54 protein-coding genes, 6 tRNA genes and 1 other RNA gene (1 of these 61 only partly in view) are annotated in these 57,671 nt (G+C 40.0%); 19 read left to right on the forward strand and 42 right to left on the reverse strand.

Annotated features, from left to right (window positions below):
* Positions 1–12: 12 nt before the first annotated feature.
* Complete coding sequence (locus tag N523_RS0103760; RefSeq protein WP_028834364.1) at positions 13–1,314, reverse strand: outer membrane protein transport protein; 1,302 nt, start codon at positions 1,312–1,314, stop codon at positions 13–15.
* A 282-nt stretch (positions 1,315–1,596) separates the two neighbouring features.
* Here N523_RS0103760 and N523_RS19265 point away from each other — a divergent pair, with 282 nt between their 5' ends.
* Positions 1,597–1,917 carry a hypothetical protein gene (locus N523_RS19265; RefSeq protein WP_081745107.1) on the forward strand — a complete coding sequence of 107 codons (321 nt, stop codon included), beginning with the start codon at positions 1,597–1,599 and terminating at the stop codon, positions 1,915–1,917.
* Here N523_RS19265 and N523_RS0103770 read toward each other — a convergent pair.
* Positions 1,877–3,094 carry an HD-GYP domain-containing protein gene (locus N523_RS0103770; protein WP_013464161.1) on the reverse strand — a complete coding sequence of 406 codons (1,218 nt, stop codon included), beginning with the start codon at positions 3,092–3,094 and terminating at the stop codon, positions 1,877–1,879. The genes N523_RS19265 and N523_RS0103770 overlap by 41 nt on opposite strands.
* Positions 3,095–3,378: 284 nt before the next feature.
* A tRNA-Arg gene (locus N523_RS0103775) sits at positions 3,379–3,453 on the reverse strand.
* Between the two features lie 237 nt (positions 3,454–3,690).
* Between N523_RS0103775 and N523_RS0103780 the strand changes: the two genes are divergently transcribed.
* The gene (locus N523_RS0103780; protein ID WP_008110377.1) at positions 3,691–3,873 is read left to right on the forward strand and encodes a hypothetical protein; all 183 of its coding nucleotides are present in this window, start codon (positions 3,691–3,693) and stop codon (positions 3,871–3,873) included.
* Here the strand turns inward: N523_RS0103780 and N523_RS0103785 are convergent.
* The 3 genes from N523_RS0103785 to N523_RS0103795 are packed head-to-tail and all read right to left on the reverse strand — an operon-like array spanning position 3,870 to position 5,582.
* Positions 3,870–4,673 carry a phosphotransferase family protein gene (locus N523_RS0103785; RefSeq protein WP_028834365.1) on the reverse strand — a complete coding sequence of 268 codons (804 nt, stop codon included), beginning with the start codon at positions 4,671–4,673 and terminating at the stop codon, positions 3,870–3,872. The genes N523_RS0103780 and N523_RS0103785 overlap by 4 nt on opposite strands.
* A gap of 3 nt (positions 4,674–4,676) precedes the next feature.
* Entirely contained in the window at positions 4,677–5,300 is a 624-nt protein-coding gene (pnuC, locus tag N523_RS0103790) for a nicotinamide riboside transporter PnuC (RefSeq protein ID WP_013464158.1), read from the reverse strand.
* A 30-nt stretch (positions 5,301–5,330) separates the two neighbouring features.
* Positions 5,331–5,582: a hypothetical protein gene (locus tag N523_RS0103795; RefSeq protein ID WP_008110382.1), complete on the reverse strand. Its 252-nt coding sequence runs from the start codon at positions 5,580–5,582 to the stop codon at positions 5,331–5,333.
* Positions 5,583–5,682: 100 nt separating this feature from the next.
* On the opposite strand from N523_RS0103795, the gene N523_RS0103800 reads away from it, so the two are divergent.
* The gene (locus tag N523_RS0103800; RefSeq protein WP_004588463.1) at positions 5,683–5,922 is read left to right on the forward strand and encodes a DUF2960 domain-containing protein; all 240 of its coding nucleotides are present in this window, start codon (positions 5,683–5,685) and stop codon (positions 5,920–5,922) included.
* Between the two features lie 70 nt (positions 5,923–5,992).
* On the opposite strand, the gene alr is transcribed toward N523_RS0103800, so the two are convergent.
* From alr to rpsF, 9 genes are all read right to left on the reverse strand, one after another.
* A complete protein-coding gene (gene alr / locus N523_RS0103805; protein WP_016900131.1) occupies positions 5,993–7,072 on the reverse strand; it encodes an alanine racemase in 1,080 nt (359 codons plus the stop codon).
* Positions 7,072–8,451 carry a replicative DNA helicase gene (gene dnaB / locus N523_RS0103810; protein ID WP_016900130.1) on the reverse strand — a complete coding sequence of 460 codons (1,380 nt, stop codon included), beginning with the start codon at positions 8,449–8,451 and terminating at the stop codon, positions 7,072–7,074. Before dnaB ends, alr begins: the two co-directional genes overlap by 1 nt.
* A gap of 112 nt (positions 8,452–8,563) precedes the next feature.
* Positions 8,564–9,502: a DUF4097 family beta strand repeat-containing protein gene (locus tag N523_RS0103815; RefSeq protein WP_024601519.1), complete on the reverse strand. Its 939-nt coding sequence runs from the start codon at positions 9,500–9,502 to the stop codon at positions 8,564–8,566.
* 9 nt (positions 9,503–9,511) lie between these two features.
* Complete coding sequence (locus N523_RS0103820; RefSeq protein ID WP_016900128.1) at positions 9,512–9,991, reverse strand: hypothetical protein; 480 nt, start codon at positions 9,989–9,991, stop codon at positions 9,512–9,514.
* The gene (locus N523_RS0103825; protein WP_028834366.1) at positions 9,984–10,535 is read right to left on the reverse strand and encodes an RNA polymerase sigma factor; all 552 of its coding nucleotides are present in this window, start codon (positions 10,533–10,535) and stop codon (positions 9,984–9,986) included. The genes N523_RS0103820 and N523_RS0103825 overlap by 8 nt, the downstream gene beginning before the upstream one ends.
* Positions 10,536–10,758: 223 nt before the next feature.
* Complete coding sequence (gene rplI, locus N523_RS0103830; RefSeq protein WP_008110407.1) at positions 10,759–11,211, reverse strand: 50S ribosomal protein L9; 453 nt, start codon at positions 11,209–11,211, stop codon at positions 10,759–10,761.
* Between the two features lie 36 nt (positions 11,212–11,247).
* On the reverse strand, positions 11,248–11,475 hold the full coding sequence (gene rpsR / locus N523_RS0103835) for a 30S ribosomal protein S18 (protein ID WP_002962753.1): 228 nt from the start codon (positions 11,473–11,475) through the stop codon (positions 11,248–11,250).
* A 12-nt stretch (positions 11,476–11,487) separates the two neighbouring features.
* Positions 11,488–11,805 (reverse strand): primosomal replication protein N, encoded by a 318-nt coding sequence (gene priB, locus N523_RS0103840; RefSeq protein ID WP_008466122.1) that lies wholly within the window; start codon positions 11,803–11,805, stop codon positions 11,488–11,490.
* Positions 11,806–11,848: 43 nt separating this feature from the next.
* A complete protein-coding gene (gene rpsF, locus N523_RS0103845) occupies positions 11,849–12,190 on the reverse strand; it encodes a 30S ribosomal protein S6 (RefSeq protein ID WP_008110420.1) in 342 nt (113 codons plus the stop codon).
* A 416-nt stretch (positions 12,191–12,606) separates the two neighbouring features.
* Between rpsF and N523_RS0103850 the strand changes: the two genes are divergently transcribed.
* Positions 12,607–13,806, forward strand: a complete 1,200-nt coding sequence (locus tag N523_RS0103850) for an alpha/beta hydrolase-fold protein (protein WP_028834367.1) — start codon at positions 12,607–12,609, stop codon at positions 13,804–13,806.
* 160 nt (positions 13,807–13,966) lie between these two features.
* On the opposite strand, the gene N523_RS0103855 is transcribed toward N523_RS0103850, so the two are convergent.
* The 4 genes from N523_RS0103855 to N523_RS0103870 are packed head-to-tail and all read right to left on the reverse strand — an operon-like array spanning position 13,967 to position 18,254.
* Positions 13,967–15,133 carry an FAD-dependent monooxygenase gene (locus N523_RS0103855; RefSeq protein ID WP_028834368.1) on the reverse strand — a complete coding sequence of 389 codons (1,167 nt, stop codon included), beginning with the start codon at positions 15,131–15,133 and terminating at the stop codon, positions 13,967–13,969.
* Positions 15,130–16,317 carry a 2-octaprenyl-6-methoxyphenyl hydroxylase gene (ubiH, locus tag N523_RS0103860; RefSeq protein WP_028834369.1) on the reverse strand — a complete coding sequence of 396 codons (1,188 nt, stop codon included), beginning with the start codon at positions 16,315–16,317 and terminating at the stop codon, positions 15,130–15,132. The genes N523_RS0103855 and ubiH overlap by 4 nt, the downstream gene beginning before the upstream one ends.
* Positions 16,318–16,331: 14 nt before the next feature.
* On the reverse strand, positions 16,332–17,654 hold the full coding sequence (gene pepP, locus N523_RS0103865) for a Xaa-Pro aminopeptidase (RefSeq protein ID WP_028834370.1): 1,323 nt from the start codon (positions 17,652–17,654) through the stop codon (positions 16,332–16,334).
* Positions 17,655–17,690: 36 nt separating this feature from the next.
* The gene (locus tag N523_RS0103870) at positions 17,691–18,254 is read right to left on the reverse strand and encodes a UPF0149 family protein (RefSeq protein ID WP_024600851.1); all 564 of its coding nucleotides are present in this window, start codon (positions 18,252–18,254) and stop codon (positions 17,691–17,693) included.
* A 538-nt stretch (positions 18,255–18,792) separates the two neighbouring features.
* On the opposite strand from N523_RS0103870, the gene ssrS reads away from it, so the two are divergent.
* A non-coding RNA gene (gene ssrS / locus N523_RS19270) (6S RNA) lies at positions 18,793–18,976 on the forward strand.
* Positions 18,977–19,140: 164 nt separating this feature from the next.
* On the opposite strand, the gene N523_RS0103875 is transcribed toward ssrS, so the two are convergent.
* From N523_RS0103875 to N523_RS0103910, 8 genes are all read right to left on the reverse strand, one after another.
* Positions 19,141–22,224: an efflux RND transporter permease subunit gene (locus N523_RS0103875; RefSeq protein WP_028834371.1), complete on the reverse strand. Its 3,084-nt coding sequence runs from the start codon at positions 22,222–22,224 to the stop codon at positions 19,141–19,143.
* Positions 22,221–23,417 carry an efflux RND transporter periplasmic adaptor subunit gene (locus N523_RS0103880; protein ID WP_028834372.1) on the reverse strand — a complete coding sequence of 399 codons (1,197 nt, stop codon included), beginning with the start codon at positions 23,415–23,417 and terminating at the stop codon, positions 22,221–22,223. The genes N523_RS0103875 and N523_RS0103880 overlap by 4 nt, the downstream gene beginning before the upstream one ends.
* A complete protein-coding gene (locus N523_RS0103885) occupies positions 23,414–24,823 on the reverse strand; it encodes a TolC family protein (protein WP_028834373.1) in 1,410 nt (469 codons plus the stop codon). The genes N523_RS0103880 and N523_RS0103885 overlap by 4 nt, the downstream gene beginning before the upstream one ends.
* 307 nt (positions 24,824–25,130) lie before the next feature.
* Positions 25,131–25,206: transfer RNA gene (locus N523_RS0103890), tRNA-Phe, on the reverse strand.
* 40 nt (positions 25,207–25,246) lie between these two features.
* Positions 25,247–25,322 (reverse strand) — tRNA-Thr (locus N523_RS0103895).
* A 59-nt stretch (positions 25,323–25,381) separates the two neighbouring features.
* Positions 25,382–25,457 (reverse strand) — tRNA-Phe (locus N523_RS0103900).
* A 41-nt stretch (positions 25,458–25,498) separates the two neighbouring features.
* Positions 25,499–25,574, reverse strand: a tRNA-Thr gene (locus N523_RS0103905).
* A 72-nt stretch (positions 25,575–25,646) separates the two neighbouring features.
* Positions 25,647–25,722: transfer RNA gene (locus N523_RS0103910), tRNA-Phe, on the reverse strand.
* A gap of 306 nt (positions 25,723–26,028) precedes the next feature.
* On the opposite strand from N523_RS0103910, the gene N523_RS0103915 reads away from it, so the two are divergent.
* Entirely contained in the window at positions 26,029–28,812 is a 2,784-nt protein-coding gene (locus tag N523_RS0103915) for an ATP-binding protein (RefSeq protein ID WP_028834374.1), read from the forward strand.
* A 58-nt stretch (positions 28,813–28,870) separates the two neighbouring features.
* Here the strand turns inward: N523_RS0103915 and N523_RS0103920 are convergent, their stop codons facing one another.
* Together N523_RS0103920 and mutY are read right to left on the reverse strand one after the other, a co-directional pair.
* Positions 28,871–29,143, reverse strand: coding sequence for an oxidative damage protection protein (locus N523_RS0103920; protein ID WP_013464143.1), 273 nt, complete (start codon positions 29,141–29,143; stop codon positions 28,871–28,873).
* Positions 29,144–29,176: 33 nt separating this feature from the next.
* The gene (mutY, locus tag N523_RS0103925) at positions 29,177–30,238 is read right to left on the reverse strand and encodes an A/G-specific adenine glycosylase (protein ID WP_028834375.1); all 1,062 of its coding nucleotides are present in this window, start codon (positions 30,236–30,238) and stop codon (positions 29,177–29,179) included.
* Positions 30,239–30,388: 150 nt separating this feature from the next.
* On the opposite strand from mutY, the gene trmB reads away from it, so the two are divergent.
* From trmB to arcA, 4 genes are all read left to right on the forward strand, one after another.
* A complete protein-coding gene (gene trmB / locus N523_RS0103930) occupies positions 30,389–31,114 on the forward strand; it encodes a tRNA (guanosine(46)-N7)-methyltransferase TrmB (protein WP_028834376.1) in 726 nt (241 codons plus the stop codon).
* Positions 31,115–31,150: 36 nt separating this feature from the next.
* Entirely contained in the window at positions 31,151–32,176 is a 1,026-nt protein-coding gene (locus N523_RS0103935; protein ID WP_028834377.1) for a methyltransferase, read from the forward strand.
* Between the two features lie 183 nt (positions 32,177–32,359).
* Entirely contained in the window at positions 32,360–33,964 is a 1,605-nt protein-coding gene (locus tag N523_RS0103940) for an ATP-binding protein (protein WP_028834378.1), read from the forward strand.
* A gap of 459 nt (positions 33,965–34,423) precedes the next feature.
* Entirely contained in the window at positions 34,424–35,140 is a 717-nt protein-coding gene (gene arcA, locus N523_RS0103945; RefSeq protein WP_008110444.1) for a two-component system response regulator ArcA, read from the forward strand.
* A gap of 7 nt (positions 35,141–35,147) precedes the next feature.
* On the opposite strand, the gene arcB is transcribed toward arcA, so the two are convergent.
* Positions 35,148–37,466 carry an aerobic respiration two-component sensor histidine kinase ArcB gene (arcB, locus tag N523_RS0103950; protein WP_013464139.1) on the reverse strand — a complete coding sequence of 773 codons (2,319 nt, stop codon included), beginning with the start codon at positions 37,464–37,466 and terminating at the stop codon, positions 35,148–35,150.
* A 207-nt stretch (positions 37,467–37,673) separates the two neighbouring features.
* On the opposite strand from arcB, the gene folE2 reads away from it, so the two are divergent.
* The 4 genes from folE2 (at position 37,674) to N523_RS0103970 (ending at position 41,073) form a co-directional block, all read left to right on the forward strand.
* Positions 37,674–38,594: a GTP cyclohydrolase FolE2 gene (folE2, locus tag N523_RS0103955; protein ID WP_028834380.1), complete on the forward strand. Its 921-nt coding sequence runs from the start codon at positions 37,674–37,676 to the stop codon at positions 38,592–38,594.
* A gap of 102 nt (positions 38,595–38,696) precedes the next feature.
* Complete coding sequence (locus N523_RS0103960; RefSeq protein WP_013464137.1) at positions 38,697–39,293, forward strand: DUF2726 domain-containing protein; 597 nt, start codon at positions 38,697–38,699, stop codon at positions 39,291–39,293.
* Positions 39,294–39,402: 109 nt separating this feature from the next.
* Entirely contained in the window at positions 39,403–40,110 is a 708-nt protein-coding gene (gene mtnN, locus N523_RS0103965) for a 5'-methylthioadenosine/S-adenosylhomocysteine nucleosidase (RefSeq protein ID WP_016900621.1), read from the forward strand.
* Positions 40,111–41,073: a cobalamin biosynthesis protein CobD/CbiB gene (locus tag N523_RS0103970; protein WP_028834381.1), complete on the forward strand. Its 963-nt coding sequence runs from the start codon at positions 40,111–40,113 to the stop codon at positions 41,071–41,073.
* 39 nt (positions 41,074–41,112) lie between these two features.
* Here N523_RS0103970 and tyrS read toward each other — a convergent pair whose 3' ends face one another.
* Positions 41,113–42,312 carry a tyrosine--tRNA ligase gene (gene tyrS / locus N523_RS0103975; RefSeq protein WP_028834382.1) on the reverse strand — a complete coding sequence of 400 codons (1,200 nt, stop codon included), beginning with the start codon at positions 42,310–42,312 and terminating at the stop codon, positions 41,113–41,115.
* A gap of 490 nt (positions 42,313–42,802) precedes the next feature.
* Here tyrS and N523_RS0103980 point away from each other — a divergent pair, with 490 nt between their 5' ends.
* Complete coding sequence (locus N523_RS0103980; RefSeq protein ID WP_013464133.1) at positions 42,803–44,116, forward strand: peptidoglycan DD-metalloendopeptidase family protein; 1,314 nt, start codon at positions 42,803–42,805, stop codon at positions 44,114–44,116.
* 81 nt (positions 44,117–44,197) lie between these two features.
* Here N523_RS0103980 and N523_RS19520 read toward each other — a convergent pair whose 3' ends face one another.
* The 5 genes from N523_RS19520 to N523_RS0104005 form a co-directional block, all read right to left on the reverse strand.
* The gene (locus N523_RS19520) at positions 44,198–44,374 is read right to left on the reverse strand and encodes a hypothetical protein (RefSeq protein WP_197019864.1); all 177 of its coding nucleotides are present in this window, start codon (positions 44,372–44,374) and stop codon (positions 44,198–44,200) included.
* Between the two features lie 56 nt (positions 44,375–44,430).
* Positions 44,431–45,402 (reverse strand): aldo/keto reductase, encoded by a 972-nt coding sequence (locus N523_RS0103990; RefSeq protein WP_016900618.1) that lies wholly within the window; start codon positions 45,400–45,402, stop codon positions 44,431–44,433.
* Between the two features lie 137 nt (positions 45,403–45,539).
* Positions 45,540–46,670 (reverse strand): sodium ion-translocating decarboxylase subunit beta, encoded by a 1,131-nt coding sequence (locus N523_RS0103995; protein WP_013464130.1) that lies wholly within the window; start codon positions 46,668–46,670, stop codon positions 45,540–45,542.
* A gap of 14 nt (positions 46,671–46,684) precedes the next feature.
* Positions 46,685–48,466, reverse strand: a complete 1,782-nt coding sequence (gene oadA / locus N523_RS0104000; protein ID WP_016900617.1) for a sodium-extruding oxaloacetate decarboxylase subunit alpha — start codon at positions 48,464–48,466, stop codon at positions 46,685–46,687.
* A 12-nt stretch (positions 48,467–48,478) separates the two neighbouring features.
* Entirely contained in the window at positions 48,479–48,724 is a 246-nt protein-coding gene (locus N523_RS0104005; protein ID WP_013464128.1) for an OadG family protein, read from the reverse strand.
* Between the two features lie 522 nt (positions 48,725–49,246).
* Between N523_RS0104005 and N523_RS19275 the strand changes: the two genes are divergently transcribed.
* The 3 genes from N523_RS19275 to N523_RS0104020 all read left to right on the forward strand — a co-directional run bounded on the left by N523_RS19275 (position 49,247) and on the right by N523_RS0104020 (position 50,297).
* Positions 49,247–49,420, forward strand: a complete 174-nt coding sequence (locus N523_RS19275; protein ID WP_002961939.1) for a DUF1328 domain-containing protein — start codon at positions 49,247–49,249, stop codon at positions 49,418–49,420.
* Positions 49,421–49,467: 47 nt separating this feature from the next.
* Entirely contained in the window at positions 49,468–49,659 is a 192-nt protein-coding gene (locus N523_RS0104015; protein WP_013464127.1) for a hypothetical protein, read from the forward strand.
* A gap of 170 nt (positions 49,660–49,829) precedes the next feature.
* Positions 49,830–50,297: a YcxB family protein gene (locus N523_RS0104020; RefSeq protein WP_008115132.1), complete on the forward strand. Its 468-nt coding sequence runs from the start codon at positions 49,830–49,832 to the stop codon at positions 50,295–50,297.
* Positions 50,298–50,352: 55 nt separating this feature from the next.
* Here the strand turns inward: N523_RS0104020 and csrA are convergent, their stop codons facing one another.
* From csrA to N523_RS0104050, 6 genes are all read right to left on the reverse strand, one after another.
* The gene (gene csrA / locus N523_RS0104025) at positions 50,353–50,544 is read right to left on the reverse strand and encodes a carbon storage regulator CsrA (RefSeq protein WP_004587515.1); all 192 of its coding nucleotides are present in this window, start codon (positions 50,542–50,544) and stop codon (positions 50,353–50,355) included.
* Between the two features lie 90 nt (positions 50,545–50,634).
* Complete coding sequence (locus N523_RS0104030; RefSeq protein WP_013464126.1) at positions 50,635–51,852, reverse strand: aspartate kinase; 1,218 nt, start codon at positions 51,850–51,852, stop codon at positions 50,635–50,637.
* Between the two features lie 6 nt (positions 51,853–51,858).
* Positions 51,859–54,459 carry an alanine--tRNA ligase gene (gene alaS, locus N523_RS0104035; protein WP_013464125.1) on the reverse strand — a complete coding sequence of 867 codons (2,601 nt, stop codon included), beginning with the start codon at positions 54,457–54,459 and terminating at the stop codon, positions 51,859–51,861.
* A gap of 19 nt (positions 54,460–54,478) precedes the next feature.
* Complete coding sequence (locus N523_RS0104040) at positions 54,479–54,931, reverse strand: regulatory protein RecX (RefSeq protein ID WP_028834383.1); 453 nt, start codon at positions 54,929–54,931, stop codon at positions 54,479–54,481.
* The gene (locus tag N523_RS0104045; protein WP_028834384.1) at positions 54,931–55,719 is read right to left on the reverse strand and encodes a BPSS1780 family membrane protein; all 789 of its coding nucleotides are present in this window, start codon (positions 55,717–55,719) and stop codon (positions 54,931–54,933) included. Before N523_RS0104045 ends, N523_RS0104040 begins: the two co-directional genes overlap by 1 nt.
* Before the next feature lie 87 nt (positions 55,720–55,806).
* A complete protein-coding gene (locus N523_RS0104050) occupies positions 55,807–56,430 on the reverse strand; it encodes a GTP cyclohydrolase II (RefSeq protein ID WP_028834385.1) in 624 nt (207 codons plus the stop codon).
* A gap of 232 nt (positions 56,431–56,662) precedes the next feature.
* Between N523_RS0104050 and N523_RS0104055 the strand changes: the two genes are divergently transcribed.
* Positions 56,663–57,671, forward strand: partial view of a TonB family protein gene (locus tag N523_RS0104055; RefSeq protein WP_028834386.1) — the 5' portion only. It continues 89 nt past the right edge of the window; 1,009 of the gene's 1,098 nt are visible here — the first part of the coding sequence; the start codon lies at positions 56,663–56,665; the stop codon falls past the right edge of the window.

A 57,671-nucleotide genomic window follows, 5' to 3' on the forward strand; every position in this document is an offset into this window, starting at 1 on the left:
CTCTAGGCAGAATTAGAACGTGTAGTTATACTGAGCACCAATAAGTACTGCATGACCTTTTGATTCAAAAGACCATTGCTGAGGTAGCGTTTCGCTTTCTACTTTTTCAGTGAACTTTTGCGTTTTACCACGTAATACACTCACACCCAAATCAACATTTGAGTTTTGATCAATCGCGTAGTTACCACCGAACGAGAACCAGAAACGGTCTGTATCAGGAATAGAAATTGATAAATGTTGTTGTGACACTGGCGACTCATCAAACGCAAAGCCGGCACGTAGCATTAAGTTTTCGCTGTATTGGTAATCAGCACCGATTGAGTAGCGCATTGCATCAGAGAAATCTTCTGTTTTTTCAAACGCGCTGAACTTGTCACCTGTAGGCGCTGTTACTTGTGCTTCTAATGAGTCAAAGCTGCTCCAACCTGTCCATAATACGCTGTAGTGAACGCCTAGTTTCTCGTCTAACTGATGAGAGCCTGAGAACTCAGCAATTGCTGGCAATGTAATTTCAACAGAGCCCGGTAATTCAAGCTGTCCGTTTAATCCACCAGGAATAAATGAAGGTAGTTCATTCGAGTATTCACCTTCAAAAGTAATATCTGTTTCTGTACGGTAGTTAAAACCAAAGCGGCTATTTTCATCTAGCTGATACATTAAGCCGATGTTTAAGCCGTAGCCCATATCATCACCTTCAAGGTGAACAGCATCAGCACTTGCAGGAATAGAAGCAATAGCAGGGTTTACAGGAGGTACTACACCAAACTTACGGATAATCTTCGCTTCTGCATAAATTGCATTCAAACCAATACCAAAGCTAAACTGCTCTGATACTTTATAAGCAACACTTGCGTTCATGTTTACAGTAACAATTTCAGTTTCACCGGCAATTTGGCCAGCTGCGTAATCATCGTTAAACTCAGTAGCAAGGCCAAAGTTAGAAAAAGCACCAAACCCAACCGATACTTTATCGTTTACTGGCATAGTGAAATAACCTGCTGGAATAATCGCGCTTGGTGCAATGCTGTCATCATCTAGTACGCTGTTATCCAAACCGTAAGCATTACCTGTGCCTTTAAGGCTCACATCAGGAATGACAGCCATAGCTGCAACACTAAGTTGCTTCTCTTTAAACAACGTCATTAATGCTGGGTTACGTGCAACCACAGACGCATCGTCTGCTACAGATGCTTCACCTGCGTATGCACGACCTAAACCAGATACGTTTTGCTCAGCAAGCTGAAAAGCCGCTGCAAAAGTATCAGCTGAAACAAATGCCAGCGATGCCGCAATAAGAGTTTTAGTAAATTTCATTGTTGTGTCCTTAGCCAAACTTACTGTTTGGATAGCTATGTGTGTTGTTATTAGAGTTTCAAACCTGCGTACCCTACCTTAATTTTTTATAAAAAACCTTACTAAAACGTTAAAAAAGGCCAAAAAACACGTTTTTTAACGACAATTTAACAACTATTTAAAACTCATCGGACAAGAAGTGTGGTATTAGAGTATATACTCTAATGAGATTAATTCTTATTTGCATTGACTTGAAATACTTTGCAATTTACACTGCAATTAAAATCACAAAGGGAGAAAACTGTGATCATTTTACTTATTCTTGCTGGGCTTATTTTTTGCGGCATTAGTGTTTATTTCTTTTATAAGGCAAATTATTGCGCGTGTACGCGTGCTGGGAAATGTGACAATCCTGTCAATCAATATTGGCTCGCAGCCATTGCCATGGCGATTATTTCTTTGGTTTTTTGTTGCTTAGCGCTGCATGTAGAATTAGGCACATTACTGTGGTTAACGCTGATGGGAAGTTGTTTTTTGGGTGGCTATATTTCTGTTAAAACAAACGAAAAAAGAAGATGTAACGCTAAAGCAGTAAATGCTCTTTTAAAAGCCGAGGCAAATTAATCTTATAATCAGCAGGTTTAACACTTGCCTGTATTTTTATCTCGTTATTATTTAAGCTTAAATCTATATCTTTTGCGGTAACATGATGGTTATGTTTAGCGTTGTAAAAAAGCTTCACTTTAGGTTTGATAGGGTTTGAATGATTGCCCTCTAGCACCAACGCTAATCGCTCATTGGTTAACTTAACAATAGTCCCTACTGGGTGTACACCTAAACACTTAATAAATAACTGTACTAACTCTGCATCAAACAGCTGTTTGTTAGCTAACAAATAGCGAAGCGCATTAATTGGCTCATCCCCCTCTTGATGCGGTCTATCTGCTGTCAATGCATCGTATACGTCTACAATGGCAATGATCCGAGCTGGGCGGCTTAATTTGCTTCCATCTACACCTCTTGGATAGCCTGAACCATCAAGACGCTCATGATGATTTACAATCATATCAAGCATTAAAGGCGTAATACCTTTTCCGCCTTTTAACAATCCTAAGCTTTGTGCGACATGCTTTTTTATTGCCGTCATTTCGTTACCCGTGACTTTTCCTGGTTTGGAAAATATCCCTTGCGGTAACTTAGCCTGACCTAAGTCATGCATTAAAGCCCCCATTGCAAGCTCTTGCACAACAGCGCGTTTATAACCTAAGTATTTAGCAAACACCGCTGTAAAAATGGTGCAGTTGATCATATGACGCCAGTTGTAACTGTGCTTATCTTTGATCCGAGTTAAAATAGTCATGGCGTGTTCATTACGAAATACAGAGCTCACTATTTCATTACTTATTTCATTGAGCGCTTCAATATTAAGTGACAAACCTGATGTTAAATCACCAAAAATACTTTGTAGTTTTCTGTTGTGCGCATCATAACTCACACTGGCTTTTGCAAACTCTTGCTCTAAGCTTATAGCAACCTTTGCCTTAACAGGCTTATCTTGCTTAGCTACAGGAGCTTGTGGTTTTTGTTTTTCTTTGTATTTAGCTGGTACGGCGACATCACTTTTTGTAAAGTCGATGAGAAGCTCAAGCACCCCTTCGGTAATTAAACGCTGAATGATTGATTTATCACGAACCAAACCACTGGTTTTAATTTTTATGCCATCCACACTCTCCTGCTGCTTAGTAACGCTATTTACGTACATGCCTGGAACGAGTTCTGATATAGGTAAGGTGATTAGCATAAAAATGAGGGTTTCTATAATTAATGAATATATACTTTAAATAGCATTATTTAGCCATAAAAGTCTAGCTTTTGAGTTCAGGGTAATAATAAATGATTAACATCAATAATTATACGCACCATCAAGAATAAACCATAAGCTCAGCAATGAATATACGCCTAAAGGTATAAAATAGATTGCTACATATTTTATTATCGAAAATTAAATAAGGTAAGGCAGCGGACTGATTTAAATAATTGTAGGTATTTTGAGGAAGAAGCAGGAAATGATACTTTAAACGCAAATGGCGCTCTCGGTAGGGATCGAACCTACAACTTAGCCTCCGGAGGGCCACGTGATATCCATTTCACCACGAGAGCACATTTGTTGCCGCCACATCAACTCGCGATATCAATGCTTTAGCATGCGCAATAATAAAGGCATCTTTGTATAAATGCCAGCATGATTCGTTTACATGTCTATAATTTAAACTAATCACTTCACAAAAGGTAAAAAAAGCGCTATTTGTTTATATTCTATAAAAAAACAGTAACGCTTTAGACACATATTATCTATTATTGTCACTGAACGGAAAGATTAAACACGAGGAAGTAATTATGAAGTTAATGTCAACAGAGCAAGTTGCTGAATTTTTAGGTGTAAAAGCAGAGCGCGTTAAACGCCTTGCTCGAGAAAGCCTATTAATCGCTAAATCAGAAGATGATAACGGCGAAATGCAATTTGACGCTGATGAAGTAGCAAAATACAAAGAGCTTGCGGAACGCTTTGGCGGACTTTAACCCTCCATTAAAGCAATAAGCTCATCCAGTTGCGCGCGCAATACAACAACCTGATTGTTTATAGCGCGTTGCTCATACCAACCTATACATAACAGTAAGTAAACTAACTGATAGCAATTGAGTTTATGCATAGATAAATAAAATTGTTCTGATAGGGTGTGCGTTTTGTAATTGTTAAGCAGAGCCTGCTTGCCTGAAGCATCTAATTTAAAACTAACCGCTAACGCAGCAAGATCAAAATACACATCATTTGTTTGAGCATACTCAAAATCGATTAAATAAACGCCTTGCGGGTTTACCACGATATTTTCTTTGACTAAGTCGTTATGGCAAAAGCCGCTATCTACGGGCATGTTGGCTATGCTTTTTAATGTCTTGTTTATGAGCTTTTCATACTGTTTAAACACTAATAAATGCTGATAGGCTTGCAATTCCAAAGCTATATTCATTGCCTCATTATTAGTTGTATACGCATGAAGCTTAACAAGTTTAGTCAGTAGCGGCATCGCCAAATAAGACTGCGCGACGTCGCCATCAATATAGTTAAAAGCTGCGCGCTTATTTTGCTTATCAAGCCAGATGGGAGCAGAGCAAACTTGTTGTTTACTGAGCTCATACTGGGCATGTAACCCTACTTGTGGCCAATACGATTTATAACACTTTAATAAATAAGCTTGGCTGTCAGTACGGATCAAAAAGTTATCGTTGCTTAAACCGTTAACCAAATACTCTGTTGAGGTTATTGTGCTCGGTACTAAAAACGCGCTACAAATATTAACTAACTGAGAATGCTGATTCATAGATTAAAGTTGCGCCATGGGCTTGGCTTGGCTTTGCTCGTATTCTTCGTACCACGTTTTAAATCCCCATGCTGCCATAACGGTATAAAATACAAATAAAACAAGGGTTGGGTAATAGCCTTTTTCATAGTACAAATACATAGAGGCCGCATCAATGACTATCCAATAGAGCCAATTTTCTAGTACTTTTTTAGCTACCAGATACGTAGTAACCACAGCAAAGCAAGTTGTGAAACTATCAAGATACGCAAAATCTGCATGCGTATAGTTTTGCATTACATAACCAATTGCTAATGACACTAATGTAGTCAGTACAATTAAAATAATATGTCGGTTTACCGGCCAGGATGTAATTAGTCGCTGCGCTTGATTAGCCTTGCCTTTGCGCCACACGACCCAACCAAACACCGCCATATACATATAATAAAAGTTTAGTAACGACTCCATTAGCAGCGCGCCATTCCAATACATAATGGTATAAATAAGCGTACTAAAAAAAGCCGCAGGCCAGCACCATAAGTTCTCTTTAATGGCCAGTAATAAATACGCCATCGACAAAGCAACCGCAATATATTCCCAATGCGACATAGCAGTAAAACCACTGAGTATTTGCGTTACAAAATCCATCATTATAAAACGACCGTGTTTGTTAAGAGGTTATTCGGGAGATAAATCGCCCGAAATAAATTTACACACAAATATAGCTTTACCAAATTGCTCATATGAATGTTTAATTTCTGTGCTGATCACTTGCATAACTAGATCATAATCACCAAATATTTGGGTCGACATCGTATTAGTGATCACTTTGAGTTCTTCGTAGGCATTAACTCTGTCGATAAAGCCTTTAATAAAAGGAATGTAATCTTGGTGGAGCGGGTATTTACTGATCTCTACTGATAACTTCATTTCAAACTCACCTTTTTAATTATTTGATTTCAACTAATCATTCAACGCAACTTAAATACAGTGTAAAATTACACTAACACTCAACTTAAATGAGCTCATTATGGCACGCAGAATTACCTACACTTTTAAAAATCAACCGCGCGAAATTAACTTCGCCAAAGATAAATACCACGATATGTATCAGGCTATTGCGGCTGCCGAAGGTATCGATTTAACTAACTACTTAAACATGGTACGCCAAATTGAAATGACCTCTAAAGGGTCATCGGCAGTGCGTAACTTTCGTGATCAAGAATTTGCTCGCATGGGCTTTAGCGATATTTACTTTATAAAAGAGTAACGATACCGATTAAGTGAGCATCACGATCATTCTAGCAATGTAAACTTAATGGGTATTTTTAAAATAAATATTAGCGCTGGTACTCATAACTTACGCGCGGTGTAATATTACACAATAACTCGTAAGATATAGTATCAGCACATTGTGCAATTTCTTCTACCGGCAACTCAGGGCCCCACATTACTACCTCATCGCCGACTTTGATGCCATCAGCATTTTCACCAATATCAACACTGATCATATCCATAGAGATGTTGCCAGCAATACCATAACGTTTGCCAGCAATCACTACTGGGGTACCATGTTTAGCATGACGCGGATAACCATCACCATAGCCCATAGCAACCACTGCAAGCTTAGTCGGCTGAGCACTTTGCCAACTGCCACCATAACCAACACCTTGCGCAGCATCAACATCGCGAATTGCAATAACCTTAGTAGTTAAGCGCATCACCGGCTTAAGCTGATGATCTTTGCCTGAAGTGTTAAGCATTGGTGATACACCATACATCATCAAGCCTGGACGCACCCACTCGCCATGACCGGCAGGCCAAGCAATAATACCGGCCGAATTTGCTAAACAATGTGCTTGTTGTTTGCCTTGCACTAATGAATCAAACAAAGCAATTTGCTCAGCTGTTTTGGGATCATTAACATCATCGGCACTGGAAAAGTGCGTCATTAAATTGATTGTATCTTTAGCGTTATTAGTCGCTTGCAAGCGCTGATAAAAATCATTCAATTGCGTCGGTGCAACCCCTAAACGATGCATACCCGTATTGATTTTTAACCAGCAACTGATTGGTGCATCGAGCTTTGCATTTTCAAGTGCTCTGAGCTGGTTTTCATCATGGATTATGGTTTGAAAGTTATTGGCTAATAAAATCGGCAAGTCATCTTGATGGAAAAAACCTTCCAACAACACAATAGGCTTGGTCAGCCCGCCTGCTCGAAGTGCGAGCGCTTCATCTATTCGTGCCACTGCAAATGCGTCGGCATCATTAAGGTGCTGCGCTATTTTAACTAAACCATGGCCATAAGCATTGGCTTTTAATACCGCCATAACTTTACTGTTAGGCGCAAACTGTCGCACTTGCGCTAAATTATGAGCAAGTGCTTGTAAGTTAATTTCGGCAATAGCTAAGCGCATTAGTAATCATCATCTACAGCAGGCCCCGCATAATTATCAAAGCGAGAGAATTGACCTTGGAAGGTTAGGCGCACTTTACCAATCGGACCGTTACGCTGTTTACCGATGATAATTTCTGCAACACCTTTATCAGTACTGTCTTCGTTGTATACTTCGTCACGATAAATAAACATGATTAAATCGGCATCTTGCTCAATAGAGCCCGACTCACGCAAATCTGAGTTAATTGGGCGTTTATCAGCACGTTGCTCTAGGGTACGGTTAAGCTGCGATAGTGCAACAACCGGACACTGTAATTCTTTTGCTAATGCTTTAAGTGAACGTGAAATTTCGGCAATTTCTAAGGTACGATTATCTGACAAGCTAGGTACGCGCATTAATTGTAGGTAATCGACCATGATCATACTAATACCACCATGATCGCGGGCAATACGACGTGCACGTGAACGTACATCAGTGGGTGTTAAGCCTGAGGCGTCATCAACATACATTTTGCCTTTTTCCATGAGTAACCCCATGGTTGATGAAAGGCGCGCCCAGTCATCGTCATCTAGCTGACCAGTACGTACTTTGGTTTGGTTAATTCGGCCAAGGGACGCCAGCATCCTCATCATAATTTGTTCAGAGGGCATCTCTAGTGAGTAGATAAGTACAGGCTTGTCTTGGGTCATTGCTGCATGCTCAGCAAGGTTCATCGCAAAGGTAGTTTTACCCATCGATGGACGTGCTGCTACAATAATTAAATCTGAGGGCTGCAGACCAGTCGTCATTTTATCTAAATCAGCGTAACCTGTGCTTACACCGGTAACACCATCTTGTGGTGACTGATAAAGCTCTTCTATTTTATCAACGGTTTTTTCAAGTATGTTGTGAATGCTTTGCGGGCCATCACTACTTTTTGTACGTTGCTCAGCAATTTTAAATACTTTGCTCTCAGCAAAGTCGAGTAAATCGTGACTTGTGCGCCCTTCTGGGTTAAAGCCTGCCTCAGCAATTTCATTGGCAACACCAATCATTTCACGCACAACTGCACGTTCGCGTACAATGCTAGCGTAAGCATCAATATTAGCAGCACTTGGGGTGTTTTTAGCTATTTCGGCTAAATACGCAAAGCCGCCAATCCCTGAAAGCTGATTATTTTTTTCTAAACTTTCAGAAATAGTAATTAAATCAATCGGATCGCCAATTTCAGCCAGTGCTGTCATTGCCTCAAAAATAAGCTTATGGGTACGGGTATAAAAGTCCTGTGACACAACAAGTTCAGCTACGCGATCAAATGCTTGATTATCAAGCATTAAACCACCTAAAACAGATTGTTCAGCTTCTATTGAATGGGGAGGAACTTTAAGAGTGTCGACTTGCTTATCTGGTTTGGCCATAACTTCACAGTACTAAAATTGAATGGCTCTATTCTATCGACTTGGCGGGGCTGTGCAAATAGCAAAGCAGGAAATCTTTCCTGCTTTTTGTAACTTAAAATAAAATGGATGATTATTGACGCTTAAGTCCAATCGTCCCACTTATGGTATTCATTTCTACACTGGCATCGGTGCCATTAGTATTAAACTTAATTCCACTTGCTGGGCCATATTTGGCTTTTTGCACTTGGTCGCTCGTTAGCTGGTTGTCAATTTTACCGCCGGCATGGGCTTGCACTTCAAATTGTGCCGATAAATCAGCTGGAAAGTAAAACTCAGCATTGCCACTTACAGATTCAAAACTTACATCAGCATCACTTAAAAGGCGATTAATACGCACTTCAACTTCGCCATTTACAGTGCTTATTTGTAACTCTTTGATTGCATCGAAGGTAAGATTGATATCACCGTTTACATTTTCTAAGCGAATATCATTGGCAGTCGAGTTTGATTTTATATTCCCATTAACCGCATTAAAACGAACTTCTCCGTTAGATTGCTGATCATCAATTGCGCCATTTACAGTTTCAAATTGCACTTTACCACTGAGGTTTTTTGCGTTGATGTCACCGTTAACACTAGTAAGCTTAATATCGCCGTTAAGATCATTTACTGTAATGGCGCCATTGACTACATCAATTTCAGTGCCTCTTTTTAACTCTTTTGCAGTTACTGAAGCGTTAACCCCAACATACTCCAGCGCACTGCTTTGCGGCATGAAAATAGTTAGCGTTGAGCCATTATTGTTATTATCCCAGTTTGAAAGATCAGGCATTTTTACAATAAACTGAGTTTTATTACCCTGTGTTTTAAGAGTGTAGCCTTGTGCTTTATCATCAAGCTCGCCGCTCACTTTAAATTGATTTTTCTCCCAGCCCATAATATTTACATTGCCGCGCTGATTTTCTATATGAATAACGCCACCGTTTGGTACTTCAATTTGTTGTTCTATTTTTTCACCGGCAAATACAGCCATTGGTAATAAAGCGATTCCAAGTATTATTGCTTTCATTTATTTCTCCTAGATTTGTTGCCAACGCGGTGCATGCACCTTGTTAATTAAGTCGAGTTGTTGTTGATATACTTGCGCTAACATAGACAGTAGCGCCTTATTTTGTGGTTCATTTTCAAGTGTTTGCTTTATAGCCTGCTCAGCATCTTCAAGTTCTTGTAGCTGTACTTGCCAGTTATCTGTTAGTGCAGCTTGGCTTTGGTATTGAACAAGTAAACTTTGTTTTTGCTTAGTAAAAAAATCACTCATCGCCACAGCGGTATTTGTCTCTGGAGATGTAAAAAACACCATAGTGCTAACCAAAGCAGCCACACAACATGCTGCAATAGCAGTTAGCTTCGGCCAAACTACACTCTTAACTGTGCTTGCCTGCTTATTAGTCATTATGGCGCGCTCAATCCCATCCCAGAGCTCTTTATCGGGTGTTATATTTTTATTTAATTGTGTTAGCGACTCATTTAAGTAGTCATCAAAATTTGTTTTACTCATTTTCGTACCACTGTTTTAATAATTGCCTTGCACGATGATATTGCGCCTTACTAGAGCCTACAGCCATGCCTAGCAAGGTTGCTATTTCTTCATGCCTATAACCTTCAACGGCATACAGTACAAATACCATTCTTGCGCGATCAGGCAGCCTAACGATTAATTTATCTAAGCCATTTAAGCCATTGCAGTCATTTGCAGATTGCTCATCCATACCGCTTTGTTCAAAGCTAATAACTTTATTAACCCAATGTTTTTGCTTACGCACATAGCTAATAGCAATATTACTGGTGACACTGTAAAGCCAGGTAGAAAATTGCGAACGCCCATCAAATTGCGCTATTTTGTGCCATACCTGTACAAATACTTCTTGAGTTGCATCTTGCGCATGCCCCTCATCGGCAATTAGCCTCAGGCATAAGCCATAAACTTTTGCTTTATGCATGTCATAGAGCGCTTTATAGGCTAACTGGTCGCCGTTTTTAACTTGATCAATAAGCATTTGCTGCACTTGATCAGTTATTGGCTGATTAGCGTCCATTAACATCGCAAATTTTTCCTGTTTATAATTATGTAATTGCAATTTAACTTATTAGACGCGAGGAGAAATAGAAAGGTTTAAATGAAATAAAATTTTTTTTGAAAATAAAGGTTTAACTTAGAAAAGTGTTTGATTTAATCCACAACAAACAATTTATTACTTTGGGTTATAAATTTTAAACACAAAAAAACCGTGCAAAGCACGGTTTTTTTTAACTTAATTTTAAAAATTAAGCTTCAGCAATAACGATTACTTTAATAGTAGCTGTTACGTCTGAGTGTACTGCGATTGCAACGTCAAATTCGCCAGTCTCACGGATAGTACCTAGAGGTAAACGAACTTCTGATTTAGCAACTTCAACACCAACAGCTGAGATAGCGTCAGCGATGTCACGAGTACCGATTGAACCGAATAATTTACCTTCGTCACCAGCTTTAGATACTAATGTAACTTCTGCTAATGCTTCAAGTTTGTCAGCGCGTGCTTGTGCTGCAGTTAACTGTTCAGCGATTTTTGCTTCTAGTTCTGCGCGACGTGCGTCAAACGTTTCAATGTTTGCTTTAGTTGCAGGAACTGCCTTACCTTGTGGGAAAAGGAAGTTACGTGCGAAGCCAGATTTAACAACAACCTGGTCACCTAGGCCACCTAGGTTAGCGATCTTATCTAGTAGAATAACTTGCATGTTTCTACACCTTTTAAAAACGTGTTAATCCGCTGCTTACTTATGTAAGTCAGTGTATGGAAGAAGGGCTAAGTAGCGAGCACGCTTAATAGCAGTTGCTAGCTGGCGCTGGTATTTAGCGCTAGTACCTGTGATACGGCTAGGTACGATTTTGCCACTTTCTGTAACATAGTTTCTAAGAGTAGCTAGATCTTTGTAATCGATTTGTTGTACGCCTTCCGCTTTAAAGCGGCAGAACTTACGACGTCTGAAATAACGTGCCATGAGATTAATTCCTCAAATAATTCTTTCTATATGCTGAGCATGCAAAACCAATTGGCTAAGGCCGTTACGACCTTCGTGGCGATTTAAAAAACCACTCACTTGCAATGCCTGCCCAACGTGCAAATGTTGAGTCTGTTGTTGCATTTGCTTACCACTGGCAACCACCTGAAGCCTAACATAACTATTACGGTTAAGATCTGCTTCAACTTGCATTGATTTATGTTCTACAACAAAAATACAATGCGGTATGCCCGCGGGGCTTTGGCTAAACTTGGGTGTTTTACAAACAACCCCCGATATAACCAGCTGATTCGTATATGGGCTAACCATTATAGTAACTGCTGACTACGTGCCATGCTAGGACTCAAAACAATTAAGCAGCTGGTGCTTCTTTCTTCTCTTCTCTTACAAGAGGAGACGCTTCAGTTACAGCGTTTTTAGTACGCATAACTAAGTTACGAAGCACTGCATCGTTGTAGCGGAAAGTAGTTTCTAGCTCGCTGATTACTTCAGTTGGTGCTTCAACGTTCATAAGAACATAATGAGCTTTATGAAGCTTGTTGATTGGGTAAGCCAGTTGACGACGGCCCCAGTCTTCAAGACGGTGGATAGTACCACCTGCTTCAGTGATAGAACCAGTATAACGTTCGATCATACCAGATACTTGCTCACTCTGATCAGGGTGAACCATGAATACGATTTCGTAATGACGCATGGATATTCCTTACGGTTAATAGAGCCTTCTACCGTTTCGGCCGGTCGGTTTAAGGCAAGGAATTAATAGTTTAAAAGCCGAAATGAGCGCGCATTTTACGCTTAGTAGGATAATTAAGCAAGCAGGTTTTTTAAGCTTTAATAGATAAGGGTTCGGGCTTCGGGGGTCGGGCTTCGGGGTTCGGGGTTCGGGGTTCGGGGTTCGGGGTTCGGGAAGAGATTATTGGATGCTCCCTTTATATCAATAAGTAAAATAAAGATAAGTGTTTAATATTTACTAGGTAGGCGCGAACTTGCTCGCTTGAAAAGCGAAGCTTTTAATTACTTAAGCCCTACATTTGCCCCTAAAATATAAACATTTACTCAAATCTAAAGCCGTGCAATTATTAAACAACACATTATTTAATAAGGATATTTATGAAGCTTTTACTATCGCTTGTGTTAATACTTACTTTTAGTACACCTTTTTTAAGCTATGCAGATACCGCTACAACCGACATAACCGTGGGTAAAAAGGTCATTCTACAATCAAAAATACTTAACGAAGACAGACCTATCAGAATATTCATACCTGAAAATGTAAAAGACGATCAGCCGCTCTATGTTATTTATTTACTTGATGGTGTTGAGCACTTTCATACGGCGTCTGGCGTTATAAAATCCCTCATTGATTACGAGCAGATACCTAATGCAATGCTTGTTGCTATTGATACAACCAACCGCGTTCGAGATTACTTACCTAAAGTACAAGGTGAGCCTAAAACGGAGTTTCAAACCTTTGTTAAAAATAAATGGCCTGACGCAGGGCAAACCGATAATTTTTTAAAGTTTGTGTCTGATGAGCTCATGCCCTATATAAATAGCAACTACCCAACTAATGGTTACAACACCTTAATTGGTCATTCTAATGCTGGTACATTAGCGCTTTATACTTTAGTTAATCAACCGGCACTATTTAACAACTACATCGCTATAAGCCCAAATAGTTGGTGGAGTGATGAAGAGTTAAAAAGTAATATTATTAAATACACTAAAAACCCCAAAGGCGCTCAAGCGTTATTTATTAGTGTTGCAAGTGAAGGCGCACGCTTTTATACCGGCGTATTAAATACTTTAGTAAATTTAGAGCAACAAATGCCCACGCAGCTAAAATGGAAATATAAGCATTATCCCACTTTTACTCATATGGGCACCATACTTCCAGCACTTAGCGATAGCCTAATTCACTTATTTAGCGACCTAATATTTAAAGTGACTGACGAGCACGGAAAATTTGCGGATGTATCATTGATTACCGGTTATTACCAAGCACTTAGTGATAAGTACGGATTTGAGCTTAAAATTCCACAAGATGTGTACGTAGAATTTGCTCATAGCCAGCAGAAATTTGGCAACACTAAAAAAGCGATAACAACACTTAAACACTTTACTCGCGATTATCCTAATGCTGCATACTCCTACATGCGATTATCGCAAGGTTACACGGCTGACAAACAGTTTAAAGAAGCCGCTACCAGTATGAAACATGCACTAAAGCTTGCTAAACAAAACTCGCGAGATCCACTGTTAGTTGATGCACTACAAGATATGGTGAATGAAGCAAAAGAGAATTTGTAGCTCATTAATTTAAAAGCATTACGAGCTTCGATCGTCGCGTCAGCAAACTGTACGCCTACACTAAAGAAAGCATTAGCCTATAAAAAAACCGATGCTTAAACTAAACATCGGTTTTTCTTTGGCTGAAAGCTGACAGCTAAAAACTGACCGCTTGTCTTTATCACTTCCCTATCGCTTCTTTAGCGAATAGGTGTTTGATTGGGCCCAAGTTATCAACTAACGAAAGCCCTACTCCACGAATCAGCTTTTTAACCGGGTTTGCACCTTCAAATAGCTCTTTTAGCCCTTGCATCATGGCGATGTGTTTTTGTGCATCGAGTTTACGGGTGCGCTCGTAATCACGCAGTGTACGAGTACTTGCAAATTCTTTGGCGTCTTGACTTAGTAGCTCAATTAAATAAGCCGCATCTTTTAGACCTAGGTTCATACCCAGCCCTGCTAATGGATGAATGGTATGCGCTGCATCGCCCATTAGCACCACGTTGCCATTTACCCATTGCTGGGCATAACGCATTTTAAGTGGGAACGCGACGCGCTTACTTTGCACTTCACATAAACCGCATTGGCCATCTATTGCAGCCATAACTGCTTTATTAAAAGTGGTGTCGTCCATTGCTAACAATTCATCACAATGATTAGGGCTGGTAGACCACACAATTGAATGATTATGCTCATCGCTCAATGGCAAGAACGCTAGCGGCCCTGTAGGTAAAAACACTTGGCGTGCGGTATTTGCATGTGACTCTTTGGTTTTAACTGTCGCTACTAACGCATGGTGATCGTAATCTTTAAAGCTCAGCGCCATATTAAACTGTTTACGAATCGCTGAATTTGCACCATCAGCCGCCACCAGCAACTTAGCAATAATAGGTTCGCCAGTTTTTAAATTAATAAATACATCAGACTCGCTTTGGTGTATTTGCTGATACTCGGTATTAAACATGAGTGTGGCATTACTTTGCTGCTCAAGCTCTTTTATTAGTGCAAAGCGAATAATATCGTTTTCAACAATGTGGCCTAAATGCTCAAGCTCAAGTTGCTCGTTATTAAAGGCTATTTTTCCAAAGCTGTCGGCATCGCGTACATCCATGTGCGTATAAGCACAAGCACGCTCAGCTATTATGTGTGGCCATACATTTAACTGCTCGAGCAAAGTTTGGCTGGCAATACTCAATGCGCTTACACGTAAACCATAGTCATCGCTCGGTGGAGCTTGAGTTGGCGCTGCATCTAACACAACCACACTGATATTCGCTTTAGCAAGCCCTAGCGCCAGCGTTAAACCTACGCAGCCACCACCCACTATACAAACCTGTACTTGTTTCATAAACGTGTACCTTGTTTAACTTGTCCCATTAACTGTTTAGCCAATGGGGCTTTAAATGCGGGGAATAAATCCATTGAAAATAGCCCAATACTACGACCAAGCGCTAACACCCGTGATGAGTTTGAAAAAAGTCGAACCAGTGCATCGGTCAATGTCATTACGGTTTTTATATCATCACTGCGCTTAATTGAATATTGACGAGTAAAGGCATAACTACCTAAATCGTGTTCACTGTTTGCTATTAAGTCACTAAACACTTGTACGTCGCGCAGCCCTAAATTAAAGCCTTGACCTGCAATTGGGTGAATGGCATGTGCCGCGTTACCTATTACCACAGTACGGTGCGCTGTTAACGATTCTATTTGCCCATAAACCAGCGGATAACTGGCGCGCATACCGACTTTTATAAATTGCCCTGCACGATAACCAAAGGTGGTTTGCAGTACGCTTAAAAAGTCTGACTCACTTAATGCCATATGCTGCTCAATATGCTCTTGACGCATACACCATACTAACGAATAACGGTTATTACTCATGGGTAATAAGGCCATTGGGCCGTTTTGAGTAAAACGCTCAAACGCATGATGGTTATGTCCACCAGCCACTTCTATATTGGCAATAATCGCGCCTTGTTCATAAGGCTGGGTATTGAAACCTAAGCCTAGCAAGTGACGGGTTGGCGATTGTGCACCGTCGGCAATCACTAACAGCTTAGCACTTAGTTTTTCGCTGCTTTGTAATGTCAGTTCATTACTTTCGGTATTTTGTTTTATCGCCGTTACGCTATTAGGGCAAAAAAGCGATATATTTGATTGCGTTAAACGTTGATGCAGCGCTCTGCCAAATGGGTTTACCTCTACCACATAGCCTAATGAGGGTTTTGCAAACTCATCACTGTGTATATGAGTTTTACCAAAGTGCCCTTTGTCTGACACACTGACTTTTTTTATGGCTGCCGCATAGGGAGCGTTTATTTCAAATAAACTGAGGCTTTGTAAATACTCCACCGACTGCTGTGCAAGTGCGATGCTTCTGTCGTCAAAACTTGGGTGATAATCTGTGGTTACTTGATTTGCTTCAACCACGGCAATATGTAGGCTGGGATTTTTTTTACTTATGCTCAGTGCGCAACTTGCGCCAACTAAACCACCGCCAATAACTACAACATCAAACTGCTTAGCCACTTTTATCTCCAAGCTTATGCGTTTTTAGCGCTTTGCATTAACGCTTCTATTTCGCTAATTTTTTTAGGCACGGTAATCGTTAAGTTTTCGTGACCAGACTCAGTTACTAATAAGTTATCTTCAATACGAATACCTATGCCTTGGTATTTTTTGGGTGCGTTTGAATCTTTATTAATATAAAGCCCAGGTTCAATGGTCAGTACCATACCAGGTTCAAAAGCACGCTCTTGGTTATTAACCTTGTAATCGCCCACATCGTGAACATCGAGTCCTAACCAATGGCCAAGACCATGCATGTAGTATTCTTTACAGGCTCCTTGCGCCATTAGCTCATCAAAGTCGCCGGTTAAAATACCTAAATCGAGTAAACCTTGGGTTAGCACTTGCATAGCGAGTTTATTAGCCTGCGATAAGTAGCCACCGGGCTTTACTTCGCTAAATGCGACTTCTTGCGCTTTAAGCACAATATTATAAAGCGCAGCTTGCTCGGTGCTAAATTTACCATTAACGGGGAAAGTACGGGTAATGTCGGCTGCGTAACCTTGTAGCTCACAACCTGAATCAATCAGCACTAGGTCGCCATTGTTTAATACATCGCTGTTTTGGGTGTAGTGCAAAATATTAGCGTTATCGCCACTACCGACAATGGTGCCATAAGCTGGATGTGGCGCCCCATTCATCGCATAGTGATGATGAAGCTCTGCCTCTAATTGAAACTCGGTTGCGCCAACGTGGGAAAAGCGCATGGCACGCATGTGTGCTCGGGCACTTATTTCGCAGCCTTCACGCATAATGTTAATTTCGCTTGGCGATTTAAATAGGCGCATTTCATGTAATAACGGGCGAATATCTTTAATTGTACTCGGTGCTGTATCGCCTTTTTTGGGGGCACTGCGCAAAGTATTGAGCATTGAAAATACTTTGCCGTCAAAGGCAGGATACGTCCCTTGTGCATAAAATAAAATCTGTTGGCCGTTCACCAAATTCAATAATTGTTCGTTTAGTTCACTTAATGCATAAGTTTTGTCGAATAAGTATTCGCTTTGCGCTTTTTCAAAACCAATGCGCCTGCCGTGCCATACCTCTGCAAGTTTATCTTTATCTAAACAAAACAATATAGAAGGCGTATCACTGTCTTTGCATAACACCAATACCGCATCGGGTTCGTTAAAACCAGTTAAGTAAAAAAAGTCACTGTCTTGTCGAAACGGATAATGAGTATCTCGGCTACGTGTGAGCTCGGTTGCAGCAGGAATTATCGCAATACTGTTGCTATCCATTGCCGCCAATAAACGCTCGCGGCGCGCTTTAAACTCTGACTTTTGTATTTCAACCATTAATAACTAACCCATTACTTTTGTTGTATTACTAAATTAATGCAGTGTTTTTTTATTGCTTTGTGGGTTTTGCTCTTTGCCAAGTTCAGCAAAACATAGTAACGCCGATACGCGTACGTACTCAATCACTTCATGCAGTGCTTGGCTATCTTCTTCGGTTTCTTCAAAGGTTGTATCAAGGCGCGTAATTTCGCTAAAGTCGCTAATCACTTCTTTTACATCTGCCGACAGCTTGCCATAGTCTTTTTGCTTTAAGCCAAAGCCCAGCATAAACCCAGCTACCCATGATACGAGCCCATTGGCTTGATCGATGAGTGTTTCGTCATCACTCGGTAAAAACAAATCAAATTGAAACTCTTCATTGTTAAAGCTTTCAACAACTTGTTGATAAACTTTACCAAAAAACTGTTTTAAATCGTTGCTAAACGACTCGCCATCATTAAATACGTCGCTCAGTAAGCCTAAGTATTCTTTATCGTCAATGCTTAGCCCACAAGCAAGTAAACCGCTAATAACGCCATGCGCTTCAGCAGGTGATACAAATATTTCGTTTTTCTCTAAAAGAAGTTGGGCTTTTTCGTAATCTGGTAAGTTATTCATAATGACGTCTTCGCTTTGCTAATTAAAGCAATGCTACCACTCGATAAAAAGCAACTCCAATGAATTCTATGACTGAGGTCAAAAGCAAGCGATTGAAAAGCTGATTAAGTTCAAAAAGCAATCTTAAAAGTAAATACAAGATTAGGGTCTGTTGACCCTTCAAGGTTAAATTTGCAGCAGTCTGTTTGGTATTTAGGCAAGGCAGAGCCTATGTGGTGTGGTTATTCCCCATAAATAGGCGATAACGCAGCATCAATGCCAAACAGGCGCTGCCCGAAGAGTTCTGCCTAGGGGCGATTTACTCTTTGTTGCCTACATGGATGTAGGTAAGGGGCGTGAGCAGGACGCGGAAGCTTTGCTCGGTTTTTACTTAGCCCACTAGGTTACAAACCTCGCGCCGCGATTAAACCGCCCCTAGTTTGAACAAATTTTAATCCGCAAAGGTCAACAGACCCTAAATTTGCAGGAAAACTGAGCGAACGGTTTAATTTTTTACGTTTGGGGTTTAAGGATTGGAATATGTCTTATATACTGAATTTGTTCCCTGGGGTGCAGGAGCTTGGTTAAGTCCCTGAGCCGATAAATTTTATACCAGGATTTTTGTTCGTCTACTATTGTGCAAGCTCGGCATGTACCGAGAAGCCTACGGTAAACCGCAGATTTCCGCCCTGAAACCTCAAGGTTTCAGGACTGACACCGGGCACCGCATTCTCGGGGAACACCTCCAATAACTTTAATTCCCCAGCAATTACTTTTATATCCTTATTTTATTAATCACCTAGTTATTATAAAAAACACCGAACTGAATTTTTTACAGTCCGATGCTTTACTTACTAGTACCTGAAACTTAGTGCCTGAAACCTCTACTTATCTATGTAGTCTGCACTTACTTAAACCAGTCTTGAAAGCGCTCCATCAGCATATAGTTAACCGGAACGAGTAATAAGGTTATAAAGGTCGCAAATATAATCCCAAAACCTAGGCTTACTGCCATAGGAATTAAAAACTGCGCCTGAGTCGCCTTTTCAAACAGCAGCGGCATTAAGCCTATAAAGGTGGTTAAACTAGTTAGCATAACCGGTCGAAAACGCGCTACGCCGGCGGTTTTAACAGCTTCCATTAAATCGAGCCCTTCACTGCGCTTTTTATTAATAAAATCAACCAATACTAACGAGTCGTTCACCACGACCCCAATTAACGCGAGCATTCCCAGCAAACTCATAATGGTAAGCTCCATAGCCATGATCCAATGGCCAATTACTGCGCCAATCATGCCAAAAGGAATAATGCTCATCACCACCAGTGGCTGTAAGTACGATTTAAAGGGAATTGCGAGCAATCCATAAATTACAAAAAATACAAATACCATTCCCCACAATAATGAACCAAACGATTCGCGCTGCTCTTTGGCTTCACCTTCTAATGAATGGCTTACACCTGGATATTGTTGCACAAGTTCATCTAAGTAGGTTTTTAAATCAGCTTGAAGCACGGTCATATTGGTATCGGTTTTTTCTACATCCGCCGACACATTAAGAGTACGGTAACGATCAATACGGGTAATGGTTGATGGGCTTTGACCCGGTACTAAAGTGGCCACGTGTGACAGCGGCACTCGCCCACCATTAGGCGTTTGTATTAATATATCTTTTAAATCAGCAACTGAGCGCCTTTCATCTATAGGTAAGCGCACCATAACGCGCACATCATCACGCCCGCGTTGAATGCGCTGTACTTGTACACCAAAAAACGAGTTACGCACTTGTCTTGATACATCAACTCTATTTAATCCAAGTGCAAGCCCTTGCTCTGTTAGCTCTATTTGTAGCTCTTCTTTACCATCAGACATGCTATCGGCAATATCAAACACGCTTGGATAAGTGGCCAATCGTTGTTTAATTTGCTCAGCCACTGTTTGCAGTGTGGTTATGGAATTACCCGATAATTGAATATCAATTGGGTTTGAGCTTCTACCTATTTCTGCTCTAAATGTGAGACTTTCAGCCCCAGGGATCACCCCTATTAATTGCCGCCACTCTTTTACCAACTCACGCGAACCAATATCAGACTCTCGTTGTTCTGCTGGGGTGATTTCAAAGCGCACACTACCCGAATTAGCCGCACCGCCTCGCCCGCCAGTGCTGGCTAAAATATTAAGGATAATACTTTGCCCTGTTTCTTCATCTTGATACTTACGCTGAAGCTCTCTGGCTTTATCTGACATATCAATAATGTATTTATTCGTGACTTCAAACGGTGTTCCCGCAGGAAAAGTTAAATTAACCCGAACTGTTTCACTGGGAATACGTGGGAAGAAAATAAACTTAGTCCAACCACTGGTGATCATGGTTAAAATAATTAAAAACACGCCCATAAATAAACTGACTGTGGCCAGTTTGTTGCGTAGCGCTAGCCCTAATACGGGTTGGTAATATTTTAAAATGGCATGCTCAAAACCATCTGCAAAACGTTGTTGGAGTTGCTCTAATTTAGAACCTTTGCCTTTTTGCTGGCGCAGTTTGATATATTTTAAATGCGCTGGCAGCACAAATTTAGATTCAATCAATGAAAACAATAATACCGGAATAACCACCACCGGTATTTGCGCAAAAATAGCGCCTCGCGCGCCTTCTATAAAACCTAAGGGTAAAAAAGCGGCCACGGTGGTTAACACGCCAAATGTAACTGGCGTGGCTACTTCTTGAGTTCCTTTTATAGCAGCCTCTTCGCCCGATTTGGCAGTTTTTAAATGGGTATACACGTTTTCACCGGTAACAATGGCATCGTCCACCACAATCCCTAGCACCAATATAAAACCAAATAAGCTGATCACATTTATGGTCACGCCAAAGGCGGCCATTGCCATAAACGCGCCCATAAATGAAACCGGAATACCAATAAATACCCAAAACGCGATGGCAGGTCTTAAAAATAATGTCAGTAACCCCAGTACCAAAATACCGCCCTGTAAAGCATTGCTAGTTAGGGTGGCAATACGGCTTTTTACTACCTCGGAGTCATCATCCCAATAGCTTAAATAAAACCCTTGCGGTAAATTAGCTTGCTCACTGGTAATATAGTTTTTAACTGCATCGGCCACTTCTATCGCACTTTGCGGACCAATGCGGTACACATCGATAAATGCGGCTTGTTTGCCATTAAAGCGGGTGCGCACGGGGGTTTCTTCAAAATCATCGTTAATGGTTGCAATATCACTTAAGCGAATAATAGTGCCATCGGCTTGATTTTTTATCACAATGCTTGCAAATTCATCTTTGCGGTAAGCTTGCCCTTTAGAGCGAATAAGTACATCGCCGCCCTCTGTTTTAAGGTTTCCTGCTGAAATATCAGAACTTGAATTGGCAATGGCACTGGATATTTGCGCCAAGGTTAAATCGTATTGGCGCAGCGTATCTTGGCTTACTTCGATTGCCAGCTCATAATTACGTACGCCACTAAGTTCAACTTGGGTAATCGCCGGAATACGCAGTAATTCATCACGGACTTGCTCTGCATATTCTAGGGTTTCTTTTTCGTTGTAGTCACTTGAAACAGTGACTGCTATTACTTCACGCTTACGCTGGATTAACCCTATTACTGGTTTTTCTGCATCGGCTGGAAAGGTATTAATGGCATCGACACGGCTCTTTATATCCGCTAACAATTCACGCTCGTCGTAGCCAGTATCAACCTCAACGCTTACTTGTGATGACCCCTCAGAAGAGCGGCTCGATATTTGTTTAATACCTTCGAGATCTTGTAATGCTTCTTCTATTCGTATGGTGACCCCTTTTTCAGCATCTTCTGGGGTTGAACCACGTAAACTCACACTAATATTTATACGATCAGAAACAAACGAGGGAAACACCTCTAATGGTAACTTAGAAGACAGGCTGAATAGGCCGCCCAACACAATACTAATTAGCAATAAGTTGGCAGCCACATGGTTACGAGTAAACCAAGCGATCATGGTTGCTCTCCTGGTTTTTGTGCTTTAGGAGTCGCATCCATTATCTGCACTGGCGTACCTGAACTCACTTGCCCCAGTGGCGTCAGCACTAATTGACTACCCGCTTCAAGACCTTTACTCACAATGCCTTGCAGCGCATTTTGCCACGCTAAAGCAATATTTTTACGCTGTAGTGTGCCATTTTCAACCACATAAACATAACTGCCTTGATATATCGCACTATTGGGAATAACGAGTACCTGAGAGGCGACTTTGCCATTAATTTTAGCTTTAACGTATTGGCCTATTTTTACTGGGTATTGATTATCACTGGTTGATTTATAAGGGTCATTAATTTTAGCCACCACATACAATTGCTGAGCACTTTCATCTATTGCGCCCTCCGTACGAATAAGTTGGCCTTGCCATTGTTGCTCGCCAATTAAATCTGAAGTGAAATTAACCGCTGAGCCACGCTGATTTTTAGCACCATCTCGATATTGCTCAGGTAAATTAATAAAAGGCAGATCTTTATTCTTTATCGGTAAGCGTATTTCAACACTGTCGGTTGCATAAATTGTCGCCAACTGCATATTGTTAGATACCACCTGACCTAAATCAACGCTGCGGTTTAATACTCGCCCAGCATAAGGGGCTTTAATTTTAGTACGTTCAAGATTTAGTTGCGCTTTTTCCAATTGTGCTTGTGCTGACAAAACCTGTGCTTGCGCTGCAGCTAGCTGTGGCTTTCTAAGTACTAAAATACTCGGTTCAGACTCATTGCCTAGACGTTGCCAATCAGTAAGCGCTTGTCGGCCTCGCGCTTGCTCTTCTAATAAGTTTTGCTCGGCATTGAGCAAATTAGCTTGTGCTGATTTAACTTCTGCTTTTAAATCGCGATCATCTAACTGAAGTAACACATCGCCTTTTTCAAAAAAGCCGCCTTCGCGGAACTGCTCATTTATATCAATAATCAGTCCAGAAACCTGAGCCACCAACATACTTTGAGTTCGTGGTTTAACCGTGCCAAAGCTATCAATTTCAACGGGGTAGTCAATTAACTGCAATGGTTTTACCGCTACATTAATTTTTGCTTTTGGCGGTGCTGAAAAACGTGATGCTTTAGGCGGGTTTCCTTTAATAAACATCACCAAAAAAATGGTCGCTATAATGATAGCAGCGGGAACAATTATTTTTTGTTTGTTGAGTTTCATAGTGCTTGCTCATCCTGTGCGGATCTTGATTTTGCAAAGTCGCCCCCAAGAGCAACATGTAATTTAATGCGATTTGTGAGTAATTGGTTTTTAATTTCAATCAGTGAACTTTGTGCATCAAACGAGCGTGCTTGTGCATCTAATACGGTGGTGTAGCTCACTAAACCACTTTGATATTGTTCAAACGATAATTGCTCTGCTGCTAAGGCATTTTCTTGTGCCTGCAAGGTGCTTTGGTAGCGTGCCTTTAAAGATTGTTGTTGGGTAATAGCATTTTCAACATCACCAAATGCATCATATAAAGATTGCAGATAGGCTTGCTCTTGCTTTTGCGTTTGTAAACTGGCTATTTCCTCGTTCGCAGCGAGTCGCCCAGCGTCAAAAATAGGCGCTGAAATACTACCAATAAGTGACCAAGCAAGACTTGAAGCAGAAAATAAGTCGCTTACCCTGTTAGTGCTATCGCTTAAACCTGCCGCTAAATTTAAACTCGGAAAACGCTGTTTATGCGCATACGCAAGCGAAGCGTCGCTGGCTAATAACTGATACCAACTAGCACGCAACGCAGGTTTGCGAGTAATAAGCTCCGACGGTAAACCAAGAGGAATGTCGTCATTAATTACAGGTAGGTCGTTATTCGCTGCTATCAATCCTTTTGGATACTCCCCCAATAAACGCTCAAGGCTACGTGCAGCTTGAGTCAAATTTGCTTTTTGGGTTGCTATACGGGAGCGTTCATTGTTTAACTCATTGCGAGCTAAATAAACATCTAACGCTTCATTTAAACCTTGGCGATAACCCGACTCAATAATCTCAAGGTTTTGCTGGGCGTTAGCTTCTCTGCGCTTAAACAAATCAAGTAATTGCTCTGCACTGATTAAGTTAAACCAATTTGTTATAACATCTGCAATAAGCTGTTGTTTAGTTTGCTCATAGCGAGCTTGCTGAGCAAGGTAGTTGAGGTTGTCTCTACGCTTTACATCAGAGAGTTTACCCCATAAATCAATTTCATAACCTAACTCTAACGATACAGAGCTTGAGTTATTATAACTAACCGGACGATTATCTTTGCTTCGCCCTACTCGCGTTGAAATATCTAAACTGGGCCATAAAGCGGCACCAGTGACAATTAATTGCTGTTTTTGTATTTCTACATCAAAACGGTTTTGCAATAGTTGCTGATTGTTTTTTAGCGCTTGAGTAACTAGCTGCTTTAATGTTGGTGAAGCAAGTTTATTCAACCATGTGTCGTTGACAGCAACTACTGATTCAACAGCTGTTTGTTGCCACTGTTCTGGAAGTGTATTCGGTGCTTGCTCACGCAGTTGCGGGTTTAAGTTACTCGCACAACCACTTAGCAGCATAATACTTATTGCCAATAAAGATGGCTTATATTGCCACATCATGTTTAAACCTGATTAATGCTATTTATGAATGTTATTCAAGCACTTTAGCAAACGTTGCTCAATTGACTTTACATAACATTACATACTTTGCGATGAAATTATAAGTGCCGTTGATACGCCAAGCATTAACATTTTGATCACAAATAAATTAACAACCTAATTTTTAGTCAAAAAAGCTGAATAAAGATCTCAAAGAGGTACGAAAAGGACAGAGGGACTTACTGTTTATGACATACTGGAAAAATAGAGCAGGATAGAGAAAAACTTAGAAACAAAAAAGCCCCGCATTAGCGGGGCTTTGTATAAATGGTGCCTCGACCCGGAATCGAACCAGGGACACGAGGATTTTCAATCCTCTGCTCTACCAACTGAGCTATCGAGGCACTTAAACAGTGCAATAGTTAAATTAACTATTTAAATAAATGGTGCCGACTAACCGAGTCGAACGGTTGACCTACTGATTACAAGTCAGTTGCTCTACCAGCTGAGCTAAGTCGGCACACTAAACTGTGTGCTAAGGCACTTTATCAATTTTAAAGATTGATAACTTTTAATAAATGGTGCCTCGACCCGGAATCGAACCAGGGACACGAGGATTTTCAATCCTCTGCTCTACCAACTGAGCTATCGAGGCACTTAAACAGTGCAAATAGTTAAATTAACTATTTAAATAAATGGTGCCGACTAACCGAGTCGAACGGTTGACCTACTGATTACAAGTCAGTTGCTCTACCAGCTGAGCTAAGTCGGCACACTAAACTGTGTGCTAAGGCACGTGTAATAATGTTTAATCTTATGATTTGAAACACTATTACTTTAATAATGGTGCCTCGACCCGGAATCGAACCAGGGACACGAGGATTTTCAATCCTCTGCTCTACCAACTGAGCTATCGAGGCACTTAAACAGTGCTAATTAAAAATCTTAACGGATTTTTAATGCAATTCCCAGCTAGCTCTACTGACTGGCTATCTGGGCGTGCGGCGTATTAAACGAGTTTTGCCCCTACAAGTCAACTTTTTTTTTATTCTTTATAATCGTTTGAACGGTTTTCAAACAACTCGAGGCTATTTTCGTTAATACAGTGTATTTATCCAACAAAAGAGTTTAAAAAACGTAGTGAATTATTTTTTTTAGGTGTTACGATTGAATAATAACTTTCGGTACAGGCTTACCGTTTTAATAATAAGACCACAGGAAAATTCATGCAGAGCAAGCCCTCTTCAGCAATAAAAGGCCTACTACCTTTATTCTTAGTTAGTAACCTTATAATAACCGCATTATTTGTAGTCGCCTTTGTGCTTTATTCACAAAGTAATGCTGATAACAATGCATCTGCTCCAACCTCTACTTTATCGTTAACAAAACTTGCTGAGCGTCTTGATCAGCCTTTAGCAGAAGCATTAACAATATACGGGCAAGACAAGGTCACACAATTACTCGATATAACCACCTTACTCAATGATGATTATAAATATACGCTCCACCGTTTTAATGCCAATAATCAAGCCGAGTTAGTTTATAGCAATAACAGTAAAGCAATTGCGCCTTTAGCTGTTAATAAACATATTAAAGAACAAAATACTCTTCATCATTTGATCTCATCAGAGGGACAGGTAATTGGAGAGCTTATTATTGAGCAAACACAGTCCTCAGTTACACCATCAAATCAACACTCACCACTAAATGCCTATTTTGTTGCCTTTGCTGCACTGGTAGTGCTGTTTGTATTAGCACTCATGTTGAATAAGTACATTAACAAGCGATTACATAAAAATACTGATTCACTTACTCAAGAACTAAAAGAAATTACGCAAAATGATAACTATCAAAGCACCCTAAATGAGCAACTAGAGGGTGGTTTAGAAACGGTAGCTCAACAAGTTAATTTGTTACTCAAAAAGGTGAGTAAGGTTCAAGCTGACGATCAAGCGGCGAAAAAAGAATTAAAAAAATTACAAACAAGCCTTGAAACAGAAGTACAAAGCAGAACATTTGAGTTAGAAAAACAAACGCAAAAAGCGCTAAAAGCCAGTGAAACTAAAACCACCTTTTTAGCCACTATGAGTCATGAAATAAGAACACCAATGAATGGCGTAATCGGTACCATTGATTTACTTCGTCAAACAGAACTTGATGGTGCACAGCAACGTTTAAGTACAATTATTCGTGAATCTGCATTTTCGTTACTCAGTATCTTAGATGATATTTTGGATTTTTCTAAAATTGAAGCAGGAAAGCTCAATATAGACCCGACTCCCTTCTCTGTTGCAGATACGCTAGAAGAAGTCGCAAAGGTGTTATCGTCTGTTGCAAAAAACCGTCACCTAGAACTCGATTTATCAATTGCACCCGATATTCCTAATAACCTTATGGGCGACTCAGTCAGGGTTCGCCAAGTACTTTATAACTTATGTAGCAATGCCATTAAATTTACCAGCACTAACGGCTCTACTCAAGGTAGGGTGAAAATATCGGTTGAAGTTGCACACAACACTGCCGATCATTTTACACTCCGTTTTTGTGTAGTTGATAACGGTAAAGGAATGAGTCAGTCTCAATTAAGGAAAATATTCAGCCCGTTTACTCAAGCTGAAAGCTCAATTACCCGAGAATTTGGCGGTACAGGACTTGGGCTTTCAATTTGTAAAAGCTTAACCGAGCTAATGCTTGGTACTATACATGTTACAAGCCATGAGGGGATTGGTAGTGAGTTTACCGTTGAACTGCCTTTTTCAACGGCAGGTAAAACTGAATTTGCTCATAAAAATACACTCAATAATAAACATGTTGTTGTTGTTAGTGACAATGCTGAACGCGGCAAGGTAATTTATCGTTACTTGTCATTCATGGGTGCCAAAATAACCTATGCCCATGAGCAAAAAGATATAGAAGATCATCAAGACACAAAAGATATTATTTGGGTTGTCGATGGTATTGACGACATGAGCAGTATTAGCACTTTGCTAAGAAGTTTACTTTACTCACTAGAAGATAATAATCAGCAAATGGTGGTATTAAGTAAGCTAGATGAAGCCGTTATTAATCATGAAAATATTTTTTATATTAATGCTTCACCACTGTGTAAATCTAACTTTATGCTTTCAATTTTGGTTGCGGCGGGCTTACATAAACCTAAGCAAATAAAAAAAGCTAAAAGCATGAATCATTACTTAAATTCAGAAGAAGCACTCGCTGCAAATAGGCTTGTTTTACTGGTAGAAGATAACTTATTAAACCAAGAAGTACTTACCGAGCAGTTACACATATTAGGGTATAGTGTGGAAGTAGCGAATAATGGTGAGGAAGGCATAGAGATGTGGCGTAAAAACAGCTATTCGCTCATCCTAACCGATTTACATATGCCGAAAATGTCTGGCTACGATATGGTTGAAAAGATTAGAGAAGAAGCGGCACTGTTAGAAGCAATCGACGCTCAACCTTATATTATTGCTGTAACAGCCAATGCCTTAAAAGGCGAAAGAGAGCGCTGTTTAGCTGTGGGAATTAATGACTTTATAACTAAACCGATTGAGTTAAATGCGCTTGAGGACATATTAAATCAATGGAGCGATATAGATAATAAACAGCCAAAACAAATTAGCTCAGCTGAAAAGCCAGCCATGCCTATTAACATGGAGTCTGCCAACAAATATATAAATGGCGATGATGCTAAAAAAATTCGCTTCTTTAAAATGTATTTAGAGCAAAGCCAAGAACAAATTAAATCAATCAACTTTGCGGTACTACAAAAGAGTCAAAGTGAAATTATAGCTGCCTGCCATCAATTGAAATCTATATCAAAAACAGTGGGGGCTAATATTGTGGCTGATTTAGCGCAGTCATTTGAGGATAAGTGTAAGGCTGATGAAATCAATGCCGATGAGTTAATTGAGATGAGAGATGAGCTCGAAATTGAATATTCAAGAGCAGCACAATTTTTAAAAGAACAAATTAGAAACCACGATCAACAAGATGACTTGATTTAACTAAACTGTTCATAGGTATGCACAACAAAAAAGGGCTTTTATAGCCCTTTTTTAACGATTATTTTTCTACTGGCTTATAGCCTTCAATCTCAACCTCTTTTCCTTCAAATAAAAAGCCAACCATTTGCTCTTCTAAAAAGGTACGATGTTCTGGGTCCATCATATTTAAATGCTTTTCGTTGATCAGCATCGTTTGTTTATGCTGCCACTGTCCCCATGCTTCTTTAGATATATTATTAAAAATCTTTTCGCCAATTTCCCCAGGATAAAGTTGAAATCCAAGGCCTTCAGCTTCTTTTTGTAACTTTTGACAAAATACAGTACGTGCCATGATTTATTCTCTCTAACGCTAAATGCTGCTAGTTTAACCTATTGGGCTCATTTGTTTAACCAACTTTTTAGTCGGTGCAGCTAAACCCACCTCTATTGATTGATCAAGTGGATACCATATTAATTGCTTGTCGTTCACCACATCAGGGATTTGCTGAACATTGAGCACATGTGGGTTTATGGTTAGCTCAAAATGTGAGAACACATGGCTAAAAGGCGCTAATATCTCAAGCTCACTTTTTAGCCCTTGCTGTGCTAAAAAAGTATCGAGCTCACTGTGCTCATTAAATTCAAAAAATCCAAATAATCCCCCCCAAATGCCACTACTTGGGCGTTTTTCCATGAGTACTTTGTCGTTATGTTTAATAATTAACTGATGACAACTTTTTTTAGGCACTGCTTTTTTAGGTTTAGAATGTGGGAACGCTTTAACCTTATCCGCATTAAAAGCACCACATTGTGTTTTTAATGGGCATGCTTCACAGTCAAAACGACTTCGTGAACAAAGGCTTGCCCCTAAATCCATCATAGCTTGATTAAACTCAGTCACATTATTTTTAGGGGTGAGTTGTTCACTTAAATGCCACAGCTGATTTTCTACCTTTTTGACGCCATACCAACCTTCAACCATGAAAAATCGTGCAAGCACCCTTTTTACATTGCCATCAAGAATAGGATGATGCTGCCCCAAAGATAAAGATAAAACAGCACCCGCAGTGGAGCGTCCTATTCCGGGTAAATCCATTACCTCTTCAAGTGTGCTGGGAAACTGGCCTTGATATTTGTCTCGCACTATTTTGGCCGTTTTATGCAAGTTGCGCGCGCGTGCATAGTAACCTAGACCAGTCCAGTGATGCAGAACCTGATCTTCATCAGCATTTGCTAAAGCAATAATATCGGGAAAGCTTTGCATAAACTTTTCGAAATAGGGAATAACAGTCACAACTTGGGTTTGCTGCAACATCACCTCAGACACCCACACTTTATAAGGCGTTTTAGCTAATTGCCATGGCAATGTTTTGCGCCCATGGAGATGATACCAATCAACTACTTGGTTAGAAAACCAATCAGACTGCTGCTTTTTTAAATCCAACATATTTACTTTTTTACTAATGCTTAATGGCGGCTCAGTCTATTGTAGTTGTTGAAAAGATCAAGCTATAACGCCCTAGAGCTTGTCAACCCCGCGCGGGTCAGGGATAATACGCAACCATTTTTAAACACATTGTTTTGTCAGGCCAATAATATGAGTGAATCAAGTAACAACAACCTTGAGCAAGCTAAGCAAGAAGGTAAGTATATCCGCACTATTCGTAGTTTTGTAAAACGCGAAGGCCGATTAACCAAAGGCCAAGCCGCTGCAATCGAAAAATGCTGGCCAACAATGGGGCTTGAGCATAAAAACGGCCTGCTTGATTTAAACGCAGTATTTGGCAATGACAATGATGTAGTGTTAGAAATTGGCTTTGGTATGGGCAAGTCATTGGTTGAAATGGCAAAAAATGCACCACATCTTAACTTTATCGGTATAGAAGTACATCGCCCAGGCGTTGGCGCGTGCTTAATGGATGCCGACGAAGCAGGCCTTACTAATCTTCGTGTATTTGAACACGACGCCGTTGAAGTCCTTGCAGATTGTATAAGTGATGAAAGCTTATCGACCTTACAATTGTTCTTTCCTGATCCATGGCACAAAAAGCGTCACCATAAGCGCCGTATTGTACAAACTGAGTTTGCAGAAAAGCTACGTTCTAAATTAAAAATTGGCGGCGTTTTTCATATGGCAACCGATTGGGAAAACTATGCAGAGCATATGCTTGAAGTAATGCAAGCAGCACCTGGTTACAAAAACCAATCAGAGACTAACGACTATGTACCTCGTCCTGATTTACGTCCGCTGACTAAATTTGAACAACGTGGCCATCGTTTAGGCCATGGCGTATGGGATTTAATGTTCGAACGTACTAAATAACCGTTAATTAAATAATCAAGTAAGGTAAAGCCATTTATGAGCGTATTAACCAATCCGAGCCTATTATTACTTCGCAACAGCGAGGAGATAAAAGGTAAATCAATATTGGTGGTCAACTTTGTTCAAGATGGCTTTTTAAATGAGCTAAAAACGCTCAACCCACAAAGTAAAATAACGGCTTTTAACTATAACCATGCAAATGGTGAATTTGCTAAAAACATATCGGGTATAAATGTAGAAGTTAATCACACGATTAGCGCCGGTGAATATGATTTAGTAATTCTTTATTACCCCAAGTCTAAGCCCGAGCTATTAATGGCATTAGACAACATACGCGCAGTGATAAGTAAAGAAGCTGAGCTGCTAGTCGTTGGCGAAAACAAAAGCGGTGTAAAATCAATTGAAAAGCAACTCGCCGGTAAAACGGCGTTTAGTAATAAAATTGACTCTGCAAAACACTGCGTTTTATATTCATTTTCAGAAATAACCCTTAATTCAACATTTGATATTAGTACTTACCACAAAGAGTTTGTGGTAAACGTAAGTGATATTGAGTTTACTGCTGTAAGTATTCCTGGCGTGTTTAACCATGGCGCCCTTGATACCGGCACTAAAATGCTACTAGAAAATGCACCAAATTTAAAACACGGTAACGTTCTTGATTTTGGTTGTGGCGCGGGGCTTATTGCTACGTTTTTAGGGCTAAAAAATCCGGCTCTTACATTTACATGTAGTGATGTAAGCGCACTAGCTGCCTATGCAACAACACAAACGCTTAAACTTAATAACGTTAATGGTGAAGCCGTACTGAGCGATGGTTTAAACAGCATTGCAGGTAAGTTTGATTTAATTATTAGTAACCCACCATTTCATACCGGTATTGCAACTGACTACACAGTGGCCGAATCGTTTTTAAATAATGCTAAACAGCACCTAACTAAAACAGGTAAGCTCACTATTGTTGCTAATAGCTTTTTAAAATATCCACCTATTTTAGAAGCCCAATTTGATAGTTATCAAACGGTGTTTAAGAATAATAAGTTTGCTGTATACAGTAGCTAAAACTTATTATTAATCCCCTATCAAAACATAAATATGCGGTATATTAGCCGCATATTTACTTTATGACGTAGATTAACTGAGAATAAATAGTGTAATTAAGCTAATCTTTTTGCTTCACTTTTTCCTGTTTTTGCTAAACTAGTATTTATTACATTCACAATTGACACGGATGACCCTCTCGCAATGCCTAAAACTGTAGAGCAAAATAGCATTCGTAGCATATTGTTTAAAACCATCATGCTTATAACAGCCATCTGTTTGCTATTATCTCTTTCTATTTCTACTTACTTAAGTACACAAGAGCAAAAAAAGCAGCTGATTAGTAAACTTGTGCTGGTGTCAGAGATCATTGCCTTTGATGCAATGCCGTCATTACTAAATAAAAATAGACCTGCAGAAGAAAGGCGGTTAAAGCTTCTTCAACAAGTCTCATCGGTTACAAACTTACATATTTATGCGCTAGATGAGCAAACAAGAAAACCAGTATTTTTTACCAGTTTTAATGCCCGAAAATCGCCACCTGTACCAATCAAAACAGACAGTATTAACGACTTTATAGAACCCCAAGTAGGTGATGAGTTTATTGAATACATTACTCCAATACTCAATAATGATCAGTTACTGGGTTATGTGTATATTAGGGGCAGCTTGGATAACTTAAATGAGCTTATCACTAAAAAAATTATAATTGATATTGCCATTATCGCTTTAATACTTATCTTCATCTCTTTGATTATTTTAAGGCTACAAAAAAGGATAGCCAGCCCAATAGAAAACTTAAGCTTGTTACTGCAAAACATAGCTAAAAATCATAACTACTACGCCCGGGCGCCTTTAACAAACTTAACTGAAATAACCCGGCTTTCTAACAGCTTAAATGTAATGCTGGCGCGAACACAAAGACAAATAGAGCGCCACGAAGAAGATAAAAAAGAAATTAAGCTACTAAACTCAAATCTTGAAGAAAAAGTAAGCCAACGAACCATCGCGCTCAGAGAAGCAAATAAAGAGTTGCTATCTACACTTGAAAAGATGCACCAATACCAAACTCAAATTGTCGAAAACAAAAAAATGGCTTCATTAGGGCAAATGGTGGCAGGTGTAGCTCATGAGGTAAATACCCCTATAGGGCTTGGGATCACCGGTTCTACTTTACTAAGGGATAAACTCGCGGAGCTACAAATTAACTTTCAAAATAAGTCATTGACTGCCAGTCAATTTGAGCAATTTACTAACGATGGCATTGAAAACTTAGACCTCATCTACAGTAGTTTAAACCGTGTCGCAGAGCTTATTTCTAACTTTAAAAAAGTGGCCGTGATCAAAGATGATGAAATCACTAGCACCGTTCACTTACAGCAGCTCATAAACGATACATTATTGTCTATGGGGCAAGAATTAAGAATAAAAAATCCTAAAGTTCTTATAAATTGTCCAGCAGATTTAACCGTTGAAAGTAAAAAAGGGCCACTGCAGCAAGTTTTCCATCAACTAATTTTAAACTCCCTACTACACGGATTTGTAGCTGGCGGTGACAATGTAGTGCAAATTGATATTGTGGCAACAAACACAAAAACACAAATTACCTACACCGATAACGGCCTAGGTGTAGAGAGCAACATAAGAGCGAAAATTTTTGACCCCTTTGTTACTTCAAAACGCGGTCAAGGAGCCAGTGGATTAGGCATGCATTTAGTTTATAACTTAGTGACCCAGGCTTTGGCTGGAGAAATTGTGTTAGATACTGAGTATCAATCAGGAGCACGATTTATTATTACGCTATTTTAAAAAGTGAAATAAATCCGTTGTCTGCTCTTGAATTACGACTTTATGACCATACTAAGACAGCACTCATTGAACAGTTGTACCATTAATGCTGTATTTTCACACAATTAATGAACTTAATTGTGTTTAACATATCACATACATTGATGAAAAATTGTAAAGTGATATAATTTCGTTTTGAATTAGTCTGATTATTTTAAGTATCTTTAGGTGGTTGATGGATGTATCAATTATTAAAGGGAAATGGCTTCGACTTTATAATTCAAATTATACATCCAACGTTAAGTATCAATTAAGCCGCGGTTTTTAATAATACGTCAAAGTAGGTTTGGGCGCGCAGCTGTTTTTATCTAATTTGTTTTTACTTGTTAACATTTAGATATAATCCTATAATTCTAGTAGTCGGTTTTGATGATCACACCGATTTTAAAATAAAACACACTCCAAAAAGGTTAATTAAAAATGCAAACGCCAGTCATTCTGATCGTAGAGGATGAAGACGTAACTAGACTAAACCTCGTTAGTTTATTTGAAGCCGAAGGTTACAAAGTTATTGAAGCCATTGATGGCGATGATATGCATGATAAGCTTACAAATAACGATGACGTCAATCTTGTAGTTATGGACATCAACCTGCCAGGTAAAAACGGGCTTATTTTAGCTCGCGAATTACGCCAAAAACGCAAAGTTGGTCTTATTTTCTTAACAGGCCGTGACAACGATGTAGACCGTATTTTAGGTCTTGAAATTGGTGCTGATGACTATATTACTAAGCCTTTCAACCCGCGTGAATTAACTATTCGTGCTCGTAACTTAATTACGCGTACTGCATTAGGTGGTGAAGAGTCTGCTATTGAAACAAATGGCGTGATCACCTTTAACGGTTGGGAACTTGACGAAAACAGTCGTTGCCTTACTTCTCCAAACGGAGACGCGAAACGTCTACCTAAAGGCGAATACAGAGCACTGCGTTTAATGCTTGACTCTCCGGGTCGTATATTTAGCCGTGAGCAACTAATTAAACACATGACTGGCCGAGAGCTTCGCGCTAACGACCGTACGGTTGACGTAACAATTCGTCGTATCCGCAAACACTTTGAAAGCGACAACTCAACATCTGAGTTAATCAGCACCATCCATGGTGAAGGTTACCGTTTCATTGGTAAAATCGACAGCTAATTAGTTATTACTCTAATTGCTGTAAAAATAAATGAAGGGCCTGTTGTCCTTCATTTATTTTATCTGTTAACTCCTCAAGCCACACAGCTAACACTTCATCACTTTGCTCCAGCGCCCCATGCTCCATTTGCTTTGCATGCAACTGAACATCATTAAGACCCACCGAACCAGCGGCACCTTTTAATTTGTGCGCAACCGATTTGTACTCTTCTCTATCAGCAGCGTTTAACGAAGCTAATAGCTCTTGTTGGTACTGCGGATTTAGCTTTGCGAACAACTGGCTACTGCGTTTAAATACTTCAACGCCCATCGAATTTACAAAGTCTTCAATGGTTTCAACATCCAACAAGTCAGTATTAATTTGATTTAATAACGCTTGATTGACCACTCGTTGAGGAGCCTCTGTTTGCGCTTGCTTAATGCCAAAGAGTTCAGCGAGCATATTATCTAACTTGCTTGTGTTTATTGGTTTAGCTAGTGCGCCTTGAATAGATATACCCTCAAGCTCTTCTTCAGCACTGCGTACATTGGCCGTTAATGCCACTATTGGTAGCTGATCAAAATGACTTTGAGCGCGAATTTGTCTTGCCACTTCGTCACCATTAATATCAGGCAACTGCATATCAAGTAATACTAAATCTAAGTCATCTTCAGTTTCGACAAACGATAAAGCATCTTCACCCGTTTCAGCCCACAGCACTTCGTGTCCACGTTGCTCTAGTAGGTTAGTAGCAATTTCAGCATTAAGTGGCACATCCTCCACTAATAAAATATATAAGCTACGCCCAACATAACTATGTTCGGTAGGAGCACTACATAAATTCAGCGGAATTTGTACCGTAAAGCAGCTGCCCTCTCCTGGGGTACTATTAACCGTTATTGTGCCTTTCATTGCGCTTACTAACGCTTTGGTGACAGCTAAGCCAATACCTGAACCAATGGCATTGGTGCCTTTAAGATCTGGCGCTTTATAGTACATGTCAAAAATGCGTGTTAGTTGCTCTTGTGGAATGCCTTCACCGGTATCGAGTATTTTAATAATAAGCCAAGGGCCATCTTCACGGTTTTCTCTGGCACAATCTAAGATTACGCTCCCTTGTTGAGTAAACTTAACAGCGTTATTAATTAAGTTCCACACCACTTGGCGTAAACGAGTCGGGTCAAGCAAAGCATATATGTCAAGCATGCCAGAACGCTTCACTTCAAACGAAAGCTCTTTTTGCTCAGCAATAAGGCCTGCAAAGTTAACCACATCGTTGATAAAGTCCGAAACATTAATTTCGTTGGCGGCAATATCTAACTGCTCACGGTCAATTTTATCTAAATCTATAATATCGTTGAATATGTTACCTAGCGTTTCGGCGCTTGAAAACACGGTATTACACCAACTGCGTTGCTGTTTGTTTAATTCGGTATCCAGTAGCATACGCGTTAAGCCCACAATACCATTAAGCGGTGTACGTAACTCATGGCTTAATGTGGCAATAAATTTCCCTTTATCTTTATAAGCTGTTTCCAGTGCCTGCGCAGCTTCTTTACGACTAGTAATATCACGGCCAAACGCAAGTAAACCAATGTAATCCCCTTGTTCATTAATAAAGGGAAGTTTACGCAATTCAAACCACCTAATTTCACCGTTTACTGAGTACTCCACATCTATAGTTAAACCTTGGTGAGTGCGCTCAACTTGCTCATCGGTTCTGAGTACTTCTGATAAAAAGTGGCTTGGGAATATTTCTTCTGCGGCTTTACCAATAAGTTCACCACTGGTTTTGCCCATTACCTCTTCAAACATTTTATTACAACCGGCAAACACCCCGTTGTTATCGCGGTAATAAAATAAATCCGGCGAGGAGTCTACTATTGAGCGCAGTAACATGCCTTGCTGTGCGAGTTCTTGTTGTGTTTTTTTACGCTCTGCAATTTCACGCCTAAGCTCTTCTATTGCTCGGTGTTTGGCATGAAAAGCCATTTTACGTTCGTCAATTTCAATATTTAAGCGGTTAATATTGTCTTTGAGGGTTTGATTTAAAAGCTTCTCTTGTTTTGTGGCACTATCTAAATAAGCATAAGAGGCATCAAGTTGCCGAATAGAGTTTAATAATATACTGATAACTAAAGGAGAAACAACCGAGGTAAAAAATACCACGGCGAGTATATCAACCAAGTTTACTTCGCCTATGGCAACGTAATAAAACATACTTGATAAAACCAGCGATATTGTCAGTAATAATGCATAGCAAATAGCTGCAGTTTTAAACTCACCAAAACGAGTTATTGAACTGGAAAGAACTCGAACCCACGGGTTCAAAGAAGAATCAGTCATATATCAGTTTTTCTCTTAGCTAAATGCTTAGGGTCTGTTGACCTTTCAAGGTTAAAGGCTAATTTTAGCATTTTCTATCAGCTATTTTCATGTTGTGCGACAAAAACAATAAAATTTCATGTTTGGTGTTATTTGCTGCATTTCAGCAAATCTTTATTTAGTGTAAAATGCGGCGTTTTAAATATTGCAAATAACGAGTAACGTATCATGCAAAAAACTATGCCAGATATTGCTAACACGGCTGCCGCATTACAAACAGGTAAATTAGACTGGGTAGGTATGGGCGATATAGAGCTGCCTTTTATTTTTGAATCTCTTGATTTAGCTCCAGTTACCGTTAATGCAAAAGCACGCGCCTTTGTTAATTTACACAAAGCAGATGCTAAAGGCATTCATATGTCGCGACTATTTTTAGCGTTGGATCACCTCTCAACTGAGCAACAGGTCAATCCACAAACCTTAGCACAAGCCTTAGATACCTTTATCACCAGTCATGAAGGCTTAAGTGATAAAGCACACATTGAATTTAAATTTGAATTGCCGCTACGCCGTAAGTCATTACTTAGTGGTAAAGCAGGTTGGAAAAGCTATCCCATTGTACTTACCAGCACTATCAATCAAGGCGTTATTAGTTTTGAGCTCAGCGTTGATGTGACTTATTCATCAACTTGCCCCTGCTCTGCAGCACTGGCTCGCCAATTAATTCAAAACGCATTCAGCGAAAAGTTTTCTCAAGAAACACTCACTCAATCAGAAGTTTTAGAGTGGCTTGGAACAACTCAAGGCATTGTAGCAACCCCGCATTCACAGCGTTCAATTGCTAATGTTAAAGTTAAATTAGCAAATAACATTAAACAGTTTGATGTGGTTAACTTAATAAACTTACTAGAAGATGAGCTAAAAACACCAGTACAAGCTGCGGTAAAACGTGAAGACGAACAAGAGTTTGCTCGCTTAAACGGTCAAAATTTAATGTTTTGTGAAGACGCAGCACGAAAAATTAAAACGACGTTAGAGTCAAAAGAGTTTAGCGATTACTTCCTGCAAATTAACCATTATGAGTCTTTACATGCTCATGATGCAGTTGCGATTGCCGTAAAAGGTATTGAAGGCGGCTATAAAGCATAATAGTGCTCATCCCCATTCGTTAATAAAACAACCATAACAACTATTTGGGCACATAAATTGCTTTAGAAAAGCAGTGTCAATTTGTTGTTATGGAGTTACCGTATGGAATTCGCTTTATTATTAATATTAGTGCTAGTTGTTGGGGCATCTGTCGTTGCGTCAAAATTTAATGATGACGGCGGAAACCCTTATCCTTTTACTCGTAAGCAAAGTGTATTTACCCAAGTAGAAGGGGCGTTTCTGAATTTATTAGAGCGCGCTGTTGGCGATCAATATAAAATTGTTAGTCGCGTTAAACTAATCGATGTGATTGACTGTAAACAAGGCCTGTCTGTTAAATCTAAACGTGCGGCAATGGCTAAAGCAAAAAATAAGCAGCTCGACTTTGTTTTAGTAGATAAAGAAAAAATGACCATAGTGGCTGCGGTTGACTTAGTTAATAACGCCAATAAAGATGGCCACAAAGCACAGCGCGACTGGTTTGTTAATGGCGCATTGGAAGCCGCAGGTATTCCACATATTCGTATGAAAGTGAAGGCAGGCTACCGCCCAAGCGAAGTACGCGATGCAATTATGTTTAAATTAGGTAAGCCAGCGGCATCTAAACCTTCACGACCTACGCGTGCTAGAGTTCATAAACCGGCGGTATTGTCTCCTTCTCAAGCAAAGGCACAATCAACAGCCCTTGCTGAAATATAATCAATAAGTTTATAAAGTGCGGGCTTTTTAAGCTCGCATTTTTGTTTGTTTTACCCCACGTTATTTTTTGCAGTATAATCACCGTATTCAAACTCAGGAATTTAACACTATGAATGTTGGTATTATTGGCGCAATGGAGCCAGAAGTTAAAATTTTGCGCGAGGCGATGCAAAATCCACAAGTTTTAACCAAGGCTGGTTTTACTTTTTACACAGGCGAGCTTGCAGGCAATACCGTCACTTTAGTGCAATCAGGTATTGGTAAAGTCGCTTCGACAATCGCAACCACATTACTTATCGATAACTTCAATCCAGATTGTGTTATTAACACTGGCTCTGCCGGTGGATTCGACCCATCACTAAACGTTGGCGATGTAGTAATTTCATCTGAAGTACGTCATCACGATGTTGATGTAACAGCGTTTGGTTACGAAATTGGCCAAGTACCACAAATGCCAGCAGGTTTTACTGCTCACCCTAAACTTGTAGAAGCAGCCGAGCAAACAATTGCACAAATTAGTGAAGTAAAAACCCTTGTTGGTTTAATTTGCACTGGCGACTCGTTTATGTGCGACCCTGTTCGTATTGAAAAAGCACGCAGTGACTTCCCTACAATGCTAGCAGTAGAGATGGAAGGTGCATCAATTGCGCAAACGTGTTTTGCACTTAATACACCATTTGTTGTTATTCGCTCAATGTCTGATATTGCAGGCAAAGAGTCGCCGCAATCATTTGAAGAATACTTAGAAACAGCCTCTATAAATTCATCAAAAATGGTCGTAGCTTTACTTGAGAAATTAACGGCGGTTACGCTGTAAATGCTCAATAATATTGTTCAAAATCATTTGGACTTTATTGTATTTATTTGTGCGCTCCTTGCTGAGCGCTTTTTACCTTTAGTAAGTTGGTATCACCCTAACCACATACTCTCTGCTATTTTTAGCGCTATAAGCCAGCGTATTTATAAAAAAACAGACACCAAGCAATATCATTATTTAGCAGCCTCAATGGCAAGTACGCTTATACTTAGTACTGTGCTTATTATTGTAGTTTTACTGCTTCAGTTTGCCTTTTACCCCGAGCTGTTATCAGGTCTTATTTTATATTTATGCCTAGAAAACAGTAGCCTGAATAAAAAAGCGATACGCATAGCTAGGCTAGTCAAAAAAAATCAAAAATCGACAGCACGCGAATTATTAAAGCCACTAGTAGCCCGTGAAGTTAATGCACTTTCAAGCCCCGGGATCATTAAAGCCATTATGGAAAGTGTCATACTTAGAACGGCGCGTCATTACTTTGTGGTAATTTTCATATTTTTAGTATTGGGCCCCGTCGCCGCTCTCGCCTATCGTTTAATCACTTTAATTCAACAGGCGTGGCGAAGTGATATAGCCCCAAACAGCTCTTTTTTGATGCCGCTTAAACTGGTTCTTTTTATTGTTGAGTACATTCCCATACGTTTACTCGCGCTGACAATTGCCTCACTAAAGGCCAGTAAAAAAAGCATGCATTATATTAAGCATTATGGCCGACACTTCTATCAAACCAATACAGGCTGGTTACTTAGTGTATGTTCTGCATCTTTGGGGGTACAACTTGGTGGGCCTGCTATTTATAATACACAGCGTTTTAATAAAATGCGTGTCGGTGTAGAGCGTCTTCCCAACGCCGATGACGTACCACAACTACTCAATACACTTAACCAAACTCGCTTTTTTTGGCTTCTGATTATTATTAGCGTTGAAGTTATTAAGGCTGTTCTCGTTTTTAAGTTCGCATAAAAAAACCAGCCGTAGCTGGTTTTTATAATGTCCGAAGTTTTAAGCTACGGTGATATTTGCAAATTTGCGTTTACCTACTTGGTAAATAGCCGTTGTGCCTTTTGCAATTTCCAATTTGGTATCTGTAATTTTGTCTTCGCCGTTAAGCTTTACAGCACCTTGTTTGATCATCCGCATGGCCTCTGAGGTACTCGCCACTAAGCCCGCTTCTTTAAGTAAGTTAGCGATTAAAATTGACTCTTCATCAATATTAACTGTCAGCTCAGGGATTTCATCTGGCAAGGCTTTTTTCTGAAAACGCTGGATGAAGTCATCATGAGCAGCTTGCGCATCAGCTTCACTGTGAAAACGCGCAATTAGCTCTTTAGCTAATTCAATTTTAATATCGCGCGGGTTAGTGCCCTGCTCTACACGCTGTTTTTGCGCTGCAATTTGCTCAATAGAAAGGCTACTTAGCAAATCGTAGTAACGCCACATGAGTACGTCACTAATTGACATGATTTTACCGAACATATCTGAAGGCGTATCAGTAATACCAATATAATTACCGAGTGACTTCGACATTTTCTGAACGCCGTCAGTTCCCTCAAGTAAAGGCATCATTAATACTGTTTGTGGTTTTTGACCTTCATCTTTTTGCAGCTCACGACCCATTAATAGGTTAAAACGCTGATCGGTGCCGCCTAGCTCAACATCTGACTCTAATGCGACTGAATCCCAGCCTTGCACCAGTGGATACAAAAACTCATGAATCGCAATCGATTGACCGCCAGCATAGCGCTTTTTAAAATCATCACGCTCAAGCATACGCGCCACAGTTTGACGCGCGGCTAATTTTATCATCCCCGCAGCGCCTAATTTCTCCATCCATGTAGAGTTAAAAGCGACGGTTGTTTTAGCCGGGTCTAAAATTTTGAACACCTGCTCTTTATAGGTTTCGGCGTTGGCAAGCACGTCATCACGTGTAAGTGGTTTACGGGTCACATTTTTGCCCGTTGGATCACCAATCATACCGGTAAAATCACCAATTAAAAAAATAACCTCATGACCTAAATCTTGAAAGGTTTTCATTTTATTAATGAGTACAGTGTGACCTAGGTGTAAATCTGGAGCCGTAGGATCAAAACCAGCTTTAATTTTTAGCTTTTTCCCCGACTTTAATTTTTCAACCAACTCATCTTCAATTAATATCTCTTCTGCACCGCGTTTTATCTCTGCTAGAGCGGTTTGTAAATCCACTGTGTGTTACTCCAAAAAATTCTGACAACGAAGGGGTGTAATATGCTCACGGTTTATTGCTAGCGCGTTATCACAAAGCAAATAAAACTATTTAGCTAACATAACAAATTTCCACCTAATTAGAACAACTTTTTTAACTAATCGCAGCACCAACTAAAATGCAGGGTGTACGTTCTAAAAGGGGATATAAACGAGCGATTAATAATACGCCAAAAGTGTTTATCACAAACTAAAAACAGTTTACAAATTAATCACTTCTCGTAATTAAACCGTTTTATAAGCTAATTTAACATTATGATGAAAAAGCAAAGTATCCAAGAATATAAAATAGTGTAACAGTTCAACTTTAAACACAAACAGCCTGAATACCCTATGATTTTAGCCTAATTTAACTCGAGTTTAAATCTACAAAATACTAGTATTCACAGATTATTCGTTATATCCTGCAATATAACCTATTTATTATCTTGACAGCAGAAAAAGGCACGTTATGGTTCACGTGGTTAACACGCTCCCCAAAAAACACAAAATGCTTATTCTAGGTTTGGTTTCTGCTATTGTTGCCTTAGCCTTTCTTCCTTCTGAAAAAGCCACTGCATCCAAAGACAATAGTGAAAACACACTAGAAATTGGTAAGCGCTATGAATTACAAATTAAAGTTGGTGAGAACGAAAAACTCACTGACCTAAATTCCGAGCAGGCAGCACAAAAACTTCCAGAATATGATTTTGTCGATCACCAAGTTAAAAATGGTGACAATTTAGCGATTATTTTTAAGCGCGCTGGTTTTTCTGCACAAACGCTGCATAAACTTGTAAACACCAACGCTGAAACACGTAAGCTAACTAAAATTCACCCAGGTGAAACGTTAAGCTTTGCTACCGCCGAAGACGGTTCATTAGCTCAATTACGCTACGTTATTTCTAAAACGGATACGCTATTCGTCACACTTAATGACGAAGGCCAATACGACACCTCAATTGACAGCAAAGAAATAGAAACACTGAGCAAAACAGCCGGTGGGGAAATTTCAAGTAGCTTTTGGACCTCTGCAATTGCAGCAGGTTTAAGTGAACGCCAAATCATGAACTTTGCCGATATATTTGGTTGGGACGTCGATTTTGCTAACGACATTCGCAAGGGTGATGAATTTGGCTTAATTTATGAGTCTCATTTTGTTGACGGTGAGTTTATTGGCACCGGTAAAATTATTGCCGCTGAATTTATAAACCAAGGTGAGCGTTACACCGCTATTCGTCACACAGACGGTAACTTTTACACCCCTGAAGGCCGTAGTATGAAAAAAGCCTTTTTGCGTGCGCCTGTTAATTTCAAATATATTAGTTCAAGCTTTAACCCTCGCCGCCTACACCCAGTTACAGGGCAAGTGAAAGCACACCGAGGTATTGATTACGCTGCGCGTACCGGTACGCCAGTTGTATCATCGGGTAATGGTAAAGTAATTAAAGCAGGCTATAGCAAATATAATGGTAATTACGTATTTATTAGCCATGGTACTCAATATGTTACTAAGTACTTACACCTTAACAAGCGCCTAGTCAGAACAGGGCAAAAGGTAAAACAGGGAGAAAAAATAGGTACTGTTGGCTCAACTGGTCGTGTAACCGGTGCGCATTTACATTATGAGTTTTTGGTTAACGGCGTTCACCGTAACCCTAAAACCGTAAAACTACCTAAGTCTGAACCATTACCTCGTTCAGAGCTTGCTAAATTTAAGCCTATTGCTGATAACTTTATCGCACAACTAGAGCGTAATCGTGAGCTACAACTAGCACTTAGATAACCACTTCACTGATTAAATAAAAAAGCCTTTGTTGGGGTTACCCGCAAAGGCTTTTTTGTGTGTGATATTTAAGTTTCAAACTTAATTTACAAGTACATAAATTAGCTGCACAACCAAAGATATCATGACTAATGGCCAAATATACTTGCTGTATTTGGTAGCACCCTCTAGCCCCATTTTACTTTGGTACCTTTCTAGCAAAGGAATAATGATCACCAAAGCAATCACTAAGCTAATTAAAATAACAAATATATTCATATCAACACCTTTGTATTATACCAATTCGTTCAAATAATATTGAAACGGGTATTAACTTACGGCAAAGCGCAGCCTTTCGCGCTAATATATAACTCATACCAATGCTCTCGACTTAAATTAATATTAATTGCATCACTCGATGCTTTAATACGATCTACATTAGTTGTGCCTATAATTGGCTGAATCGATGCAGGATGGCGAAGTAGCCATGCCAATACAATAGCTTCTGCACTTGTGCCATATAAAACGGCAAGCTTACTAACTAAAATACTCGTGTTTACATCCGCTTGTGACGCTTTTGATAGGTCACCGCCTGAGTATAAACCTTGGCACAAACTGCCCCAACTCTGAATTTGAATGTCATGCTCACGACAATACTCAACACACCCTGGGGTAAAGTTAATATCTTTACCATCGGCATTACCTACATAAATGCCCTCATCAACCCACTGATGTTTTTGTAAACTGGCCTCTATTTGATTTGCCACAATTGGCATATCTAAAGCGCGCTGCAAAAACCTTATTTGATGTTGAGACATATTAGAAACTGCAAAATGACGCACTTTGCCACTTTCTTTTAAACAGCTAAATATTTGCGCAACTTCCTCCACCTCCATTAATGGATCGGGGCGATGTAACATAAGCACATCTAAGTAGTCGGTATTTAATCGTTTAAGTGAGCCCTCAACAGAACGCTCAATCCAATCAGCAGAAAAATCATAACGCTGCGGGTTTTTCTCATCAGCAAAGCGAATACCACACTTAGACTGAATATACATTTGTTCTCTAAGCTCAGGACGCTCAGCCAACGCTTTACCAAAAACGTGCTCAGCTTTGCCTAAGGTATAAATATCAGCGTGATCAAAAAAGTTAATCCCGCTTTCAAATGCTGCGTCTATGCATGAATGAGCTTGCTTTAAGTGCCCACTGTTGATGGCGTCTTTATTCCAAGCACCTCCTAAACCCATACAACCAAATACAAGCTTACTAACCTTGGGTAAATATTTTGCCAGCGGAGTGTGTAACATTTGACAGCCCTTTTAAAAAAATGAAGAGTGATTACTTTAAACAAAAAACCCTATACAAGAAACCGCTTAATCTAAAACATTAAATTTTAGGCAAAAAAAAGCGCAGTAAACTGCGCTAATGGTTGGATTAAATATTACTAGCCAACAAGTGCTAATAAAATACCTGCAGCAACAGCACTTCCCAGTACGCCAGCTACATTAGGCCCCATGGCATGCATCAGTAAAAAGTTGTGCGGGTTATTTTCAAGACCGACTTTATTAACTACACGAGCCGCCATAGGAACAGCCGATACACCCGCTGCACCAATTAATGGATTAATTGGGGTTTTTGATATTTTATTTAAGCCTTTTGCCATAAATACACCTGAGGCCGTACCAATAGCAAACGCCATTGCGCCCAGCACTAAAATACCAATGGTTTCCACTGTTAAGAACTGCTCGGCAGCAAGCTTAGAGCCTACCGCTAGTCCTAGAAATATGGTGGTTATATTAATAATTTCGTTTTGAGCACTGTTACTTAGCCTATCGACCACACCCGACTCACGCATTAAGTTACCCAAACAAAACATACCAACCAGTGGAATGGCGGCTGGTAAAAAGAGCGCAGTTAAAGTAAGTACCATCAGCGGAAAAATAATTTTTTCCTTTTTTGATACTTTACGCAGTTCTGGCATTTGAATTTTACGTTCTTCAGGCGTTGTAAACGCACGCATGATAGGCGGCTGAATAATAGGAACCAACGCCATGTATGAGTACGCTGCTACGGCTATAGCGCCTAATAAATCAGGCGCCAGCTTTGACGCTAGAAAGATAGCGGTTGGCCCATCAGCGCCACCAATAATGGCAATTGCTGACGCATCTTGTAAACTAAACTCAAACCCTGGAATAAAGTTAAGTAAAATAGCCCCAAATAAGGTAGCAAAAATACCAAACTGCGCCGCAGCACCTAATAACAACATACGCGGGTTGGCAATTAAGGCACTAAAGTCAGTGAGCGCGCCCACTCCCATAAATATTAATAACGGAAAAATTCCGGTATCAATACCTACATAGTAAACATAATAAAGTAAGCCACCAGGGTCAGATAAACCTGCCACAGGAATATTAGTTAAAATAGCCCCAAAACCAATGGGCAGCAATAGTAGCGGCTCAAAGTTTTTAACTATAGCTAAAAATAATAACAAACAACCAACGGCAATCATGATCAGCCCAGGAAATGTAAAGTTAGCAATGCCTGTGGCATGCCAGAGGTTTAAAATACCATCCATCCTCTAATTACTCCTTAAGCTAATGCAATCATTGCATCGCCGGTTGACACTGAATCACCTTCAGAGACAAGCACGTCTGCAATTGTACCGGTATGCATGGCGCGTACTTCGGTTTCCATTTTCATGGCTTCCATAATAATCACCACATCACCTTCATTTACTACCTGACCTGGCTTTACTTTAATTTTAAAGATATTACCGGCAAGTGGCGCATTAAGAGTTTCACCTGAGGCAACTGATGCCGACTGTGGAATATGCTCAGAGTCTTTTAGCGTCACCTCTTTAAGCTCACCGCCTTGAGCAACTACGACATCGTATACTTTGCCATCTACTTTAACGCTGTATTGCTCAGCCTTAACGCCTTTATTGTTTGCCGCTGATTTTTCAGGTGCTTTATTGGAGCTATCATCAGCGCTAGGAACAGGTTCAAATGCGTCAGGGTTATTGCGGTTTTTAATAAACTTCAAACCAATTTGTGGGAATAAGGCATACGTGAGCACATCATCAATTTGCTCATCAGCAAGCGTTAAGCCTTGCTCTTGCGCAAGTTTACTTAATTCAGCCTCAAGCGTTTCAAGTTCAGGTTTGATCACATCTGCAGGGCGACAGGTAATTGCTTCGCTGCCATCAAGTACACGCTCTTGTAACTCTTTATTCATAGGAGCTGGTGTTGAACCATACTCACCTTTTAATACGCCAGCGGTTTCTTTGGTGATGGTTTTATAGCGCTCGCCAGTAAGTACATTAAGTACTGCCTGAGTACCAACAATTTGCGAGGTCGGTGTAACTAATGGAATAAAGCCCAAATCCTCACGCACCCGTGGAATTTCAAGTAATACTTCGTTTAGTTTATCAGCAGCGCCTTGCTCTTTAAGCTGATTTTCCATGTTAGTTAACATACCACCTGGCACTTGGGCTAATAAAATTCGGCCATCAACACCTTTTAAACTGCCTTCAAACGCAGCGTACTTTTTACGTACGTCTCTAAAGTAAGCTGCAATTTCTTCAAGGTGGTTTAAATCAAGCCCAGTATCACGCTCAGTACCTTCCACGATTGCAGCAATTGTTTCAGTTGCTGAATGACCATAAGTCATACTCATAGACGATACAGCCGTATCGAGCATATCAATACCGGCATCAATCGCTTTTTGATACGTTGCGGTACTTAAACCCGTTGTTGCATGACATTGCATGGCAATAGGAATTGAAACCGTTTCTTTTAAGCCTTTAATCAGTTTTTCTGCATCGTAAGGCTTAAGCAATCCCGCCATATCTTTAATACAAATTGAATGACAACCTAATTCTTCAAGCTGCTTAGCAAGTGTTAGCCACATATCCAATGTGTGTACTGGGCTTACCGTGTAAGAAATCGTACCTTGGGCATGCGCACCTACTTTAACCGCCGCTTTTATGGCAGTTTCTAAGTTACGTACATCATTCATGGCATCAAAAATACGAAATACGTCTACGCCATTTTTGTGTGCGCGCTCAACAAACTTTTCAACAACGTCATCAGCATAATGGCGATACCCCAATAAGTTTTGACCGCGAAGTAACATTTGCTGGGGTGTATTTGGCATCGCCTTTTTAAGCGCACGAATACGTTCCCACGGATCTTCGCCTAAATAACGAATACATGAGTCAAAGGTAGCCCCACCCCAAGACTCTATAGACCAATAACCTGCGTCATCAATTTTTTTTGCAATAGGTAACATGTCGTCTAATCGCATGCGGGTAGCTAAAAGCGACTGATGTGCGTCTCGAAGTACGAGTTCTGTTATTTTTAATTTAGCCATTGGTATGCTCCTCTAATTATTATTTGTTTTGTACTGAGCAATGGCAGCACTAATTGCAGCGATGTGCTCATTTGGCACACCTTGAGATTTAAAAGATGGTGTTCTCTGTGATACTTCAAGTTCTGGCTGAGAAAATTTGCTAGCCAGCTTAGACATAACTGTCACTGCACCAATCAATAAAGAAAGAAATACAAACACACCCACCATACCGGTTAGCATTAAATTGCCTGCAGTTGTGAGCAAAGCCCCTATATCCATAATTCTCCCCTGTTCAAAACTGAATACATAAAAAGTCAGTTTATTTAAATAAATATTCACCAATAGTAACAAAAACTATTCTTTTGTCTACATATTGTAAATTGGTAAAACCAATTAATCTAAAAGTAACATATCACCAATAAGGTTAACACCACCTAAAATAGCTTATTTAACCTATATATATAGATGGTAAAAATGTTCGTTATAAACAAAGAATATATAAAAACCCTAATATTCTGTAAAAACACATAAAAATATACCTAATGAGCTAATCCACTAAAAACCGCCAAAGAAAATGTTAATTGGTCTTACCAAAATAACGACTGTAAAAACTATTTATTATCTCATCAGACACCACTGTGAATAAGTTACAGATAAAACCGTAAAAATTACCAACCTAATATAAAGCCAAACTCAAAAAAACAAATCAAACTATTGATTTAAAACAAAATAAAATACTGGCACATTACTCGCTTATATAAAAACAACACTTTAACACTTAGATAAATCAAGGAGATGACAATGTTACGCTGGACAATTACATTTTTGGTGATCGCACTAATCGCAGCCGTTTTAGGATTTGGTGGTATTGCAGGAGCCGCAGCAGGAATTGCTAAGATCATATTTTTTATCTTTTTAGTTTTACTGGTTATTTCACTTGTCTCTGGCGCTTTACGTGGTAAAAGCCCCAGGTAGATAAGAAACAACGAACTTTTTTAAATTTATATACAAGGAATTACATTATGAAATCATCAACACTTAAAGCAGCAGCTATTGGCCTATTCGCAAGTGCATTTATTATGGGTTGTGAAGACAATCATGCAGAAGAAGCCGGTGAACGCATCGACGAAGCCGTGACAGATGTTCAAAATAAAGTAGAAGATGCCTGTGAAGAAGTAAAAGAAGGTGTCAACGCTGAAGAAACAAATTGCTAATTCAGCCCCTTTTTAAAAAGCGACCATTTGGTCGCTTTTTTTTGTGTTTAGTATTAGTCGCCAAGTTGCTACCCATTAATTATAAACTCTGAACTATTAATTCTTTTTAAGCTGCGCATTTGCCACATAGCTTGCTAAAATGATAAAAAATAGCTTTTAAGTATAGATGCATGGTATTTACGACAACCTATAAACTCGATAAACCTTACTTTTATGAATGCTTCGACCAATCGCTGCCTTATAGTAAACGCGCGCAACCTAAATATTTTTTATTAGCACTGCTTGTTGTATTGGGATTATTTGGTATTTATGGTTTAGGAGATCATTACCTAGGTACATTTTTGCTGATGCTAGCCCTACTCGAATGCATCGCCTTTTACTATCGCCGCCCATGGTGGGTTACCAGGCAAATGCTAAGCAGAGCGTCTGGTTCTGAAGTCACTCTCACCTTCGACGAAGACGGAATAAAATCAACCAATCATTACAAAAATTACCAGTTAGCTTGGCACGACATTAACGAAATTATTACTACAGATTGTGGACTATTGTTAAAAAGTAAAAGCGGTATGCAATACATTTCTAAGGCAATACTCGACGAAGAAACGATTGATTTTATAAACAAAAAAGCCACTCAATGAGTGGCTTTTACAAATGTCATAGTTATATTAACTAGCACCTTTTATACTATGTTGATTAAGCATTGCCCGGATTAGGGTTAGACTTTTCAGCTTGTATGCGCATGTAAATTTCTTCACGATGAACTGATACGTCTTTAGGTGCGTTAACACCGATACGAACTTGATTTCCTTTAACACCTAGAACAGTAACGGTTACTTCGTCACCAATCATAAGGGTCTCGCCTACTCTACGAGTTAGTATTAGCATTCTCTTGCTCCCATGTTCCAATAAAATTATAAGATTCCGCACAAACATTTTAATTAAAATTAGACTAAAAAGTAAGTAAAAACTCTCAATCTATTCATTTTCTGTTAAAAATGTCTTATGTAATGCACGAACAGCCAGCTCTAGGTATTTTTCATCTATTAAAACTGAAATTTTGATCTCTGAGGTGGCAACAAACATCACATCAATGTTTTCTTGTGCTAGCGAATCAAAAAATAAACTCGCTACCCCGGAATGAGATTTCATCCCCATACCCACCGCTGACACTTTCGCCACATTGGTCAATCCGTCAATTGCCTGTGCGTCAAATTGCTGTTGCTCAGCCGTTAACAAATCAAGTGCGTTTAAGTAATCATTTAAATGCACAGTAAAAGCATAGTCGACTTTTTCAACTTTATGATTAATTTGATTAATCATATCTATTTCGATGCCATTATCAGCAAAAAGTTTCAAAACTTTTGCAAGATGTTTGGTGCCTTGCGGCATTCCATGCACCTTAATTAAGCACTCATCTCGATTAAATGCAATACCCGATACGACATTGCTTGTCACGTCGCTCTCCTCAAAACTAATTAACGTGCCTTCATCGGGTTTAAAGCTAGATAACACCCGCAGAGGAACATTGTGTTTACCAGCAGATTCTACAGAGCGAATATGTAACACTTTAGCGCCTAAACTTGCCAGCTCAAGCATTTCAGCAAAGGTGACATGACTTAAACGTCGTGCGTTAGGTTCCACACGCGGGTCTGTAGTATATACGCCATCAACATCGGTATAGATCTGACACTCATCGGCTTTTATTGCACCAGCAATTTCAACCGCTGAGGTATCGGTGCCACCACGGCCAAGCGTGGTCACGTTGCCCTCAATATCGCGCCCCTGAAAGCCGGCAATAATAGCAATACGGTTATGTTCAAGTTCATGTTTTAAACGCGTTGCCGCAACTTCTTCTACACGGGCTTTACCGAACATGTTATCGGTTAATATATTCACTTGATCGGCTAGTAAGCTTACCGCTGAATGGCCGCGTTTAATAATGGCCATCGCTAATAAAGCAATAGAGACTTGTTCACCGGTACTGAGTAATACATCGAGTTCACGACTACTCGGGCGAGAGTCGATTTGTTTGGCAAGATTAATTAAGCGATTGGTTTCTCCCGACATTGCCGAAAGCACCACCACCACTTGGTGGCCTTGTTGCTTGGTTTTAACAACAAGGTCGGCGACCGCTTCAATACGCTCTATTGAGCCTACCGAAGTGCCGCCAAATTTTTGAACTATAAGTGCCACTTAAGCTTAAGTACGCTCAGTTAACCAAGCTGTTACGCTATCAAGTGCTGCAGTTAAATTTTGTGGCTCAGAACCACCCGCTTGCGCCATATCTGGACGACCGCCGCCTTTACCACCGACTTGGCCTGCCATGTGATTAACTAACTCACCCGCTTTTACTTTGCCAGTTAAGTCTTTAGTTACACCCGCAATTAGGCTTACTTTGTCGCCGCTGGCAACACCCAATGCAATAACACCTGAGCCAATTTTATTTTTAAGGTCGTCAACCATACCGCGAAGCGCTTTTGATTCTGTGCCCTCAACGTTGGCCACTAACAATTTAACCCCGTTAATTTCAACCACTGAATCAAGTAACGATGCACCTGCCGCACTGGCTAGTTTATCGTTAAGCTGGGCAACTTGTTTTTCAAGCCCTTTCGACTTTTCAAGTAAGGCAGTTACTTTTTCAAGCACTGACGCATTGTCACCTTTTACAAGCGCTGCAACATCAGCTAATTGTTGCTCTTGCTCGCTTACATAAGCAATTGCCTCTGCACCTGTTACCGCTTCAATTCGACGAACACCAGCAGCAATACCGCTTTCAGATACAATTTTGAATAAACCAATGTCACCCGCACGCTCTACGTGTGTACCACCACAAAGCTCGATTGAGTAATCACCAATAGTCACAACGCGTACTTCGTCATCGTACTTTTCGCCAAACAGTGCCATTGCACCTTTGGCTTTAGCATCATCAATTGCCATTAGCTCAGTGTTAAGAGCAAAGTTACGACGAATTTCGTCATTCACTACGCGTTCAATTTCGCGCAGTTCTTGTTTGGTCACCGCTTCAAAATGTGAGAAGTCAAAACGCAGACGATCTGGCTGCACAAGTGAGCCTTTTTGCGATACGTGCTCACCTAAAAGCTGACGCAGTGCTTCATGCAAAATATGCGTAGCGGTGTGGTTTTTCTTAATACTGTCACGGCGCGCATCGTCAATAGTCGCATCCACTTTATCGTTAACGCCAATACGCCCTTGAACTGTTCCATGGTGAGCAAAAGCATTACCCAGTTTAGTGGTATTAGTCACCACAAACTCACCGCCGGCTACTGTGATTGTTCCGCTATCACCAATTTGGCCGCCTGATTCAGCGTAAAACGGAGTACGGTCTAAAACAATAATACCTTGTTGACCATCTTCAAGTAATGATACAGCTTCGCCACCGGCAAAAATTTCTACCACTGTGCCGCTGTAATGAGTGCTATCGTAGCCTTTAAAGTCAGTGTGCTTGTCTGATTTTAATTGGTCATTGTAATCAGCCCCAAACTTACCCGCTTGTTGTGCAGTTTTACGTTGTACTGCCATGCATGCTTCAAAACCTTGATGGTCAATCGTCATCTGGCGCTCACGCGCAACATCGGCTGTTAAATCAGCAGGGAAACCATAGGTATCGTAAAGCTTAAATACTAAGTCACCCGGGATCACATCCCCGGTTAAATCACTTAAGCTTTCTTCTAAAATAGCTAAACCACGCTCAAGCGTTTTACCAAACTGCTCTTCTTCAATACGTAGTACTTTTTCAATAATTTCTTGTTGCTTAGCAAGCTCTGGGTACGCTTGACCCATTTGCTCAATAAGTGCAGCAACCAATTTATAGAAAAACGCGCCTTTAGCACCTAACTTATTACCGTGACGTACTGCACGACGAATAATACGACGCAATACATAACCACGGCCTTCATTTGATGGCATAACCCCATCTGAAATTAAAAATGCACACGAACGAATATGATCGGCTACCACGCGAAGTGATTTATCATCCATATCTTGTGCATTGGTAACGCTTGCAGCGGCCGCAATTAAGCCTTGGAATAAGTCGATTTCGTAGTTTGAATGCACACCTTGTAAAATAGCTGAAATACGCTCAAGGCCCATACCTGTATCAACAGATTGCTTAGGAAGTGGCTCCATAGTCCCGTCGCTTTGACGGTTGTATTGCATAAATACTAAGTTCCAAATTTCAATGAAACGGTCACCATCTTCTTCAGGTGTGCCCGGAGGACCGCCCCAAATATGCTCGCCGTGATCATAAAATATTTCAGAACATGGACCACAAGGACCCGTATCACCCATAGACCAAAAGTTATCGCTAGTTGCAATACGAATAATACGATCTTCAGGTAAGCCTATATCGTTAGCCCAGTAGCCAAAGGCTTCTTCGTCATCATGGTAAATAGTTACTAACAGCTTTTCTTTTGGTAGTTTTACAACCTCAGTTAAAAACTCCCACGCAAATTTAATTGCATCTTGCTTAAAGTAATCACCAAAGCTGAAATTACCTAGCATTTCAAAAAAGGTATGATGACGTGCTGTGTAACCTACGTTTTCTAAATCGTTATGTTTACCACCAGCGCGCACACAACGCTGCGAACTGGTTGCGCGTGTGTAAGGGCGGCTTTCAGCGCCTAAAAATACATCTTTAAATTGCACCATACCGGCATTATTAAATAACAACGTGGCATCGTTACCCGGTATAAGCGAACTAGAAGGAACAACTTGGTGTTGCTTGCTGGCAAAAAAGTCTAAAAACTGTTGCCTAATTTGTGCGGTAGTCATGTGCTGCATGTGAAAGTCTCACCTGTATTTACTGTGCTTGCATTGCAAAATTTATTTGATCATAGCTAAATCCTCGATACATTAAGTAGCGCACGCGCTTAGCTTTTTCTTTGTACTCGAGGTTTGCCGGTGTCGTTGAATATTTTTTGTTGTACGCTTCCTGCGCGAGCTCAAACCAATCTATTTCCAGCTCTTCAACCACTGTTTCAAGCAGTGCTCTATCAATCCCTTTACCCATGGCCTCACTTTGAATTCGCTTTAAGCCATGGCATTTAAATATGTGCTTTCTTACAAACCCTTCACAGTAACGCTGCTCGTTAATAAAATTGTGCTTTTCGCACCAATCTAGCAGGTTCTCTATGAACTCGTCGGTTGCTTCTCTTTGCTGTAACTTTTGGGTTAACTCTCGGCGCGAATATTCTTGCCTTCCTAGTAACCAAAGCACATAGTTTTTTAACTTTTGTTTTAACGTATCATCCATTAAGCGTCAAAGCGCCCGCTTTGCTCGTTACTTAAAGGCTTAATGTTACTGTCATCACTTGGTGGCACAACGGGCATAAAAATAGCCTGATAAGAAACAAAGAAACTAATGTAGCAAATTGGCATTAAAATCAACAGCGGTAGTAACGATAAGAACATCGACACCACAATTAATAATGCGCAAATAATACCATAAACACTCAGTGGTAAAATATTATAATAAAACACCATAAACGAACTTTTTAAGGCATTTAAAATACGTTGTTCTTTATTAAAGTAAACCAGCGGTACCGCATAGGCAAACGAAGTAAAGTATATCGACAGCGCAATTAAAAACAGTGCCACATTGGCAAACGAAATACTCTCAAGCATTTGGCTAATTGCTGTATTAGGATCTAAGTCAGGCTGCGTCATAACCGCCATCGCATCGGCAAATAAACCATTGGCGAGCAGCGCAATTAAAATACCGGCACCCATTTGATAAAGCGCTAAGCGAAATAAGCCTAACCGATTTCCTTTTGCTGAAAAGGGCTTCAAAATGTCGGCTAACATAATTTTTCCGCCTTGCTGCTTGGTAAGCACGGCTTGATAAAAACCAGCGGTTAAAAATGGTGTAGCCAATGCTGCGACTATTTGTAATAACGGCAAAAATAAAGACAACAAGCCAACAATGCCAATAAACAAGTGCATAAAGATAAAGGTTAATGGCTGAGTTTTAAAAATTAGCCAACCCGCTTTAAACCATTTTAATGCCGCATCCGCTTTAAAAATTCGTAATTGTGTAGACATACTTGCTCTTAATTAAAACAAAACACGCCGAGTATAACTCGGCGTTGGTTGGTATTACAGAGGTGGCGGCGATAAATGCCGTTAATATTAGGGTTTTTTAATTTTCTTAATATCTAGCATATGAGAGCCATGCTTAATTTTAGTCTCTAAATACGCCTTGTTACCTGAAAGCCCAGCTTTAATGTGTGCATGAGTGCCCACAACAGAGTCCACCTCTATGCCAGCATCTTTTAATGCGTTAAGCTTTTTAGGATTGTTAGTCATTAATTTTACATGCTTTAAATTGAGCGCATTGAGCATTAATACAGCATCCGAAAAATCACGTAAATCATCAGCAAAGCCCAAATGATTGTTGGCCTCGTAAGTGTTCATACCTTGTGACTGCAGTACATACGCATCAATTTTATTGTATAAACCAATACCACGCCCTTCTTGGCGTAAATAAAGTAAAATACCGCCTTGTTCGTGCATCATTTCAATACACTCATTTAACTGCTCACCGCAATCACAACGTGACGAGTGAAACACATCACCGGTTAAGCATTCAGAGTGCATACGAATAAGCGGAACATTTTGCTCGGTATCGGCGTTTTTAAACACTAACGCAACATGCTCTTGGCCATCTTTTAAGCCACTAAAGGAAATAATTTCTGCAGGAATATCACTATTTTTGCCAACATTAAGCTGGACTCTTGCTCTTACTTGCGCCACGACCAATCCAAATATTAAAAAACTACGACACGATAAAGTGATAATATCACAAAATAGGTTAAATACACCGTAGTACAAGACTGTTTATGGCAAATATATGGCGACGGTAGCGACTATTTTCAATCTTTAACCGCAAATATATTACTAGCGAGCGTTTACCTTGATTTACCTAAAGTGATGACATATACATAAGGATTTGCTAATTTGTTATCGACAAATAATAGGGATCATTATGAAACTAAACAAACTTGCATTACTGATGGGCTTAAGTTTATCTTTATTAAGCACCACGTCATTTGCCGAGCAAGCAAATAACGCTCAAACCGTTTTCAACGACGCGTATCAAAATTATTTAAATGCGATTAAAACCAAAGAAAATGTGCAACAAGCCGCGGAGCAGGCTTACACATCAGGTAAAACTGTTTACGGTGAAAATGCTGATAACACCGCAAACTTAGCGATTAACTATGCAAAATCAATTAATCGATACGGTAAACAGTGGATTGAAAAGCGTTTTTCGCTCTATCAACAAGCCTATACTATTTTAGTTAATAACCATGGTAAGCAATCGCCTGAAACCATTGATGCTTTAGTCGGTATGGCTAGTTTTGCCCCTTCTGCTCAAAAAGCGGATTATTATTTAGAGCAAGTGATAGCAATCGCAAACACACAAAACAACCCTAAGTTTGTGGCTGATATGAAACTAGAAGCGGCAACCATACTAGCTAATAAATTCAGCTATGAAAAATACCGAGAAGCCAAAAACTACCTAGAAGAAGCCGATGAGTATTATCTGGCTAACTTACCTAAAAACTCAGTTGAACAAATAAAAGCTGATTTTTTAATGGCGTCATTTGCGGAAGGTCGAAAAAGATACGATCAAGCAATAGAACGACTTAACCGTGTAGTAAATGTGTTTGATGAAAGCTTAAGTTACGATCACAACGCCGAGCTTACCGCACACTCAAGGTTAATTGGCTTGTATGAAAAACAAGGCAAAAGTGATGAAGCCACCAAACACTGCATCGCGATTGCTAAAATGGTGCCGTGGAAAGAAAGCCAAGAACAAACGCCGCTATACCGCGTTAACCCTAAATACCCTAAAAACAAGGCGCGATTTAGTAAAGATGGCAGTGTAGTTATGGAGTTTGAAGTAGATGAGTCTGGCTTTGTAAAAAATCCGCAAGTAATTAGTTCTGAAGGTGGCGTGGCCTTTGAAAAATCGGCAGTAGAAGCATTAG

Source organism: Pseudoalteromonas sp. 23_GOM-1509m (genome assembly GCF_000518425.1).
GTDB lineage: Bacteria > Pseudomonadota > Gammaproteobacteria > Enterobacterales > Alteromonadaceae > Pseudoalteromonas > Pseudoalteromonas tetraodonis.

Bases quoted from the DNA above. Each gene is read 5' to 3' on its own strand.
- folE2 (WP_028834380.1), top strand. From the start codon at position 37,674: ATGCAAAAAACTATGCCAGATATTGCTAACACGGCTGCCGCATTACAA.
- csrA (WP_004587515.1), bottom strand. From the start codon at position 50,544: ATGCTAATACTAACTCGTAGAGTAGGCGAGACCCTTATGATTGGTGAC.
- N523_RS0103875 (WP_028834371.1), bottom strand. From the start codon at position 22,224: ATGATCGCTTGGTTTACTCGTAACCATGTGGCTGCCAACTTATTGCTA.
- N523_RS0103995 (WP_013464130.1), bottom strand. From the start codon at position 46,670: ATGGATGGTATTTTAAACCTCTGGCATGCCACAGGCATTGCTAACTTT.
- N523_RS0103915 (WP_028834374.1), top strand. From the start codon at position 26,029: ATGCAGAGCAAGCCCTCTTCAGCAATAAAAGGCCTACTACCTTTATTC.
- N523_RS0103940 (WP_028834378.1), top strand. From the start codon at position 32,360: ATGCCTAAAACTGTAGAGCAAAATAGCATTCGTAGCATATTGTTTAAA.
- N523_RS0103850 (WP_028834367.1), top strand. From the start codon at position 12,607: ATGAAGCTTTTACTATCGCTTGTGTTAATACTTACTTTTAGTACACCT.
- rpsF (WP_008110420.1), bottom strand. From the start codon at position 12,190: ATGCGTCATTACGAAATCGTATTCATGGTTCACCCTGATCAGAGTGAG.
- pepP (WP_028834370.1), bottom strand. From the start codon at position 17,654: ATGGTTGAAATACAAAAGTCAGAGTTTAAAGCGCGCCGCGAGCGTTTA.
- arcA (WP_008110444.1), top strand. From the start codon at position 34,424: ATGCAAACGCCAGTCATTCTGATCGTAGAGGATGAAGACGTAACTAGA.
- alaS (WP_013464125.1), bottom strand. From the start codon at position 54,459: ATGCAGCACATGACTACCGCACAAATTAGGCAACAGTTTTTAGACTTT.
- N523_RS0103825 (WP_028834366.1), bottom strand. From the start codon at position 10,535: ATGTTAATGGACGCTAATCAGCCAATAACTGATCAAGTGCAGCAAATG.
- N523_RS0104040 (WP_028834383.1), bottom strand. From the start codon at position 54,931: ATGGATGATACGTTAAAACAAAAGTTAAAAAACTATGTGCTTTGGTTA.
- N523_RS0103880 (WP_028834372.1), bottom strand. From the start codon at position 23,417: ATGAAACTCAACAAACAAAAAATAATTGTTCCCGCTGCTATCATTATA.
- N523_RS0103820 (WP_016900128.1), bottom strand. From the start codon at position 9,991: ATGAGTAAAACAAATTTTGATGACTACTTAAATGAGTCGCTAACACAA.
- N523_RS0103980 (WP_013464133.1), top strand. From the start codon at position 42,803: ATGGTTCACGTGGTTAACACGCTCCCCAAAAAACACAAAATGCTTATT.
- N523_RS19275 (WP_002961939.1), top strand. From the start codon at position 49,247: ATGTTACGCTGGACAATTACATTTTTGGTGATCGCACTAATCGCAGCC.
- N523_RS0103885 (WP_028834373.1), bottom strand. From the start codon at position 24,823: ATGATGTGGCAATATAAGCCATCTTTATTGGCAATAAGTATTATGCTG.
- N523_RS0104015 (WP_013464127.1), top strand. From the start codon at position 49,468: ATGAAATCATCAACACTTAAAGCAGCAGCTATTGGCCTATTCGCAAGT.
- N523_RS0103795 (WP_008110382.1), bottom strand. From the start codon at position 5,582: ATGAAGTTATCAGTAGAGATCAGTAAATACCCGCTCCACCAAGATTAC.
- dnaB (WP_016900130.1), bottom strand. From the start codon at position 8,451: ATGGCCAAACCAGATAAGCAAGTCGACACTCTTAAAGTTCCTCCCCAT.
- alr (WP_016900131.1), bottom strand. From the start codon at position 7,072: ATGCGCTTAGCTATTGCCGAAATTAACTTACAAGCACTTGCTCATAAT.
- arcB (WP_013464139.1), bottom strand. From the start codon at position 37,466: ATGACTGATTCTTCTTTGAACCCGTGGGTTCGAGTTCTTTCCAGTTCA.
- N523_RS19520 (WP_197019864.1), bottom strand. From the start codon at position 44,374: ATGAATATATTTGTTATTTTAATTAGCTTAGTGATTGCTTTGGTGATC.
- mutY (WP_028834375.1), bottom strand. From the start codon at position 30,238: ATGTTGGATTTAAAAAAGCAGCAGTCTGATTGGTTTTCTAACCAAGTA.
- N523_RS0103760 (WP_028834364.1), bottom strand. From the start codon at position 1,314: ATGAAATTTACTAAAACTCTTATTGCGGCATCGCTGGCATTTGTTTCA.
- N523_RS0103780 (WP_008110377.1), top strand. From the start codon at position 3,691: ATGAAGTTAATGTCAACAGAGCAAGTTGCTGAATTTTTAGGTGTAAAA.
- N523_RS0104020 (WP_008115132.1), top strand. From the start codon at position 49,830: ATGGTATTTACGACAACCTATAAACTCGATAAACCTTACTTTTATGAA.
- N523_RS0104005 (WP_013464128.1), bottom strand. From the start codon at position 48,724: ATGGATATAGGGGCTTTGCTCACAACTGCAGGCAATTTAATGCTAACC.
- N523_RS0103935 (WP_028834377.1), top strand. From the start codon at position 31,151: ATGAGCGTATTAACCAATCCGAGCCTATTATTACTTCGCAACAGCGAG.
- N523_RS0103970 (WP_028834381.1), top strand. From the start codon at position 40,111: ATGCTCAATAATATTGTTCAAAATCATTTGGACTTTATTGTATTTATT.
- N523_RS0103870 (WP_024600851.1), bottom strand. From the start codon at position 18,254: ATGAATAACTTACCAGATTACGAAAAAGCCCAACTTCTTTTAGAGAAA.
- N523_RS0103960 (WP_013464137.1), top strand. From the start codon at position 38,697: ATGGAATTCGCTTTATTATTAATATTAGTGCTAGTTGTTGGGGCATCT.
- N523_RS0103920 (WP_013464143.1), bottom strand. From the start codon at position 29,143: ATGGCACGTACTGTATTTTGTCAAAAGTTACAAAAAGAAGCTGAAGGC.
- N523_RS0103990 (WP_016900618.1), bottom strand. From the start codon at position 45,402: ATGTTACACACTCCGCTGGCAAAATATTTACCCAAGGTTAGTAAGCTT.
- pnuC (WP_013464158.1), bottom strand. From the start codon at position 5,300: ATGGATTTTGTAACGCAAATACTCAGTGGTTTTACTGCTATGTCGCAT.
- mtnN (WP_016900621.1), top strand. From the start codon at position 39,403: ATGAATGTTGGTATTATTGGCGCAATGGAGCCAGAAGTTAAAATTTTG.
- priB (WP_008466122.1), bottom strand. From the start codon at position 11,805: ATGGTTAGCCCATATACGAATCAGCTGGTTATATCGGGGGTTGTTTGT.
- N523_RS0103855 (WP_028834368.1), bottom strand. From the start codon at position 15,133: ATGAAACAAGTACAGGTTTGTATAGTGGGTGGTGGCTGCGTAGGTTTA.
- rplI (WP_008110407.1), bottom strand. From the start codon at position 11,211: ATGCAAGTTATTCTACTAGATAAGATCGCTAACCTAGGTGGCCTAGGT.
- N523_RS0103800 (WP_004588463.1), top strand. From the start codon at position 5,683: ATGGCACGCAGAATTACCTACACTTTTAAAAATCAACCGCGCGAAATT.
- N523_RS0103770 (WP_013464161.1), bottom strand. From the start codon at position 3,094: ATGCTAATCACCTTACCTATATCAGAACTCGTTCCAGGCATGTACGTA.
- N523_RS0103815 (WP_024601519.1), bottom strand. From the start codon at position 9,502: ATGAAAGCAATAATACTTGGAATCGCTTTATTACCAATGGCTGTATTT.
- N523_RS0103785 (WP_028834365.1), bottom strand. From the start codon at position 4,673: ATGAATCAGCATTCTCAGTTAGTTAATATTTGTAGCGCGTTTTTAGTA.
- oadA (WP_016900617.1), bottom strand. From the start codon at position 48,466: ATGGCTAAATTAAAAATAACAGAACTCGTACTTCGAGACGCACATCAG.
- N523_RS0104045 (WP_028834384.1), bottom strand. From the start codon at position 55,719: ATGTCTACACAATTACGAATTTTTAAAGCGGATGCGGCATTAAAATGG.
- rpsR (WP_002962753.1), bottom strand. From the start codon at position 11,475: ATGGCACGTTATTTCAGACGTCGTAAGTTCTGCCGCTTTAAAGCGGAA.
- trmB (WP_028834376.1), top strand. From the start codon at position 30,389: ATGAGTGAATCAAGTAACAACAACCTTGAGCAAGCTAAGCAAGAAGGT.